At 70.1% G+C, this 57,413-nt stretch carries 48 protein-coding genes (2 of these 48 only partly in view); 12 read left to right on the top strand and 36 right to left on the bottom strand.

The window, feature by feature from the left end:
• The 9 genes from mxcH to mxcK form a co-directional block, all read right to left on the bottom strand.
• Positions 1-1,460, bottom strand: partial view of a TonB-dependent siderophore myxochelin receptor MxcH gene (gene mxcH / locus D7Y04_RS15460; protein WP_233601430.1) — the 5' portion only. 1,075 nt of this gene lie to the left of the window's left edge; the window shows 1,460 of its 2,535 coding nt (coding positions 1-1,460); its start codon is at positions 1,458-1,460; its stop codon lies beyond the left edge, outside the window.
• Positions 1,461-1,572: 112 nt separating this feature from the next.
• Complete coding sequence (locus tag D7Y04_RS15465) at positions 1,573-2,853, bottom strand: 3-deoxy-7-phosphoheptulonate synthase class II (RefSeq protein ID WP_121759804.1); 1,281 nt, start codon at positions 2,851-2,853, stop codon at positions 1,573-1,575.
• On the bottom strand, positions 2,850-7,289 hold the full coding sequence (gene mxcG, locus D7Y04_RS15470; RefSeq protein ID WP_121759805.1) for a myxochelin non-ribosomal peptide synthetase MxcG: 4,440 nt from the start codon (positions 7,287-7,289) through the stop codon (positions 2,850-2,852). The genes D7Y04_RS15465 and mxcG overlap by 4 nt, the downstream gene beginning before the upstream one ends.
• Positions 7,290-7,332: 43 nt before the next feature.
• Positions 7,333-8,238 carry an isochorismatase family protein gene (locus D7Y04_RS15475; protein ID WP_121759806.1) on the bottom strand — a complete coding sequence of 302 codons (906 nt, stop codon included), beginning with the start codon at positions 8,236-8,238 and terminating at the stop codon, positions 7,333-7,335.
• A 14-nt stretch (positions 8,239-8,252) separates the two neighbouring features.
• Positions 8,253-9,896, bottom strand: a complete 1,644-nt coding sequence (locus D7Y04_RS15480; protein ID WP_121759807.1) for a (2,3-dihydroxybenzoyl)adenylate synthase — start codon at positions 9,894-9,896, stop codon at positions 8,253-8,255.
• Entirely contained in the window at positions 9,893-11,182 is a 1,290-nt protein-coding gene (gene dhbC / locus D7Y04_RS15485; RefSeq protein WP_121759808.1) for an isochorismate synthase DhbC, read from the bottom strand. The genes D7Y04_RS15480 and dhbC overlap by 4 nt, the downstream gene beginning before the upstream one ends.
• 86 nt (positions 11,183-11,268) lie before the next feature.
• Positions 11,269-12,042 (bottom strand): 2,3-dihydro-2,3-dihydroxybenzoate dehydrogenase, encoded by a 774-nt coding sequence (locus D7Y04_RS15490; RefSeq protein WP_121759809.1) that lies wholly within the window; start codon positions 12,040-12,042, stop codon positions 11,269-11,271.
• A 155-nt stretch (positions 12,043-12,197) separates the two neighbouring features.
• Positions 12,198-13,478 (bottom strand): myxochelin B biosynthesis transaminase MxcL, encoded by a 1,281-nt coding sequence (gene mxcL / locus D7Y04_RS15495; protein WP_121759810.1) that lies wholly within the window; start codon positions 13,476-13,478, stop codon positions 12,198-12,200.
• A gap of 31 nt (positions 13,479-13,509) precedes the next feature.
• Positions 13,510-14,733: a myxochelin export MFS transporter MxcK gene (gene mxcK / locus D7Y04_RS15500; protein ID WP_121759811.1), complete on the bottom strand. Its 1,224-nt coding sequence runs from the start codon at positions 14,731-14,733 to the stop codon at positions 13,510-13,512.
• 290 nt (positions 14,734-15,023) lie between these two features.
• On the opposite strand from mxcK, the gene D7Y04_RS15505 reads away from it, so the two are divergent.
• The gene (locus D7Y04_RS15505) at positions 15,024-16,721 is read left to right on the top strand and encodes a dihydroxyacetone kinase family protein (protein WP_121759915.1); all 1,698 of its coding nucleotides are present in this window, start codon (positions 15,024-15,026) and stop codon (positions 16,719-16,721) included.
• A 6-nt stretch (positions 16,722-16,727) separates the two neighbouring features.
• Here the strand turns inward: D7Y04_RS15505 and D7Y04_RS15510 are convergent, their stop codons facing one another.
• From D7Y04_RS15510 to D7Y04_RS15530, 5 genes are all read right to left on the bottom strand, one after another.
• The gene (locus D7Y04_RS15510) at positions 16,728-17,198 is read right to left on the bottom strand and encodes an NUDIX hydrolase (RefSeq protein ID WP_121759812.1); all 471 of its coding nucleotides are present in this window, start codon (positions 17,196-17,198) and stop codon (positions 16,728-16,730) included.
• A 61-nt stretch (positions 17,199-17,259) separates the two neighbouring features.
• Positions 17,260-17,730, bottom strand: a complete 471-nt coding sequence (locus D7Y04_RS15515; protein ID WP_121759916.1) for an NUDIX hydrolase — start codon at positions 17,728-17,730, stop codon at positions 17,260-17,262.
• Between the two features lie 39 nt (positions 17,731-17,769).
• A complete protein-coding gene (locus D7Y04_RS15520) occupies positions 17,770-18,243 on the bottom strand; it encodes an NUDIX hydrolase (RefSeq protein ID WP_121759813.1) in 474 nt (157 codons plus the stop codon).
• An 84-nt stretch (positions 18,244-18,327) separates the two neighbouring features.
• The gene (locus tag D7Y04_RS15525; protein WP_120598828.1) at positions 18,328-18,798 is read right to left on the bottom strand and encodes an NUDIX hydrolase; all 471 of its coding nucleotides are present in this window, start codon (positions 18,796-18,798) and stop codon (positions 18,328-18,330) included.
• Positions 18,795-19,991 (bottom strand): DUF2380 domain-containing protein, encoded by a 1,197-nt coding sequence (locus D7Y04_RS15530; RefSeq protein ID WP_233601432.1) that lies wholly within the window; start codon positions 19,989-19,991, stop codon positions 18,795-18,797. The genes D7Y04_RS15525 and D7Y04_RS15530 overlap by 4 nt, the downstream gene beginning before the upstream one ends.
• 525 nt (positions 19,992-20,516) lie before the next feature.
• On the opposite strand from D7Y04_RS15530, the gene D7Y04_RS15535 reads away from it, so the two are divergent.
• Together D7Y04_RS15535 and D7Y04_RS15540 are read left to right on the top strand one after the other, a co-directional pair.
• Complete coding sequence (locus D7Y04_RS15535) at positions 20,517-22,628, top strand: M43 family zinc metalloprotease (RefSeq protein WP_233601433.1); 2,112 nt, start codon at positions 20,517-20,519, stop codon at positions 22,626-22,628.
• Positions 22,625-22,948: a hypothetical protein gene (locus D7Y04_RS15540; protein WP_121759815.1), complete on the top strand. Its 324-nt coding sequence runs from the start codon at positions 22,625-22,627 to the stop codon at positions 22,946-22,948. The genes D7Y04_RS15535 and D7Y04_RS15540 overlap by 4 nt, the downstream gene beginning before the upstream one ends.
• Before the next feature lie 2 nt (positions 22,949-22,950).
• Here the strand turns inward: D7Y04_RS15540 and D7Y04_RS15545 are convergent, their stop codons facing one another.
• The 19 genes from D7Y04_RS15545 to D7Y04_RS15640 all read right to left on the bottom strand — a co-directional run bounded on the left by D7Y04_RS15545 (position 22,951) and on the right by D7Y04_RS15640 (position 44,806).
• A complete protein-coding gene (locus D7Y04_RS15545; RefSeq protein WP_121759816.1) occupies positions 22,951-24,462 on the bottom strand; it encodes a PH domain-containing protein in 1,512 nt (503 codons plus the stop codon).
• Complete coding sequence (locus D7Y04_RS15550; RefSeq protein WP_121759817.1) at positions 24,452-24,937, bottom strand: PH domain-containing protein; 486 nt, start codon at positions 24,935-24,937, stop codon at positions 24,452-24,454. Before D7Y04_RS15550 ends, D7Y04_RS15545 begins: the two co-directional genes overlap by 11 nt.
• Positions 24,938-25,002: 65 nt before the next feature.
• Complete coding sequence (locus D7Y04_RS15555) at positions 25,003-25,695, bottom strand: VOC family protein (protein ID WP_121759818.1); 693 nt, start codon at positions 25,693-25,695, stop codon at positions 25,003-25,005.
• A gap of 44 nt (positions 25,696-25,739) precedes the next feature.
• Positions 25,740-26,039, bottom strand: coding sequence for a PRC-barrel domain containing protein (locus D7Y04_RS15560; RefSeq protein WP_171809533.1), 300 nt, complete (start codon positions 26,037-26,039; stop codon positions 25,740-25,742).
• A 175-nt stretch (positions 26,040-26,214) separates the two neighbouring features.
• Entirely contained in the window at positions 26,215-27,906 is a 1,692-nt protein-coding gene (locus D7Y04_RS15570) for an ATP-binding protein (protein WP_121759819.1), read from the bottom strand.
• Between the two features lie 199 nt (positions 27,907-28,105).
• Positions 28,106-29,476 carry a multicopper oxidase family protein gene (locus D7Y04_RS15575; protein WP_199749668.1) on the bottom strand — a complete coding sequence of 457 codons (1,371 nt, stop codon included), beginning with the start codon at positions 29,474-29,476 and terminating at the stop codon, positions 28,106-28,108.
• Positions 29,454-30,872, bottom strand: a complete 1,419-nt coding sequence (locus D7Y04_RS15580) for a TolC family protein (RefSeq protein WP_233601434.1) — start codon at positions 30,870-30,872, stop codon at positions 29,454-29,456. Before D7Y04_RS15580 ends, D7Y04_RS15575 begins: the two co-directional genes overlap by 23 nt.
• Positions 30,873-31,007: 135 nt before the next feature.
• Complete coding sequence (locus D7Y04_RS15585; RefSeq protein ID WP_121759820.1) at positions 31,008-31,661, bottom strand: isoprenylcysteine carboxylmethyltransferase family protein; 654 nt, start codon at positions 31,659-31,661, stop codon at positions 31,008-31,010.
• Between the two features lie 65 nt (positions 31,662-31,726).
• Positions 31,727-32,272 carry an RNA polymerase sigma factor gene (locus D7Y04_RS15590; RefSeq protein ID WP_120597681.1) on the bottom strand — a complete coding sequence of 182 codons (546 nt, stop codon included), beginning with the start codon at positions 32,270-32,272 and terminating at the stop codon, positions 31,727-31,729.
• Positions 32,269-35,397, bottom strand: a complete 3,129-nt coding sequence (locus D7Y04_RS15595) for an efflux RND transporter permease subunit (protein ID WP_121759821.1) — start codon at positions 35,395-35,397, stop codon at positions 32,269-32,271. Before D7Y04_RS15595 ends, D7Y04_RS15590 begins: the two co-directional genes overlap by 4 nt.
• On the bottom strand, positions 35,387-36,577 hold the full coding sequence (locus D7Y04_RS15600) for an efflux RND transporter periplasmic adaptor subunit (RefSeq protein ID WP_121759822.1): 1,191 nt from the start codon (positions 36,575-36,577) through the stop codon (positions 35,387-35,389). Before D7Y04_RS15600 ends, D7Y04_RS15595 begins: the two co-directional genes overlap by 11 nt.
• The gene (locus D7Y04_RS15605) at positions 36,574-37,803 is read right to left on the bottom strand and encodes a TolC family protein (protein ID WP_233601435.1); all 1,230 of its coding nucleotides are present in this window, start codon (positions 37,801-37,803) and stop codon (positions 36,574-36,576) included. Before D7Y04_RS15605 ends, D7Y04_RS15600 begins: the two co-directional genes overlap by 4 nt.
• Positions 37,804-37,908: 105 nt before the next feature.
• Entirely contained in the window at positions 37,909-38,226 is a 318-nt protein-coding gene (locus D7Y04_RS15610) for a hypothetical protein (protein ID WP_121759824.1), read from the bottom strand.
• 76 nt (positions 38,227-38,302) lie between these two features.
• Positions 38,303-39,172 carry an N-acetylmuramoyl-L-alanine amidase gene (locus D7Y04_RS15615; protein ID WP_120597686.1) on the bottom strand — a complete coding sequence of 290 codons (870 nt, stop codon included), beginning with the start codon at positions 39,170-39,172 and terminating at the stop codon, positions 38,303-38,305.
• A gap of 145 nt (positions 39,173-39,317) precedes the next feature.
• A complete protein-coding gene (locus tag D7Y04_RS15620; protein WP_120597687.1) occupies positions 39,318-39,614 on the bottom strand; it encodes a hypothetical protein in 297 nt (98 codons plus the stop codon).
• Positions 39,615-39,618: 4 nt separating this feature from the next.
• Positions 39,619-41,139 carry a DUF4331 domain-containing protein gene (locus D7Y04_RS15625; protein ID WP_121759825.1) on the bottom strand — a complete coding sequence of 507 codons (1,521 nt, stop codon included), beginning with the start codon at positions 41,137-41,139 and terminating at the stop codon, positions 39,619-39,621.
• 143 nt (positions 41,140-41,282) lie between these two features.
• Entirely contained in the window at positions 41,283-42,410 is a 1,128-nt protein-coding gene (locus tag D7Y04_RS15630) for a HupE/UreJ family protein (protein ID WP_120597689.1), read from the bottom strand.
• Positions 42,407-43,630 (bottom strand): tetratricopeptide repeat protein, encoded by a 1,224-nt coding sequence (locus tag D7Y04_RS15635; protein ID WP_120597690.1) that lies wholly within the window; start codon positions 43,628-43,630, stop codon positions 42,407-42,409. Before D7Y04_RS15635 ends, D7Y04_RS15630 begins: the two co-directional genes overlap by 4 nt.
• A gap of 72 nt (positions 43,631-43,702) precedes the next feature.
• Positions 43,703-44,806 (bottom strand): ornithine cyclodeaminase family protein, encoded by a 1,104-nt coding sequence (locus D7Y04_RS15640; RefSeq protein ID WP_121759826.1) that lies wholly within the window; start codon positions 44,804-44,806, stop codon positions 43,703-43,705.
• A 244-nt stretch (positions 44,807-45,050) separates the two neighbouring features.
• On the opposite strand from D7Y04_RS15640, the gene D7Y04_RS15645 reads away from it, so the two are divergent.
• The 3 genes from D7Y04_RS15645 (at position 45,051) to D7Y04_RS15655 (ending at position 49,402) form a co-directional block, all read left to right on the top strand.
• Entirely contained in the window at positions 45,051-46,292 is a 1,242-nt protein-coding gene (locus tag D7Y04_RS15645) for an ATP-binding protein (RefSeq protein WP_233601436.1), read from the top strand.
• A 201-nt stretch (positions 46,293-46,493) separates the two neighbouring features.
• Positions 46,494-47,681, top strand: coding sequence for an alpha/beta fold hydrolase (locus D7Y04_RS15650; protein WP_233601437.1), 1,188 nt, complete (start codon positions 46,494-46,496; stop codon positions 47,679-47,681).
• Between the two features lie 188 nt (positions 47,682-47,869).
• Positions 47,870-49,402, top strand: coding sequence for a methyl-accepting chemotaxis protein (locus D7Y04_RS15655; RefSeq protein WP_120576241.1), 1,533 nt, complete (start codon positions 47,870-47,872; stop codon positions 49,400-49,402).
• Here D7Y04_RS15655 and D7Y04_RS15660 read toward each other — a convergent pair.
• Positions 49,350-50,882 carry an MFS transporter gene (locus tag D7Y04_RS15660; protein ID WP_121759827.1) on the bottom strand — a complete coding sequence of 511 codons (1,533 nt, stop codon included), beginning with the start codon at positions 50,880-50,882 and terminating at the stop codon, positions 49,350-49,352. The genes D7Y04_RS15655 and D7Y04_RS15660 overlap by 53 nt on opposite strands.
• A gap of 166 nt (positions 50,883-51,048) precedes the next feature.
• Here D7Y04_RS15660 and D7Y04_RS15665 point away from each other — a divergent pair, with 166 nt between their 5' ends.
• The 3 genes from D7Y04_RS15665 to D7Y04_RS15675 are packed head-to-tail and all read left to right on the top strand — an operon-like array spanning position 51,049 to position 53,188.
• Positions 51,049-52,047, top strand: coding sequence for a polyprenyl synthetase family protein (locus D7Y04_RS15665; RefSeq protein ID WP_120576239.1), 999 nt, complete (start codon positions 51,049-51,051; stop codon positions 52,045-52,047).
• A complete protein-coding gene (locus D7Y04_RS15670) occupies positions 52,044-52,643 on the top strand; it encodes a GbsR/MarR family transcriptional regulator (protein WP_120596798.1) in 600 nt (199 codons plus the stop codon). Before D7Y04_RS15665 ends, D7Y04_RS15670 begins: the two co-directional genes overlap by 4 nt.
• 17 nt (positions 52,644-52,660) lie before the next feature.
• Positions 52,661-53,188: a gamma-glutamylcyclotransferase gene (locus D7Y04_RS15675; RefSeq protein ID WP_120596799.1), complete on the top strand. Its 528-nt coding sequence runs from the start codon at positions 52,661-52,663 to the stop codon at positions 53,186-53,188.
• Between the two features lie 16 nt (positions 53,189-53,204).
• On the opposite strand, the gene D7Y04_RS15680 is transcribed toward D7Y04_RS15675, so the two are convergent.
• A complete protein-coding gene (locus D7Y04_RS15680; RefSeq protein WP_121759828.1) occupies positions 53,205-54,581 on the bottom strand; it encodes a sorbosone dehydrogenase family protein in 1,377 nt (458 codons plus the stop codon).
• A 370-nt stretch (positions 54,582-54,951) separates the two neighbouring features.
• Between D7Y04_RS15680 and D7Y04_RS15685 the strand changes: the two genes are divergently transcribed.
• The 3 genes from D7Y04_RS15685 to D7Y04_RS15695 all read left to right on the top strand — a co-directional run bounded on the left by D7Y04_RS15685 (position 54,952) and on the right by D7Y04_RS15695 (position 56,458).
• On the top strand, positions 54,952-55,215 hold the full coding sequence (locus D7Y04_RS15685; RefSeq protein ID WP_120596801.1) for a hypothetical protein: 264 nt from the start codon (positions 54,952-54,954) through the stop codon (positions 55,213-55,215).
• The gene (locus tag D7Y04_RS15690) at positions 55,212-56,003 is read left to right on the top strand and encodes a heme oxygenase (biliverdin-producing) (protein ID WP_120596802.1); all 792 of its coding nucleotides are present in this window, start codon (positions 55,212-55,214) and stop codon (positions 56,001-56,003) included. The genes D7Y04_RS15685 and D7Y04_RS15690 overlap by 4 nt, the downstream gene beginning before the upstream one ends.
• A 104-nt stretch (positions 56,004-56,107) precedes the next feature.
• Positions 56,108-56,458 (top strand): PilZ domain-containing protein, encoded by a 351-nt coding sequence (locus D7Y04_RS15695; RefSeq protein ID WP_233601438.1) that lies wholly within the window; start codon positions 56,108-56,110, stop codon positions 56,456-56,458.
• 6 nt (positions 56,459-56,464) lie between these two features.
• Here D7Y04_RS15695 and D7Y04_RS15700 read toward each other — a convergent pair whose 3' ends face one another.
• On the bottom strand, positions 56,465-57,413 hold the 3' portion of the coding sequence (locus D7Y04_RS15700) for an aldo/keto reductase (RefSeq protein WP_120596804.1). The gene runs 17 nt beyond the window's last position; 949 of the gene's 966 nt are visible here — the last part of the coding sequence; the start codon falls outside the window, past its right edge — the gene reads right to left on this strand; it ends in the stop codon at positions 56,465-56,467.

A 57,413-nucleotide genomic window follows, 5' to 3' on the forward strand; every position in this document is an offset into this window, starting at 1 on the left:
GCGAACGCGGTGTGCTGGTTGACGTAGCGCTCCGTGCCGCCTTCGCTGATCTCCCCCGGCTGGGGCAGGGTGAGGAAGCAGCGGCCATACCAGTCGTAGGCGCACGAGCCGATGTCCAGGAACCGATTGCGGCGGAACGTGTACCCGCCCACCGCGTCCACGCTCACGCCCGGGTCGTAGTTCTGAGCGTAGCGCAGCGTGGCGCCCGCAGAGCCGTCGGCGGTGGTCACCTCGCCGTAGGCGGCCTCCATGTTGACGTCGTTCTGGATGTCGCGGCCGGCGGCGTTGATGAAGCCGCGCATGAGCAGGCGCCGCGCCCAGGGCTTGTCCACGAAGCCCGCCTCGACGCTGGCCCCGCCCGCGCGGTAGCCGTCGTGGAAGCGCCGCACCTCCACGGGCACGGGCTTGCCCAGGTCGTTGGGCACCTCCACGTTGACGGGGTAGTCGTTGCGCGCGTCGTCGTAGAAGCCGTGCGCGCGCACCAGCAGGCCGGTGGACTCCTGGTAGTGACGGCCGCTCGCGGTGAAGCGGTGGATGTTGAAGGAGGCCAGCTCGTAGGAACCCGCTACGGCCGAGCCGCGCACGTCCTGGTCGGTGACGAGCTCCACTGCGCCGCCCAGCACGTCCGCGCCGAAGCGGATGGGCACCACGCCCGTGTAGACCTCCATCTGCTGCACCAGGTTCACCGGCACGTTCGCCAGGCCCGGGCCGTAGCCCGCGAACTCCAGCGGGACTCCGTCGATGAAGAAGCGCACCTGGTCATCCGACAGGCCCGCGATGGAGATGCGCGCGGTGCTGCCCAGGCCGCCGGTGCGGCGCACGTCCACGCCCTCCGTGCGCGCCAGCGCGGTGCCCAGGTCGGCGGACTCCATGCTGGCCTGCTCCAGCTCGATGACCTGCACGGCCTCCGCGGACTTGCGGCGGCGCTCGGCGCGCGTCTCGCCCACGGCTGTGACTTCGACGTCCTCCTCGTACTCGGTCGGGGCCTCGTCCTGGGACGCCGCGGCCTTCGGGCCGCTGGACAGGGCGGGCGGCGGCGTGGCGGCCACGGCCTTGGAGCGGCCGGGCAGTTGGAAGACGTAGGTGTACGTGACGCGCGCGGGGGCAGGGACGCCGTTGCGCTTCGCGGGCGTGAAGCGGAACTGGAGCGCGGCGGTGCGCGCGGCTTCATCGAAGCCGTGGCCCACGGGCTCCATCACCTCCGCCTGCGTCACCACGCCCTGCGTGTCCACGCGCAGCCGCAGGCGGACGTTCGCCTCCAGTTGCGCGCGCTCCGCCTCTTCAGGGTAGGGCGCCTCCACGGTGTGGAGCAGCTTCGGCAGCTCGATGACGGGCTCCGCTGGAGCGGGCGCAGGAGCTGCTTCGGATGCCGTGGGCGCGGCCGCCGGATCCTCCGCCTGCGTCGTGCCCGCGTGAGCCAGGCCACCGAAACAAATAGAAGACAGCAGTGCCGCGCCCAACAGGGACCGCCACCTGCGCTTCGCCTCGATCGCGATTATGAAAATGGTTCTCATTTTCAACGGCGCGACGTTTAGCCGCACGAAGTCTGAGCTGTCAAGACTGCATGGCAATTCACGCAGCGCGGTCTTGAGGGGTGAGCACCGTGGTGTGCAGGCCGTCCGCGACGCGGAACGCGAGCTGGAGCGACTGGTCCGCGTTGAGGCGCGGATCGCAGTGCGTGTGGTAGCGGTCGGAGAGGTCATCCTCGGACACGTCCAGCGGGCCGCCCAGGCACTCGGTGACGTCCTGGCCGGTCATCTCCAGGTGGATGCCTCCGGGGTGCACGCCCTCGGCGGCGGCGACCTGGAGGAAGCCCATCACCTCCGCGAGGATCCGCTCCAGCGAGCGCGTCTTGTAGCCGTTGCTGGCCTTGTGCGTGTTGCCGTGCATCGGGTCGATGGACCAGACCACGGGGCTGCCATGGCGGCGGGTGGCGGCCATCAGCCGGGGCAGGCGCGCGGCGACCTGATCCGAACCGAAGCGGCCAATGAGCGTGAGCTTGCCCGGGATGCCCTGGGGGTTGAGCGTGTCGATGAGGCGGACCAGGTCGTCCGGCTCCAGCGTGGGGCCGCACTTGATCCCAATGGGATTCTGGATGCCGCGCATGAACTCCACGTGGCCGCCGTCCAGTTGGCGGGTGCGCTCGCCAATCCAGAGCATGTGCGCGGACGTGTCGTACCAGCCGCCCGTGGCCTCATCGACGCGCGTCATGGCCTGCTCGACGTTGAGGAGCAGGGCTTCGTGGCTGGTGAAGAAGTCCACCGGGCGCACGGCGCCTTCGGACTCCGGCCGGTGACCCAGCAGGCGGGTCAGGTCCGTGTAGCCCTCGCGAGCGAAGGCCCGCACCAGCTGCATCGTCTCCGCGGACTGGTGGTACGCGCGCAGCAGGCGCTGGGGATCCGGCGTCCGCTCGCGGGCGTCGAAGTCCATGCCGTTGATGATGTCGCCGCGGTAGCTGGGCAGCGTGACGCCGTTGAGGGTCTCCGTGGCGCTGGAGCGCGGCTTGGCGAACTGGCCCGCGATGCGGCCCACCTTCACCACCGGGCAGCCGCCCGCGAACGTGAGCACGCCGGCCATCTGGAGCAGGAGCTGGAAGGTGCTGCGCACGTTCTCCGCGGAGAATTCCTTGAAGCTCTCAGCGCAGTCGCCGCCCTGGAGCAGGAAGGCCTTGCCCTCGGCCACCTGGCCCAGGGCTTCGCGCATGCGGCGGGTCTCTTCGGCATGCACCAGCGGAGGCAGCCGCGCCAGCTCCGCCTCCACTCGCACGAGGGCGGACGGGTCGGGGTAGTCGTCGGGGATGTAGCGGACCGGCTTCGCCCGCCAGGAGGAGGGGGACCAGGAAGAATTCGTCACGGGAGCGCCGTCACTTTCGGGGGCAGGATTCCCTGCGCGACGCAGGAGTCGAGGTAGCGATAGAGGAGGTCGCGGTCGGTGGGAGGGCAGCGGACGTCGGTGCCCTCCAGCGCGGCCAGCAGCCGTTCACAGCGGATGGGGCCCAGGCCAAAGGCCGGGGTGGAGTCCCCGCTGCGCAAATCAAAGAATGCGAGTGTGGCGTCGTGGCCGCCGGAGCCCTTCGCGACGCGGTCGCGCCACTCCGGCACGTGACACAAGTCCAGCGGGTAGCCGTAATCGCGCACCCAGCCGAAGAGCTCGGACAGGCGCACTTCCTCGGCGGGCGTCACGTTGAACACCGCGCCCGGATGCGACGCGCGCGCGAGTTGGACGATGGCGCTGGCCACGAAGTCCACCGGCGTCCAGACCTCGCCCACGTCCAACAGCGGCAGGGCGCGAACGGGCAGGCCGGCGAGCACGATGCGCCACACCAGGTCCTGCGTGTTGACGAGCGCGGTGTCCGGAGCACCCACCACGCGGCCCAGGCGGTACACCGTCGCGGGCAGGCCGCGCTCGGACGCCTGTTGCACCAGCCGCTCCGCGATCCACTTGCTCTGCTGGTAGCCGTCGCGAAGCCCGGGGTGCGAGGGGACGAAGGCCTCCGGCACGTCCGGGGACAGGTTCGCCTGGGGCGCCACCGCCAGCGTGGACACGTAGTGGAAGGGCTTGGGGCGGACGGCGGCGGCCAGCTTGAGCAGCTCGCGCGTGCCGCGCACGTTGACGCCCTGGAGGCTGCCGTACTCGCGCACCACGCTGACGACGGCGGCGTTGTGGATGACGGCGTCGCACTCAGCGGCGAGTCCGTGGAAGCGCGTGGCGTCCAATCCCAGCAGGGGCTGGGAGAGGTCCGCTGGCAGCGCGAGCACCCGCGCCTCCAGCCCAGCAACAGGCAGCTTCTGGCCGGTCAGCGCCGAGCGCAGCCGGTCCATGGCCTGCGCCTCGTCCTTGGCGCGCACGGGGCAGATGATCCGCGCGTCCGTCCGGGCCAGGAGTTGGTGGAGCAGGTGCGCGCCGACGAAGCCGGTGGCGCCCGTGAGGAGGACCTGACGGAAGCCCTGGCCCCGGCGCGGCAGCTCGCGCGCCCAGGCCTCTCCCGTCGAGGAGGGGACGACATCCTCGCCCAGCTCCGCGTCCGCGAGCATCGCGGGCGTGAGACCGCCAGCCTCGGCACCGCCCGTGCTTCCGCCCTGGAGCGCTTGCGCGAGGCCGGACACGGTGGGGTGCTTGAAGACGGTGGCCACGGGCACGTCGCGGCCCACCGCGATGCCCAGGCGGTTGGCCACCTGGATGCTCTGGAGGGACTGGCCGCCCAGTTCGAAGAAGTCGTCCTGGAGCGACGTGGCGGCGCGGCCCAGCACCTGCTCCCAGACCTCCAGCACCGTGCGCTCCATGGGCGTCGCGGAGGAGAGCAGCGCGGCGCTCTCATCCGCGGGCATCGCGTTCTGGAGGGCCTTGCGGTCGATCTTCCCGGTGCTGGTGCGGGGCAGCCGCTCCGCGAAGGCGAAGGCACCGGGCACCATGGGGGCGGGCAGCGCCGTGAGCAGGTGCTTGCGCAGCTCCGCGGGCGAGGGCTCGGGCGAGGCCACCAGATGCGCGCACAGCCGGCGGGACCCGCCCGGCAGCACCTGGCCGACGACGGCGGCCTCACGGATACCGGGATACTTCAGCAACACGGTTTCGACTTCGCCCGGGTCGATGCGGTGGCCGCTGATCTTGAACTCGTCGTCCACGCGGCCCACGAACACCAGCTGGCCGTCGTCGCGCACGCGCACCTTGTCACCGGTGCGGTAGGCGCGGGGTGTTCCCTCCACCGCGTCCAGGCGGGTGAAGCGAGCAGCGTCCAGCTCCGGGCGGCCCAGGTAGCCGCGAGCGAGCGCGCCGCCCATCAAGCACAGCTCGCCCTCCTTACCGGGGGCGGCCAGACGTCCCTGCGGGGTGACGACCGCCGCGATGACGCCGGGCAACGGGCGGCCGATGGGGACCTCGTCACCGGAGGGCAGGGCGTCCGGCCCGGCCAGCTCGGCGACGGTGGCGACGACGGTGGCCTCGGTGGGGCCGTAGGTGTTGAGCAGGTGCACGCGGTCGCCCGCGACGTCCTTCCAGCGGGCGATGCGCTCCGGCAGCGCCGCCTCGCCGCCGATGATGACGGTGCGAAGCGCGTCGGGAAGCCGTGCGGCGCCGGTGGACAGGCTGTAGGCCAGCTCGTGCCAGAAGGCGGTGGGCAGGTCGAGCAGGGTGATGCCCGCTTCGGCGCAGGCCTTCATGAGGCGCGGCACCGACTGGAGCATCTCGTCCGTGCGCAGCACCAGCCGTCCGCCCGCGCACAGCGTGACGAAGATCTCCTCCACGCTGGCGTCGAAGTGGAGCGGGGCGAACTGGAGGACGCGGTCCTCGGGGCCGACGCTGTAGCGCTGCGTCGCGCCCGCGACGAAGTGGGCCAGGGCCCCGTGCGTGATCTGCACGCCGTTGGGCTGACCCGTGGAGCCGGACGTGTAGATGACGTAAGCGAGCCGGGCTTCGACGCTCGACGCGGACTCCGCATCGCCTGCGCCAGGCCGCTGCGAGGAAGACTCCGCCGCGGAGGCATGCGCCTTCCCAGAGGAAGCGCTGAGGGAAGCGGGCGCTACTTGCGGGCTGACATGCTCCGTCGAATCCGGCGCTGAGGTGTCGGTCTGCTCCAGCCGCTGCACGACGAGCACACCCGGCGCGGTCGGATCCGTGTCGGGCGAGGGGCGTTCGGACACCACCATCACGGCGGGCCGCGCGTCCTGGAGGATGGCCGCGTTGCGAGTGGCCGGGCCGGTCGGATCAATGGGCAGGTAGCCCGCGCCCGCGAACAGGATGCCCAGGCTGGATACGATGGCGTCGATGCCCCGGGGCACCTTCACCGCCACCGCCGTGTCGGGCCGCACGCCCGCTTCGGTCAGGCGCGAGGCCAGGGCCTGCGACGCCGTCACCAGCTCGCGGTAGGTCATCCGCCAGCGGCCGTGCTCCAGCGCGACCGCGTCCGGACGGACTTCGGCCTGGGCCTTCAGCAGCTCCAGCACCGGGCGCACCGGAGGAACCGGGCCGCCATCCAGCACGGAGCCGACCCCGCCCGATACGGAACGCCGCACCGGCTGCTCGGGCTGCGCGAGCAACGACTCCAGCAACTGGAGGAACCTGCGCTGGTGCTCCTCGAGCGAGGCCTCCGTGTAGCAGACGGGGTTCGCGTCCAGGTCCACGCGCAGGGCCGTTCCACCCGACCGCGCATGGAAGCCGAAGGACAGGTCCTCCACCGGACCCGCGGAGATGTTGTGCGCCGTGCCCGGCACGCCCGCGAAGTCCAGGGCGTAGTCGAACGGCATGATGTTGACGACAGGGCCGAACAGCTTGCGCTGTCCACCCACGAGGCGCAGGTCGCGCCGCAGTTGCTCGTAGCGGTAGCGCAGGTGCGGACGCGAGGCCTTCATCTCCGCCGCCACGTCGCGGGCCAGCGCGTACAGCCCCGCGTCCGGCCGCACGGCGATGCGCAGCGGCACGATGTTCATGGCCATGCACGGCACGCGCAGAGACGCCGAGCCCAGGCGGCCCATCACCGGCAGGCCCAGCACGGCCTCCGGAGCGCCCGTGCGCTGGTGCAGGTAGATGGCCGTCACGGCCAGCACCACGTCGGACCAGCTCACGCCCGCCTGCTTCGCGCCCGCTTGCAGCGCCGTCATCAGCTCCGGCCGCAGGTATTCCGAGCGCCGCAGGAAGCGCGACGACATGGGCGCCGCCTCCGCGAGCAGCGGGGGCACCGGCGCGTCCTCGAAGCGCTTCACCCAGAAGTCGCGGTCCTTCTGGAGCTGGGCGCCGCTCCGGTACGCGACGTCTTCATCGAGCACGGGGCCCAGGCGGCTGAACCCCGCCGGCACGGCCTTGCCCGTCACTTCCGCCGTGTAGAGCTCCGCCACCCGCCGGGCGAGCAGCGAGAAGCCATAGCCATCCATGGCGATGTGGTGGATGCGCTGGAACCAGAAGGAACGCTCCGGCCCCACGGTGAGCAGCGCCTGCGCGAACAGCGGACCCGTGCCCAGGTCCACCGTGCGGCCCAGGTCCTTCCACATCCACTCCTGCGCGGCGGCCCAGGGATCGGACTCGCCGCTCAGGTCCACGTGCTGGAGCGTCCAGTCCGTCCCCGCGTCGATGCGCTGGGCCGGGCCTTCCTCGCCCGCGACGAAACGCGAGTGCAGCGCGTCCGCGTCCGCCACCGCCTTGCGCAGGGCGGACTCGAAGCGCACGGGATCCACGGCGCCACGGAATTCAATGCACTCCCCCGCGTTGTAGACGGGGCTCTTCAGGTCGAGCTGTTGCCCCACCCAGATGCCGTGCTGGGCCGCGGTCAGCGGGCGGTTGTCCTGGGATGGGGGAAGCATGACGGGGAACTCCGAGGGGGAAGGGTGCCGCCCCGAGGGCGGGTTATGAGGCGCGGACGCCGGGGGCCATCGCGACAGGCTGCTTCGCGGCGAGCAGCGCGTACCAGTCGGTGAGCGTGGGTTTCTCCGCGAGCTCCACGAACGACACCTCCGTGCCGCCCTGCCGCCAGCGCTCCACCAGGCTCATCAGGCGGATGGAATCCATGCCGCGCTCGAGCAGGTTTTCGTCCTCGCCAATCGCGGACGCGGACTCCATCAGCAGCTCCGCCACGTCCGCGCGAAGCTGATCGCGGTCCACCGCCGCGCCAGCGGCCTGCACCGGCATCGCGTCCATGAGCTGCTGCGTGGTGGTGACGAACGCCACGAGCTTCGAGGCGTACTCCAGCGCCATCTGGTGCTTCTCCAGCGAGAAGTCCGCCACCGCGTCCGCGACGAGGAAGGGACGGATCTCGCTCATGGAGCCGTCGCTGGCCGTCTGCAGGCAGCCGATGTGCGCGTAGATGCCGCAGATGATGAGCTGATCGCGCCCCTGCTCACGCATCAGGTCCATCAGGCGCGTGTTGCGGAACGCGCTGTAGCGCCACTTGGTGAGGACGGTGTCGTCCTGCGCCGGGGTGAGCTCGTCGATGATCTGCTGCTTCGGGCCGGCGCGGACGCCGGGGCCCCAGAACTCCAGCTGGAGGCCGCGCTGCTCCGCCGTCTGGTCTCCCGGCTGCGCGGAGTAGACGACGGGGATGCCCAGCTTCACCGCGTGCTCGCGCAGGCGCTGGATGTTGGCCACCAGCTCCGTTACCGGGGACTGGCCCTGCGTGAAGGCGTCCACGAAGTAGCGCTGCATGTCGTGGATGAGCAGGACGCAGCGCTTGGGCTCGGGCGCCCAGGCAAGCTTGTTCCGGGGCAGCTCCGCCGCGCCGGGCATGGAATAGGGGGCAATGGCAGGCAGTGCCATGAAGGGCTCCTGTTTCAGGGAGAAGGAGTGGAGAGGGACTGGCGCAGGCTGTCGCGCAGCGCCTTCTTGCTGACCTTGCCGACGCCCGTCTGCGGGAAGGCCGCGACGAACTCGATGCGGTCGGGGATCTTGAACGACGCCAGGCCACGCTGGCGCAGGAAGGCGTTGAGCGCGGAGGGGGCGGGGGCCTCGCCGCGGGGGATGACGACGGCGCAGGTGCGCTCGCCCAGGAACTTGTCCGGGATGGCCACCACCGCCGCGTCGCTGACGGAAGGGTGCGCGAGCAGGTGGTTCTCCACCTCCTCCGCCGCGACCTTGTCGCCGCCCCGGTTGATCTGATCCTTCGCGCGGCCCTCCACCACCAGGTAGCCCTCGGGCGTCAGGCGCACCAGGTCGCCCGTGCGGTAGAAGCCGTCCGTGGTGAAGGCCTTGGTGTTGTGCGCTTCCGCCTTGTAGTAGCCGCGGATGGTGTACGGCCCGCGCGTGAGCAGGTGCCCCGTCTCACCGGGCGCCACCGGCACGTCGTCGTCGTCCACCACGCGCAGCTCGTCCGCGTCCGACATGGGGCGGCCCTGCGTTGTGACGATGAGCGTCTCCGGGTCGTCCAGCCGCGTGTAGTTCACCAGGCCCTCGGCCATGCCGAAGACCTGCTGGAGCCCGCAGCCCAGCGTGGGGCGCACGCGCGCGGCGGCCTCGTCGCTCAGCCGGGCGCCGCCCACCTGGAGGACCTTCAGGCTGGACAGGTCGTGCTTCTTCGCCAGCGTCGAGTCCAGCCACACCATGGTCAGCGGGGGCACCAGCGCGGTGACGGTGACACGCTCACGCTCGATGAGCGGGAAGGCCACGTCCGGGCTGGGGCTCATCGCCATCACCGCCGTGCCGCCCACCTGGAACGTGCCCAGCACGCCGGGCGAGGACATGGGGAAGTTGTGCGCCGCGGGCAGCGCGCACAGGTACACCGTCTCAGAGGTGAACTGGCACACGTCCACGCTGGCGCGCAGGCTGTAGATGTAGTCGTCGTGCGTGCGCGGGATGAGCTTGGGCACGCCGGTGCTGCCGCCGGACAGCTGGAAGAACGCCACGTCGGACGGCGACGGGCCCTCCAGCGCCTCCAACGTCAGGGGCTCCGCGGGCACGGAGCCGAGCGCCGTATGCGCACCCGCGTCACCCAGCACCAGCACGTGCTTCAACGTGGGCGTGGCGGCCTTCACCTGCTCCGCGAGCCCCCGGTAGTCGAAGCCACCGAAGCGCTCCGGGATGACGTACGCGACAGCTTCCGTGAAGGCGCAGAAGTAGCCGATCTCCGAAGCGCGGTGCGCCGGCAGCGCGAACACCGGCAGCGCGCCCATGCGGAACAGCGCGAAGATGACCTCGTAGAACTCCGGTACGTTCGGCAGCTGCACCACCACGCGGTCACGCACACGGATGCCCAGGGCGTGAAAGCCCGAGGCCATGCGGTCCACGCGCGCGTCCAGCTCCGCGTACGTCCAGCGGTGCGTGCCACCCACCAGCGCCACGCGCGACCCGAAGTCCCGGGCGCGGTCGCGCAGAAGCTGACCGAAGGTCTCCCCGCGCCAGTAACCGGCCTCGCGGTAGCGCTGGGCGAAGTCCTCCGGCCATGTGGGGCAGCCGGGCAGGTGTTCCTGCGCGGTGCTCACGGCTGCACCTCGAGGCCCAGGCCCATGGCCTGGAGCATGGTGCGGAACTTGGCCTCGGTCTCCGCGAGCTCCGCCTCCGGCGTGGAGCCCACGACGATGCCCGCGCCCGCGAACAGCCGCAGGGTGCGCTCGTCGGCCTCCGCGCAGCGGATGGTGACGGCCCACTGACCGTCGCCGTTCGCGTCGCACCAGCCGACGGTGCCCGTGTAGTAGCCGCGGTGGAACGGTTCGATGTTCCCGATGGCCTCGTGCGCCAGCGCCGTCGGGTGACCGCACACCGCCGGGGTGGGGTGCATGGCCAGCGCCAGCGTCAGCGAGGTGATGGACGGATCCTTCAGCTCACCGGTGATGCGGCTGGACAGGTGCCACATCGTCTGGGTGCTCACGAGTGACGGGCCCTTGGGCACGTCCAGCGTCTTGCAGAAGGGCCGCAGCGCCTCCGCCACCGCGTCGATGACGACCGCGTGCTCGTGCAGGTCCTTGGGTGAAGCCATCAGCCGCGTGGCCCGCGCCGTGTCCTCCACCGGATCCGGGCTGCGCGCGGCGGAGCCCGCCAGCGGATTGGCCAGGACCTGGAGGCCGGAGCGCGCCACCAGCAGCTCCGGGCTCGCGCCGATGAGCGTGCGCCGTCCCGCGCCAGGGGCCGCGTCCGCGTGCTGCGGCAGGTCCACCGCGAAGGTGTACCCATGCGGGTTGCGCCGGGCCAGGTTGTGCAGGAGCTGCCGCAGGTCCACCGGCGCCGCGGTGTCCACGTGCAGGGAGCGCGACAGCACCACCTTGCGCAGCGGGCCCTCCTGCATGAGCTTCAGCGCCGCCGCCACGCCGTCCTTGTACGCGGAGGGCTCCGGCACGGGACGCAGCGTGTACTGACCGGCCAGGGGAGACCGGGCCGCGGCGGCCGCGTCGAACACCATGGGCCCCGCGCGCTGGAGGGTCATGGGCACCACCAGGTGCGCGGCCACCTTGCCGTCGAAGGGCACCGCGCCCACCGCCACCGGGATGTCATGCGCCGCGTCCCGCGAGGCGTTGAGCACCGAGGCCACGCGCTCCGGCAGGCCGTCCAGCGAGTTCGCCCCGCCCGCATCCGGCACCGTGGCGAACACGCCGCGCGCCAGCATGGTGCGCTTGGGGGACGCGAAGAAGAACCCGCCCGCGTCGTAGTCGCGCAGCAGCCGAGCCGCCAGCGCCTCCTGCTCCGGCTCCCGCGCCACGGCCGGCGCGCCCACCACGCCGTCCACCGTCCGCGCGTCCGTCTGCCGTTCAACGATTTTGGTATCAGGAATCATTCTCAACTCGGGGCGATTTGGGGGGAAGGACCTGCGTCCATCCGGGGAGGGAAAGTCAGGGGGAGGAGGCGGACGTCGCGGGCGCGCTACACGCCCAGCGTGGCGCCGCCGTCGATACACAAATCGTGCATCGTGATGTGTCGGGCCTGGTCGGACGCGAGGAACACCACGGCGTCCGCGATGTCGTCCGGCGTGGCGATGCGCCGCAGCGGGATGCCCGTGCGGTAGGTGTCCAGCGAACCCTGGATGACGCGCGCGGGGCCGGACTCGTCCGTCCACATGCCCCGCTGCATGGCGGTGTCGGTGGAGCCGGGAGACACGACGTTGCAGCGGATGCCGTGCTCAGCCAGCTCCAACCCCAGGCACTTGGTGAACATGGTGGAGGCGGCCTTGGACGCCGCGTAGGCCGCCATCTGCATGCGCGGCACGCCCGCGGCGTTGGAGCCCACCGTCACGATGGCGCCGGAGCGGCGGGGCACCATGTGCCGGGCCACCGCGCGCGAGACATGGAACACGCCGTGGGTGTTGACGGCGAAGGTGGACATCCAGTCCGCGTCGCTCTGCGTGAGCACGGACCCCATGCGCAGGATGCCCGCCACGTTGGCCAGCACCTGGATGGGGCCCAGCTTGGAGTCGATGTACGCGATGGCGTCCTCGATGCCGTCCTTGTCGCGCACGTCCACCGGGAACGCGGTGGCCTTCAGTCCCTGCTGGCGCAGCTCCGCCACCAGCAGCTCCAATCCCGCGGCGTTCTGGTCGAACACCGCGACGGGCATCGTGCGCGCCAGCTTGCGCGCCACCGCCGCGCCAATGCCTTGCGCCGCGCCCGTCACCACCGCGTGTCCCGTCATCGAAGCCATCCGCCGCTCGCCTGGATTGTTTGAATGAAAATGAGAACCATTCTCATTTTCCAGGCCGGGAAGTGCCATGGCCACGAATTCCTGTCAAGGTGACTGATGCAGGGAACCGCCCGATGTCTGGCTTCACGGACGGTGGTTGAGCGAATGTTTCAGGCTCAGGCGGCGCTGGCCTTGGCGGCGGCCGTCTCGCGGAGCACCTCGCCGGCGGCGGCGATGGTGTGTTCAATCTGCTCCGCAGTGTGCACGGCGCTGATGAAGTTCAGGTCGCGGCGGAGGATGACACCCCGGCGAGCCATGCCGGCCTGGAAGGGGATCATCTTCTCGATGTGCTCGGGGATGACCTTGCTGAAGCGGAAGAAGGGCACGGCGTCGTAGCCGATGACCTCCAGGCTGGAGCCCGTCTCACGCGCGTGGGCGTTGACGCCGTCGCGGAGGCGGCGGCCCAGGTTGGCGATGTGCTCCACGTAGTTCGTGGTGCGGTATTCCTTGATGACGGCCTCACACACGGCCAGTGAGAGCATCTCGCCGCCGAAGGTGGTGGACACCTGGAGCTCGCTCAGTCGCGACAGATACTTCTCCGGGCCCGCGATGGCGGACAGGGGCATGCCCGCGGCGATGCCCTTGGACAGCGTGACGAAGTCCGCCTGGACGTTGAAGAACTGCTGCGCGCCGCCCAAAGCCAGACGGAAGCCGGTGACGACCTCGTCCAGGACGAACAGCACGCCGTGCTTCGCGCAGGTCTCCTTCACCTGGAGCAGGAACTCGCGGGTGACGGTGCGGTTGTACGGGATGGCCAGCAGCACGCAGGCCAGCTGGGCGCCGTGCTTCTCGATGTGCTCGATGAGCGCGGGCTCGTCCGGGGGCGTGAAGAGGGGCAGGCGGGTGGTGAGCTTCGCCACCGTCGGGGGCACGCCCGGGGTGTCATACATGAAGTGGTCGTGCCAGCCGTTGTAGCCCACGGTGACGATGTGCTCGCGGCCGGTGAGGTGGCGCGACAGGCGCACGGCGGCGGAGGTGGCGTCCGCGCCCGTCTTGAAGAAGCGGGCCATCTCCGCGCCGGGAATCACTTCCACCAGCGCCTTCACGGAGGAGACCTCCACCGGCGTGGGCAGCGAGTGGATGATGCCTTCCGCCAGGTGCTTGCGGATGGTCTCCGCGACGGCCGGGTGGTTGTGGCCCAGCATGTTGGCGCCCAGCGCCTGGATGAAGTCGATGTACTCCTGGCCGTCCGCGTCCTCCACCAGGGCGCCGTTGCCCTTGGCGAGGAACACGGGGAAGGCGCCGGGGGCGAAGTGGTCCGGCTTCTTCATCATCGTCTGCGTGACGCCGGGGACCCACTTGCGGGCCTCGGCGAGCAGCTGGTTGGAGCGCTCCAGCTTGATCTCACCCACGATGGGGCGAGGCAGGGATGGGTGACGGGGTGCTGTCTGGGACATGGAAGGGTCCTGGTGAGGGGTGAAGAGGGATTCAGGGCGCGGGCGTCGCGTCCAGCCGCACGGCGCGGCCCACGAAGGTCCACAACAGCCCGAGCGCGAGCGCGGAGATGGCCACGGCCAGCCAGCCCAGCTGCGCGAAGCCGATGAGCGTGCCGTCCGGGCCGGTGGTGAGCAGGAGTCCGCCCATCCACGCGGCGAGCCCGGAGGCCCCGTCGCTGGCGGCGATGTTGACCGCGAGGTAGCGGCCCCGGATGGACGGCGGCACCTGCGATGCGACCAGCGCCATGGTGGGGATGGCGCGGCCGGAGGTGAGCGTCATGAAGAGCACGAACACGACGGCCACCACCGGCAGCGGAGACGGAGGCAGGTGGGTGAAGAGCAGGTGCGGCGCCATGGTGGCGACGAGCAGCAGCGCCAGCGCGCGAGCAGGGCCCATGCGGTCCGCCAACCGGCCAATCCAGCGCGAGCTCACGAAGGTGGCCGCGCCGCCCGCCAGGTACACCCAGGGCAGGTCCGTGAGGGACAGGCCGACGTTGCCCACCATGAAGGCGCCCAGGTAGGGGATCAGCAGGAAGCTGGCGAACACCACCGTGAAGGTGAGGCCCCAGCCCATGGCCAGCCGGGGCGTGAAGCCCGCGGTGGCGGAGGCGCCGGACGCCTGGGACAGGTGCCCGTCCACGCGAGGCAGGAAGCGAAGCAGCAGCAGCCACACGAAGCCCGCGACCGCGGCGAGGACGATGAACGGCGCGCGCCAACCCCCGAGGTTCGCGAGGCCCAGACCCAGCGGCACGCCCGCGACGGCGGACAGCGCGTAGGCCGTCATCACGGTGCCAATGGCCTGGCCCCGGCGCTCCGCGGGCACGGTGTCGCTGACGATGGCGATGACGACGGCGCCCATCAGCCCCGCGCAGCCTCCGGCGACGGTGCGAGCGACGAGCAGCCCCGTGGCCCCGGTGGCCGCGCCGCACAGGAGGGTGGCGATGATGAAGCCCGCGTAGAGCATCAGCAGCGTGCGCTTGCGCTCCAGGCGATCCAGCCAGAACACGCCCAGCACGCCCATGGCCGCGGACGCGAGCGTGTACGCGGACACCAGCGCTCCGAACCGCGTCGCCGACAGCGAGAGCCGCTGCATCAGCAACGGGCCCAGCGGCATCAGCATCATGAAGTCGACGACGTGCGTGAACTGCACCGCCGCGAGCAGCCACAGCAGCGTGCGCTCACGCGGGGCGGGGGATGGAGCACTCAAGACAATCACCTGAATCCAGATACACGTCGGCCATGGCCCGGCCCGGCAATGCCAGGCGAAGCTCGGCCGGGCCCGGGCGCACTTCTCGCCGGGCCGCCGTGTTTTTGTTACAGCTCAGCGAATGATAATGAGAATCATCCTCAGAAATCTCCCGGAGTCAATGGGAAAGCGGGTTCTGTGACGCAAACGTCTCTCCACGGCCTTGCGGCGTACGTCCGGCTTGACGGGCTGCGATGGGGGCGGAAGGGTCGGTGTTGGAGCGCAGTCCATCCCCGTTCGTTCCGACCCAGGAGTCGATGGTGAAGAAGCTCGTCAACGCGCCGCGCGCGGTGGTCCAGGAGATGTTGGAGGGGTTCGTGGCGCTGGCGCCGGGCCAGGCGTTGTTGGAGGGGGAGACGGTGGTGGTGCGCGCGGACGTGCCGGCGGCGCTGGGGGCGAGGAAGGTGGCGGTGTTGTCGGGTGGGGGCAGCGGCCACGAGCCAGCACACGCGGGCTATGTGGGGACGGGGATGCTGCACGCGGCGGTGGCGGGGGATGTGTTCACGTCACCCAGCACGGATGCGGTGCTGGCGGCGATCCGAGCGGTGGCGGGGACGGCGGGGGCGCTGCTCATCGTGAAGAACTACACGGGGGATCGGCTCAACTTCGGGCTCGCGGCGGAGCTGGCGCGGGCGGAGGGGATTCCGACGGAAGTGGTGGTCGTGGCGGACGACGTGGCTCTGCGGGACACGGTGGAGCCCGAGCGGCGCCGGGGCATCGCAGGCGTGGTGCTGGTGCACAAGGTGGCGGGGGCCGCCGCGGCGGCGGGAGCGTCGCTGGCGGAGGTGGCGCGCGAGGCCTCGGAGGCGGCGGCGGCGCTGGGCAGCATGGGCGTGGCGTTGGGGCCGTGCACGGTGCCGGCGGCGGGCCGGCCGGGCTTCACGTTGGGGGAGGGCGAGGTGGAGTTGGGGCTGGGCATCCACGGCGAGCAGGGCGTGCGTCGCGTGGCGTTGCAGCCCGCGGACGCGCTGGCGGACACGTTGTTGTCGACCATCGTGGAGGACCGGAAGGTGGGCCGGGGCGACCGGGTGGCGTTGATGGTGAATGGGCTGGGAGGCACGCCGCCCATGGAGCTGGCCATCGTGACGCGCCGGGCGCTGGTGTTCCTGGCGGAGCGGGGCGTGACGGTGGAGCGCGCGTGGCAGGGCACGTTCCTATCGGCGTTGGAGATGCCGGGGTGTTCGCTGACGTTGCTGAAGGTGGATGACGCGCGGCTCGCGCGGTTGGACGCGCCGACGGAGGCGCCAGCGTGGCCGGGGCGAGGGCAGGTGGTGACGCGGCGCCAGGTGGTGCCCACGCGCGCCGCGCTGCCGACGGTGAAGGGGCATCCGAAGCCGCAGCCGATGATGCCGCAGGTACGGGCGGCGGCGTTGGCGGTGGCGGACGCCTGGGACGCGGCCGAGGCTCGGCTGACGGAGCTGGATAGCAAGGCGGGGGATGGGGACCTGGGCTTGAGTCTGGCGCGTGGCGCGGCGGCGATCCGCGCGTTGCCGGAGGGGGCGTGGGCCACGCCGTCGGGTGCGTTGACGGAGTTGGGACAGGCGTTGCGCCGGGCCATTGGTGGCAGCTCCGGGCCGTTCTACGCGACGGCGTTGCTACGAGCGGCGCGCTTCCTGGCGAGCAAGCCGTCAGACGCGGCGGCCTGGGCGAAGGCGTTCGAAGTGGGAGTGGAAGCGGTGTCGGAGCTGGGCGGGGCGAAGCCGGGAGACCGGACGATGGTGGATGCGCTGCACCCGGCGGCGGTGACGCTCGTGCGCGCGGTCCGGGAGGGGAAGACGCTGGGGGAGGCGTGGGTGGAGGCGACGCGCGCGGCGGAGCAGGGCGCGGAGGCGACGTCGAGCATGTCGCCGCGACTGGGCCGGGCCAGCTACCTGGGTGAGCGCGCGAAGGGGGTTCCGGACGCGGGGGCGGTGGCTGTCGTGATCTGGATGAAGGCGCTGGATGCGCGCGCGGGGTGACGCGGATCAGGCTTCGTTGTCGGGCAGGAGCGTGAGGAGGAGTGCGTCGTCAGGGCCGAGTGGGCGCCAGCCGGGTGGAGGTGGCGTGGCCCTGAGCGACGCCATGACCTGATCCGCACGCTCCTGATACGCGTCCGGAATGTAGGCAGCCCACGACCCGAGCGCCTTTCCGATCTGGAATCGAGTCGCGTCGTCCACGACAGCTGGCCATCCGTTGGGGAGACTCTGAGACAGCAGGCGTGCCAATGCATCTCGCACGAAACGTGTGACCTGCTTGCATTGCTCTGCCTCGGCAAGCAAGCCGCTCAGCAACTGCACGCCAGCGACATCGTGCTTGCCTAGTTCCTCCGCCAGCACCACCAGAGGTACGGCAGGCCGCGCATTGGCGAATGCGGTGAGGGAGTCATAGCCACGTTCACGGACCCGCTCGTAGAGGCGGGCCTTCCAGTTGCCACGCCACGCGCGTCCGTCGGCCATCACTGAGTCCTCGAGAAGAAGCGAATCTGGATATCGTCGTCCGTCGGGTGCTCTGCGATGATCATGCCTCATCGTCTGGCAGAAGCATGAGAAGCAGTTCGTCGTCCGGACCGAGTGGGCGCCAGCCGGGCCGTGGTGGTGTCGCGAGGAGTGAGTCTCCCGCGCGGCTGACACGCGCCTCATGGGTTTCTGGCGTGAAGGCGCCCAAGCGGGCAAGCAGCTTGATCGCCTGGAACCGGGTCGCCTCATCCATGATGACTGGCCAGCCCTCGGGAAAATCCCCTGCCAACTCGCGCGCGAAGACATCGCGCAGAAGGCGAGTCACCTGCTGACGCTGCGCCGCCTCGGAGAGCAGACCCTGGAAGACCTGAATCGCGGCAGCATCGTCCTTGCCGAGCTCCGCTGCGAGTTTCTGCAAGGGCACGGTGGGACGCGAGTTGGCGAAGTCCGTGAGCGAGGTGTGACCGCGTTCGCGGACTCGCTCATAGAGTCGAACCTTCCAGGCTCCCTGCCACGAGTGTCCGTCGGTCATCGTTATCTCGTAGGTACGAGGCATGACGGAGCTGCGCGGTCAGGCTTCATCGTCTGGCAGGAGTGTGATGAGCAACGCATCGTCTGGATCAAGCGGGCGCCAGCCAGGAGGTGGTGGTGATGCCAGGAGCGCATCTCGAACCTGCTTGACCCGCGCCTCATGCGTTTCTGGGGTGTAACTGCACCAACGTGCGAGTGCGTGGGCGAGAGTGAATCGGTTGTGGTCGTCCACAATCACCGGCCAACCATCGGGGAAGTCCTCGAACAGTTCTCGTACAAACTGGCTGCGGACCAATCTGGTGAGTTGATGGCTTCGCTCGGCCTCCGCAACCAGACCGCTGAAGACCTGCACCCCGGCAATGTCGTCCTTGCCTAGCTCTTCAGCCAATTGCACGAGTGAGGCCGTGGGACGCTCCTCCGCGAAAGCGGTGAGCGAGTCGTAGCCGCGCTCGTGGACGCGCTCATATAGTAGGCGGGTCTTCCAATCTCCCTGCCACGAACGACCATCGGTCATCGTTGTCTCAGGCGAACGAGGCCCATCGACTCAAACTTTCGGAGCATCTGTGTGAAGGCGCTGGGTGGACGCGGTTCTGCGCGGTCAGGCTTGCCTGTCCGGCATGAGTGTGAGGAGCAGCGCGTCGTCAGGGCCTAGCGGGCGCCAGCCGGCTGGAGGCGGGTAGGCGCGTAGAGCCGCCATGAGTTGATCCGCACGCTCCTGGTGGGACTCAGGCGTGTAACCACTCCAGCGACCGAGCGCCTTGGCGACTGCGAACCGCGACGCGTCATCCATCACTGCTGGCCAGCCTTGGGGAAGGCTTTGTGAAAGCATGCGCACGAGTACACCGCGTACGAACCTCGTCACCTGGTTTCGCTGCTCCGCCTCGGTGAACAGCCCACTCAGGATCTGGGCTCCTGCGATGTCGCCCTTCCCCAGGTCCTCTGCCAGTTCCACCAGAGAAGCGGTAGGGCGCGTTTCGGCGAATGCGGTGACTGAATCGTAACCGCGCTCACGGACCCGCTCGTAGAGACGCGCCATCCAGTCTCCATGCCATGAGCGTCCGCTGGTCATCGCCTTCTCCCTGAAGTGAATCGCATTGGAATCTCTTGGTCATGCATGGTCTCGGCGACGATGTTCAGGATCTCAGTCCGCGTCAATGTCCGGCCAGCTTCACGCTCTGCCGTGGTCAACGTGCGCATGATCATCTGATTCCACTCCCTGGGCCACAGGCGTCCCAAGCGCCAGTCGCCACCTCCGTGAATGGCCTCGTGGTGGGACTGCTCCATCCGGACGCAGAACTGGTCAATGCTCATCTCGCCCGTGAACCCGCGCTTCTCGAACCACTCGCGATGCTCCTGCGGCAGGACGTGGTGCTTCGGTGCGCTGGACATCCCGGCTCCGGCCCTGCCGGTCTCGTGCATGGCGCGGACTTCGGGACTGTCCCCCAGTGCCTCGCGCACACCCTTGGGCAGGTCCTGCTTCGCCTGCGCCATCAGAACCTGACCCGCGTGGATGCGGACCGCCGCGCTGACGACAGGCGCGGAGATGACGCCCGCCTGCACCAGCCTGCGCATCCGCTCGACCCACTCGGCGGTGACGACGATGCGCGAGCCCAGCATCACGCCTCCCGAGCCCATCACGAGCCCGACACCGAACGTGACGGGAGCGGCGGGGGGCGGCCTTGGCAGCGTCGCCTTCAGGGCTGAAACCAGCGTGAGCATTTCGAGGAACTGGGCCGCCGCGACGACCCGCCCGCCGCGCTCCATTGCTACGTGTGCGCCTTCCTGGATGGTCTGAAACTCCCGGGTGAGTTGCCCCATCAACCCGGGCATCGAGGCCGCCGTGGCCTGCACCTTGTCGGGGTCCATCGACGCGAGCGCCGTCATGGCGGGCTCGATCCGTTTCCGCACACGGTCCAGGTCCACGAACAGCCGCTCGACTCCGTAGAAGGGGCACTCCCGTTGGATGACCTCCGCGAGCCGCAGGAAGTCGAGCCACGTGGTCAGAAGCATCGCTCCGGACATGACGGCCTCGATGCGCGGACCCGTCAGGCGGAGGATTCCCGCTCGCATGTCCTCGTCCTCGACCGTCTCCGACGCGTCCGCGAGCGAAGTGACTCTCGCTGTCGCGCCCCGCAGCCATGGCACCTGGATGGAGCCATAGTCGGTGTACCGGGTGAAGACGCCGTCGGAACCTCCCAGTCCCTTCGTGTTCGCCGCGAGCCTGGGGAGCGTCCGGGCGATGCCATCCACCGTGTCCTTCACCTCCCCAAGGACTTCGGTGACGGCCTGATGGGTGAAGGGAACGGACGATTGCCCGCCTATCCGGGGCCGCGTGTCAGGGGATCGCCGACGCTCCGGCGAGCCATCTGGTGCGAAGGCCGCCCTCTGGCGAAGCACACGCGAACCGCTACGGCGCTCAGGCGCCTCCACGCCCGCGCATCCTGAGACAATCAAGACCGCGCACAGCGCCAAGACCCCTTCGCGCATGGGCTTCTCCTCAAGGGGCGCAAACCCTTGCGACGTATTGGCAGCCCCACCACGTTAGCGGAAGACGCCAGGTCTGGAGGCTCGATGAAAGACTCACGCAAGGATGGAATGAAGAACCCTACACCCCGCGCTCCACAGCAAGGGGGAATGTCCCGGGGAATGGGGAGGGCCGACACCCAGGCAATGGGCGGCAAGGCTGCCACCAGTCAGGGGAGCCGGATGCCAGGCGCCATGGGCGGAAGCTCGGCAGGTGCCATGGGCGGTGGCATGGCCGGGGGAGCCGCGCCAGGAATGCGGGCGATGAGCCCCTCCACCGGCAATGGTGCTGGCAAGGGTGGGCATGGCGGCATGGGTCCCCGGGACGGCCCGCCGAGGCCCCTGCGCAAGTGCGGCACCATGGAGGTTCATCGCCGCCTCCTCAGCACTCTTCCCGATTACGTCAAGGCACGAGACCGCATCGAGAACCTGGCGCTGGCCTTTCAGCGCGGACAGCGAAAACAGGAGCGCCAGGGCGTCGTCCAGATTCCTGTCGTGGTCCATGTCGTCTGGAATACCGCGCAGCAGAATATCTCTGACGCGCAGATCCAGAGCCAGATGGACGTGCTCAACCTGGACTTCCGGGAGAAAAACCCAGACATCTCACAGGTTCCCGCGGCATTTCAGGGCCTGATCGCTGACGCGAGGGTGGAGTTCTTCCTGGCCTCGCGCGCACCGGATGGGAGCCCCACCCAAGGAATCACGCGGACCCAGACGAACACCGCGTCCTTCCAGAGTGACGACCGGGTCAAGTCACAGGCAACGGGCGGAGCCGACCCATGGCCTGCCGACAGGTACCTCAACCTCTGGGTCTGCAAACTCGCGGGCGGACTCCTGGGATATGCCCAGTTTCCTGGAGGGCCACCGGCCACCGACGGCGTTGTCATCACCTACACCGCCTTCGGTACGACAGGGACGGCGGCGGCTCCGTTCAATCTTGGGCGCACGGCGACGCATGAGATTGGCCACTGGTTCAATCTCTATCATATCTGGGGAGATGACGGGACCGGCTGCAAGGGGTCGGACGAGGTCCCCGATACTCCGAACCAGGCGGGGCCGAACACGGGCGTCCCGAGCTTCCCTTGCATCAGCTGCAACAACGGACCGAACGGCGACATGTTCATGAACTACATGGACTATGTCGACGACCTCAGCATGGTGATGTTCTCGCTGGGGCAGGTTGAACGGTTGGATGCCTGTCTCGATGGACCCCGACAGTCGTTCCTCACCGAGTCGGTTCCGCGGATCACTCCCGCCGGGCCCATCGTGTCGTGGGGCGCCGACCGACTCGACATCTTCGTGCAGGGAATGGATTCGGCGCTGTACCACAAGGCCTGGGACGGCACTGCCTGGCGCCCCTCCTTGACGGACTACGAGTCCCTGGGTGGCAGATGCAAGAGCCTCGCGGAGGTCGCATCGTGGGGCCCGGACCGGCTCGACGTCTTCGTGCTGGGAATGGACTCGGCGCTGTATCACAAGGCCTGGGACGGCACGGCCTGGTGGCCGGCGCCCACCGACTGGGAGGGATTGGGCGGCCTGTGCGGGAGTCCTCCAAGGGCCTGCTCCTGGGGACCGGACCGGCTGGATGTCTTCGTGCTGGGAGCGGACTCGGCGCTGTACCACAAGGCCTGGGACGGGACTGCCTGGTGGCCATCGCCCACCGACTGGGAGGGGCTGGGCGGCGTGTGCGGGAGTCCTCCGGCGGCGGTCTGCTGGGGCCGGGATCGGATCGACGTCTTCGTGCTGGGAATGGACTCGGCGCTGTACCACAAGGCCTGGGACGGGACTGCCTGGTGGCCGTCGCTCACCGACTGGGAGGGGCTGGGCGGCCTGTGCGCGAGTCCTCCGACGGCGGTCTCCTGGGGCCCGGACCGGCTGGACGTCTTCGTGCTGGGAGCGGACTCGGTGCTGTACCACAAGGCCTGGGACGGGACTGCCTGGTGGCCGTCACCCACCGACTGGGAGTCGTTGGGCGGCCTGTGCGCGAGCGCCCCGTCGGTGGTCTCCTGGGGGCCGGGCCGGCTCGACGTCTTCATGCTGGGAACGGACTCGGCGGTGTATCACAAGGCCTGGGATGGCAATGCCTGGTGGCCGTCACCCACCGACTGGGAGTCGCTGGGCGGTCTGTGCGCGAGTCCTCCCAAGGCGGTTTCCTGGGGGCCGGACCGGCTCGACATCTTCGTGTTGGGAACGGACTCGGCGCTGTACCACAAGGCTTGGGACGGGACTGCCTGGTGGCCGTCACTCACCGGCTGGGAGTCGCTGGGCGGCACTCTCGCGACATTGCGTGAAGGCGTCCTGGCGGCACCCCTGCCGTTGCCGCAGGCGGCGCGTGACATCCGTCCCACGAGCACGGGCATCCACGGGCGCGCATGAGCTCGCTACCCACATCCCTCTTCCGCCGCTGGGGGCATTCCTTCGAGGAGGATGCCCCCGGGGCGACAGCGTACAGGCCGGCGGACTACGCGTTTCCGCGGGCACGTGGCCGTGGCGGCATCGAGTTCAGGCCCGATGGAGCATTCATCGAGTGGGCCATCGGGCGGGGGGACGCCGCGCAGCCCATCCAGGGACGCTGGACGGACGAGGGGAATGGCCGCCTGCGGATCCTCTTCGACGGAGACGTCCATCCAGCCCAGACGTTGGAAGTCCTGGAGGTCAATGACTCCATCCTGCGGTTGAAGCAACGGCGGGCGTAGGCCTATCCGGGAAGCCGTGCAGGCGAGATGCGCCGCGCGGGACGCCGGGCCGGAAGCACGCCGATGAGCGACTGGGCCTCTTGCCAGCCCACGCCAGGCAGGACGACGTGGGAGCCCGCCACGTCGATGCGCACGTGTCCAATGCCGTAGCCTCGCTCCAGTGGCCCCTGTATCGCGCGGGCAGACTGGATGCGGGAGCGCTGCACCACTGTCGTGCGCCTGCGCCAGAAGCCCTGGCGCACCACCACCAGGGCTTCCGTGATGAGCCATCCCTGGAAGCGCCAGTCGAACCAGGCTCCCAGCAACTGCGCGGGCAGCAGCAGCCACGCCGTCGCGCCCCATGCTCCCCAGAACCAGGTCGCTGGCGCCGCTACGAGCACGCTCAGGCCCACCGCGCGGATCCGTGCTCGCAGCAGTGCCTTGGGATGCGCCCGCTGGAAGGGCATGGCGTCGGGCAGCTCCGGCACGAACTCCCGCAGCAACTCCGGCATGCGCGCCGTGGGCACCACTGGCACCAGCAGCTCCGCGCGGTCGGCGGCCTCCTTGCCCGTGCGAACGCCCGCTGTCTCCACCTCCACCGAGCCGAAGCCCAGCGTGCGGCGCAGGAACGGTTCATCCAGCACCACCTGCTGGATTCGCGCACGCCGCACCGTCACCTGCCGGCGGGTGATCAGCCCTCCCACCGCTCGCAGGTGCGTGCCCGTGTCGACCAGCCGGAAGCCATGGAACTGCAACACCGCTCGCGCGCCACTCACCAGCCACAGGCCGAACAACCCCGCGAGCGCCGCCACCGTCGCGGCCAACCAGCCCATGCCCGGCGCCGCCACCGCGTCCCAGTGCGCTTCCATCCATGGCAGCAGCAGCTTGTGGAAGGTCTCGGTGATTTCATGCAACGCGCCCATCACCACCGCGATGACGCCCAACCCCAGCGCGGTCGCGCCGTAGAGCAGCAGGCCTCCCAGGTGGGCCTCGGAGAGCATTCGCTCCTCCGGTGCGGCTTCACCGGGCAGGAGCACCGCCGCCGTGCGTTCGCCTTTCACGGCCTGGAGCGCGTGGATCAACGCCTGTGCATCCTCCGGCGTCAGTCCTCGCAGATGGCCGTCCGCCTTGCCTCCGGAGGCCGTCTCCACCTTCACCTCCACCAGCCCGAGCAGCTTCGACACGAAGGGCTGCAAGACCTCCGTGTTCTGCACCCGCGCGGCTTCGATGAAACGTGAGGTACGCGTGAAGACGCCGGACCGGATCTCCAGTTGGGCATCCACCACGCGGTAGCTCGTCGTGGCCACTTCATAGAGCCCGGCGGCGAGCAGCAGCATGGCCACGCTCAGCACCATCACCCAGAGGACCACCGGCAGGCCGCGCTCACCCGCGAAGTAGGTGGGCAGCAGCGCGCCCAGGAGCATGCGGCCGATCGTCGCCGACAGGGGCACCAACGCCGCGAGCGGCGCCTTCGCGCTCAGCCGCTTCCAGGACACCTCCTCCGGCGGGGCCAGCGCCACCGGCTCAGACGACATCGTCGGCCTCGCGCCGCACCAACCGCTCGCGCAGGGCGTCCGCGGTCTCCCGCGTCAGGCCGGGAATCTCTCCGTCCGCGCCACTGCCCGCGGCCGTGTAGATCTGCAGGCGCGCGAGCCCCAGTGACCGCTCGATGGGGCCCTGGTGCACGTCCACGTGCTGGATGCGCCCCGCCGGGATGGACACCACTTCGTGCAGGAGTACGCCGTGGGAGATGACCAGGTCGTGCTCACGCAGCGCCCAGCCCCAGCGCTCGTGCGCGCGTTGCGGATACCACGCCGTCAACACGCTCAATCCCAGCACCACCGCGCACGGCAACAGGAACGGCCAGTGCTCGTTTCCAGCGAAGCTCAACCCCAGCGCCACGGCGAACGCGATTCCACCGTAGATGCCCATGCGCAGGAGCGCCCGGATGCGGAACAACGTGAGCGCTCCACGAGGAAGGCGTTCCAGCGTCGGCAGAGGGGCGGTCATGGGGAGCCTCCGAGGGGACCGCGAATCTACTCCATCAAGCCTGTAAAGCTGAACAGGGCTTCATGTTACGGCGCCTGACGCAGGCCGAACGCGGCGCGGTGCGGGTCCTCACACGGCGCGACGCGTGTTCCATCGGGCATGACATGCGTGCCGTTGGCCACGAGCCCTCCTCCCTCGACGACCGCCGCGAGCGCCCGGTCCAGGTCGTCGACAGCGAAATAGAAGAGCCAGTGCGGATGGATGTGCGGGAGGCGCGCGGTGCTACAGGCCGCCCCCACGCTGCGCCCATCCTCATGCCAGGTGAACTGTTGATACGTCCCGACCTCGGGGGACAGCTGGAGTGCTTCCGTCGGCCGCCAGCCGAACAGGCCGCTGTAGAGGCCCAGGGCGCGGGCATGGTCGGCCGTGTGCAGTTCGTGCCACGCCAATTCCGCGTGTGTGTTCCGCCCGGCCCGGGAGGTCAGTGCGACCACCGCGCCCAGCGGATCCCGCAGCACGGTGGAGGCGATGCCTTCCGTGGACTGCCTGGGCGGCCCGAGCCGCTCCGCGCCGAGCGCGACGAAGCGCTCCACGGAGGACTCCAGGTCGGGAACGTGGATGTGTCCCAGCCAGTGACTCGGAGCACCCCGGGCGGCGGCGGCTTCGGGCAGCAGGGAGACTTCCCACGCGACGTCCATTCCCAGGACGTCCAGGTAGAAGCGCCGCGCCTCGCCGGGCCTGGGGGAGCGCAACTCGTACCAGCAGAAGCCGTTCTTCATCGGGCTTCTCGTAGTGGACGGGCCCGGAGGAAGTAAAGCCGTGCTCAGCTGGGGGCGCTGGCGGAGTCCTGGGAGAGCACCTCACGGAGCTCATCGATGCTGACGGAGAGGAGCACGGTGTCACTCACCGAATGCACCAGTCGCGTCGGCACGTAGATGCGCCCCGCGTGGAAGTAGTTCCAGTAGACGCCGAACTGCTCGGAAGCTTCCGAAGTCAACTTCACCTGGATGGTGTCGATCTTCCAGGTCTCGCTGTCGATGGACAGGGTCTCCACGTTCCCGAGCGCCTGGCCTCCGGCCGCGACGACCATGCGGCCCTGGGTGACGCTTTCCGCGAATTGCATGGGGGCTGTTCCTCCGTTCGCTCACAAAGGTGGGGATGCCGCGAGCGAAGTGCCGTCATCCTTCCGCGCGGGGGACGGACGGGGCTCCGCATGCCTGCCCATCGCAACAGGCGTGAGCCGGATGAGCTTCATCCGGTCGAGCAGCCGCATGAACTTCCTTCGTGTCAGCCTCCTGTCAGGGGTGGCCCGAAGCCCGTCCGGCGAGCTCCGCCCCGTTCGGGTCCGCCTGGAACGGGCGGGCGTCCCAGGGCAGCACCAGGCGGAAGGTCGTTCCGGTGTCGGCGTCGCTCGTCAGTTCGACCCTTCCGCCGTGCGCCTGGGCGCACCCCCACACCAGCGTCAGTCCCAGTCCCCAGCCCTTCGACGGCCCCGTCTTCGCGGAGCGGGTCCGGATGAAGGGCTTGAAGATGGCCTCCTGGTCGGCACGCGCGATCGCCGGCCCCTGGTTGTGCACGGAGACTTGCGCTTGCGCGCCGGTCGCCGTGACGGTGAAGGTGATGCGGCTGTCGGCCGCTCCGTACTTGAGGGCGTTGGTGCCCAGGTTCCACAAGGCGCGGCGCAGCTCCTCGGCGCTCCAGATGCCCCGGACGTGCTCCTCCGCCTCGAGCATGAAGCGCTCTCCATGGAGCATCGTCAGCTCGTCGACGACATCGTGGGCGATTCTTCCCAGGTCACATGTGTCGAGCCGGAGCGGCAGCCGTTGGCCCGCATGGATGCGATTGGCGTCGAGCAGGTCCCGTACCATCTGGTCCGCTCGTTCGATGTTCCGGTCGATCCGCAGCGCCAGGTCGCGCCGCGCCTCCAACTTCTCCGGAGCCCGGAGGAGCGCGTGCGCCCCCATCTTCGCCGTCGACAAGGGGCCACGGAGATCATGGGCCAGGATGGTGACGAACTGCTCGCGCAGGCCGCGCTCGGTCTCGAGCGCTTCGACCTTCTCCTGGAGGTTCGCGTACAGCCGGGCGTTCTCCAGGTGGACGCTCAGGTGCTGGCCCAGCGTCTGGAGCCGCTGCTTCTCCCGGCCGGTGAACTCACGGGCGTCGGTCCGTCCGACGTAGAGCACGCCCATCAGGGCCCGGTGGGCGGGCAGCCGGACCCCGAGCACGGAGTGGATCCCTCCCTGGCGGAGCGACTCGCTCACCTCGAGCGTCGTGGTCGTGGCATCCCGGAGGGAGCAGGTCTCCTCGCCCGCCGCCACGATGCTGCCGGGAAAGGACCTGGGGTCCAGGGAGGTCGCGTAGTGCTCCAGTTGCTCGTTGCCGGCTCCCGTGGAGGCCGCGGTGACCAGGCGCTCGTCCTCTGGCGCGTACAGCAACAAGGCGCAGGTCTGGGCGCCCATGGCCTCCAGGATGACCTCGAGCAGCTCCTTCAATTGGTTCCGGCTGCTCGGTTCGTCCAGCCTGAGCGCCTCGCTGGCCACCTTCTGGAGGAGCCGCAGGTAGCGCTTCTCCGTCTGTTCTTCCTCCAGCAGGTGTTTGCCGAAGAGGTCCGCGACGGACTCCATGGCGACGTGCAGCTCGGTGTAGAGCTGCTCGACGTCATGCCCGTCGGGCTGCTCGTCTGGAGGCGTGTTGGCCCAGGTCTGGGTGATGCACCGCCCCAGGATGGCGAACTCCTCGACGACCTCCGCCACATGGAAGCCCTGGCGAAGCCGTGCGGACACATGGCTTTCAACGTGCTGCCGCTGCTGGTTGTCGCCATCACCGCCCGATGCCCGCGCTTCCGCGAGGGACGCGAGATAGATGGGCATGACGTTCCTGAACTCGGGCTGTTCCAGGCCACGGGCGGATGCGGCTCGGGTCGCCTCGTCCATCCAACACTGGATGATCTCCGAATGATGGCTCCGGATGATCTCCGCGATGCTCGCCATGGTCCTTCCCCTGTCAGCAGAATCCCTTGGGGCCACACAATCCCCGGCGGATTCCAGACACGAGCAGCGCGGCCGCCAGCGGGCATTGCCAGGCAATTGATACAAAGGTGGCCGTCGCGGACCCCTGATGCAACAGAAGGACCGATCAGGGAGGCATCTGCCCCATGGCAGCAGGCAGTCGTAAGGGCGGCCTGGCTGCCTAGACGTCGATGCCGTCCCGCCGCAGCTCGTCCGCATGGGCGAGCTGCGCCAGCGTCCCCGGCGGGGGCGTGTACCAGCCGGGATCGCCCTCTGCCTCCAGCCGGTCGCGGACCTTGAGGATCGTGAACATGCCTCCCATGGTGATCTCGTCGTAGGGGCCCTTGCCGCCGACCATGGGAATGGAGTTCGCGGGCATGGGCATGTGATGCATGCCCGCCATGTCCCCCATGCCCGTCTGCCCCATCGTCATGTAGCCGGGCAGCAACGGGCGCACCTTCGCGTCCAGGCCTCCAGGCTTCACGCCGACCATGTTCGGCAGGTCGTGGCCCATCTGGTTCATCACGTGGTGGGTCATGTGGCAGTGCATGGCCCAGTCCCCGGGTTCGTCCGCCACGAACTCGATGGTGCGGGTGCTTCCCGTGGGCACGAGCACCGTCGTCTCCGGCCACTGCGCGCTCTCCGGGATGCGGCCTCCGTCCGTGTCCGTGATGCGGAACTGGTAGCCGTGCAGGTGGATGGGGTGGTGGTCCATCGCGCTCAGGTTGCCGAAGCGGATCCGCACCCGCTCGCCCTTGCGCACCACCAGCGGCTCCGTGCCCGGGAACGCCTTCGCGTTCATCGTCAGGATGTTGAAGTCCGTCATCTCGTTGGGGTCCGGACGCCGCGTGCCCGGGTCGATGCGCCACTCGTGCAGCATGATGGCGAAGTCGCGATCCACCCGCGGCCCCACCGGCTTACGCGGGTGGATGATGAACAGGCCCACCATGCCGAGCGCCATCTGCGTCATCTCATCGTGGTGCGAGTGATACATGCACGTCCCCGACTGACGCACCGTGAACTCGTAGCGGTACGTCTCGCCCGGCGCGATGGCCTTCTGGTTCAGCCCGCCCACGCCGTCCATGCCGCTGGGGGTGAGGACGCCGTGCCAGTGCACCGTGGTGGACGCGGGCAGCCGGTTCGTGACGTAGAAGCGCACGCGGTCGCCCTCCACCACCTCGATGGTGGGCCCGTGCACGTGGCCGTTGTAGCCCCAGCACGTGGCCTTGAGGCCGGGCGCGAACTCGTGCTCCACCTCCTGGGCCACCAGGTGGAACACCTTCACGCCGCCCACGTTCTTCCACGGCAGCTTCGCGCCGTTGGGCACGACGACAGGACGGTAGCCGTGGCCCGCCGTGGACGCTTCGCGCGGGGCCTTCGCGGCGGGCACGGTGGATTGCGCCTGGGCGGCGCGGCCATGCATCAGCAGGGCGCCCGTCGCCAGCGTCGCGCCCGTGCGCGCGAGCAGCCCGCGGCGCGTGAGCGAGGGAGCTTCGGTCCGCGTGTCCTCGGCGGGGCCCTGGGTTTCGTCAGTGGGCTTCATGGTGCTCATGGGTGGGCTCGGGAGAAGGAGTGGGAGTGGGGGCGGGAGCGGCGGTGGACGGCAGGCGTCCTCCCACGAGCCGCTCGAGATCGGCTCGCGCCATCCAGTAGTCGCGGACCGTCTCCAGGTACGCCCTCCAGGCTTCCACCTGCTCGCGTCGCGCGAGGAGGAGGCCGGGAAGGCCGATCTGCATGGCGTTGTACTGGCGTTGTGACTCCTCGACGATGGTGGTGCGCAGCGGGAGCACGACCTTCTGGTATCGCTCCGCCATGTTCCGCAGCGTCACCAGCTTCGCCCTCGCCGCGCGCACTTCCGAGCGGGCGTTGACGGCCAGCTCCGTCAGCCGGTTCTCGCCCTGGCGGTGCTGCGCCTCCAGCTTCGCGATGAGTGCCTGACGTTGATCGAAGATGGGCAGCTCCAGCGACAGCGTGGGGCCCAGCAGCCGCGGACCGTTCGCGTCGCGGTGCGTGTGCACGCCCACCTCCACACGGCCGAAGAAGCGTGTGCTGCGCGCCAGCTCCAGTGCGTTCCACAACAGCGACGTCTGCTTGCGGGCGGCGTCGATGTCCAGCCGCTGCTCGATGGCCAGCGTCTCCAGACGCTCCAGCGAGGACTCGGCGGCGGGGACCTCCGGCAGCTTCCGCGCCAGCGTCCACTGGACCCGCGCGCCGTACAGGCCCATCAGGCGGTTGAGGTGTTCACGCGCTTCGACCAGCGCCAGCTCGTCCTGCGCCAGCTCCAACCGCGCCTGCTCCAGCGCGGCCTGTTCGGTGGCCAGGGCCAGCACGGTGATGTTGCCCGCGTCGCGTTGCCGGTTGGACAGGTCCGCCGCCGCGTCCGCGGCCTGGAGCACCTCGCGGCGCAGCGCGACCAGCTGCTGCCGGGCCTGCATCTCCGTGAACGCCTGTCGGACCTCCGCCGTGGTGGCCAGCGCCTCGTGCGCGACGCGCAGCGTGTCCGCCTGGAACTGCTCCTTCGCCACGCGCTTGCGCAGCGGAAGAGTGAAGAGGTCCACGAAGCTCTGGACGATGGAGAACTCGGTCTCGTTGATGCCATCCGAGGACAGGGGGAAGCCGATGCTCCCGTCGAAGGACGGGTTGGTGAGCAGCCCGGCCTGCACCATGTCCGCCTGGGACACGCCCAGCTCCTCGTACGTCGCCTGGAGCGCGGGGTTGTTGAGCAGCGCCACTTCCACCGCGCGGTCCGACGTGAGGTCGCCGGCCAGCAGGGCATCCAGGTGTTGCTGCACCTGCGCGTCCTCCGGCGTCCCCTGATTCCAGCGCGTCTTCAAGCCCGTTCGCTCCTCCACGAGTGCCGCCACTTCCATGTGGCCGCGCTCCTTCTGGATGGACGCGCAGCCACCGAGCAGCAGAACCACGAAGAGCCAGGGGGATTTCCAATGCACACGAGACCTCGAAAAAGGATGTGCCCTGTTGAGCAAGGGTCGGGCCATCACGTCAGGTAGCGCAACCCCACGGAATGACGGCGTCCGGAGGAACACGCTCGCATGGGCACTTCGTGCGAGGTGTGACCGCCAACGTCACACTGTGATGCGCGGCGCGGCGTCCAGGCCGGGCGCTTCGAGCCGCCCCACACCGGGGATGAAGCGGCCCACGCGCGCCGCGTAGCGCTGATAGGTGTCGCCGTGCAGGCGCAGCAGGTGCTCCTCCTCCAGCCGCACCTGGAGCGATACCAGCAGCACGTAGTCGAGCCAGCCCATCACGGTCCACGCGCTCGGGGTCGCGAGCGTCATGCCCGTCACCACGACGAGCATCCCGCTGAAGATGGGGTTGCGCACGACGCCGAAGAGGCCTCCCGTCACCAGCTCCGTCCGGTCCGAGTCGATGCCGATGCGCCACGACGCGCCCATCTCCACCTGGGCCCGCACGGTGAAGATGAACCCCACGGCCACCAGGGCCCAGCCCGTCCACCGGAGCGCGCCAGGGACCTGCCACACGCCCAACGCCTGCTCTCCGAAGGTCAGGTGCGCCGCGCTCCAGAGCACGATGGCCCCCATGAACAGCGCCATGCCCGCGCCGATGACCCGCTGGAGCGGCGGGCCGGAGCGGTGCAGCACCAGCGCCGGGCGGCCCGTGCGGCGGCGCAGGCGCACCGACGGTAACACCATGGCGAAGAGGAGGAAGGCGAGGGTGGCGGCGGGCAGGGCTGGCCGGGTGAAGGTGGCGACGTCCATGGGAGACCTCCAACTGCGTTCCCCCAGGCTGACGCCCGGCCCCGCGCGCTCTTACACCTGATTTTTCACGCGGGCGCGCAGTCGCAGTCCACGCAGCCCTGCGCGCAGCAATGGCCGCACAGCTCCACCAACTGCTCGCCCAGGGCCTTCCGGGCGCGGTGCAGGCGCACGGCGGCGTTGTTGGCGGAGATGCCCGCCTCCTGCGCGTACGTGGCCACGGTGAGCCCTTCCAGGTCCACCCGGCGCACGGCCTCCGCGTACTCGGGCTTGAGCGTCCCCGCGAGCCCCGCCACGCAGCCGCACACCGTCGCCTCCAGGCCGTTGGCGTCCTCGGTGGACAGCGGCTGCTCGTGGGACAGGGACTCCAGCGTGGTGACCTCCCGCTGGCCCCGGCGGTGGCGGTCCACCAGCGCGTTGCGCAGGAGCCGGTAGAACCAGGCCACCGCGCTCTGCTCCTCGCGCAGCGAGCCTCCCTGTTCCATGCCCTTCACGAACGCGGCCTGCAACACCTCGCGCGCCGCCTCCTGGCTCCCCACGCGCGGCGTGAGGAACGCGAGGAACGCATGGTGATGGCGCAGCAGCGCGTCCATCGCTTCCGGTGACAGGCTCATGCCGGGACCTTTCGCGCGGCCCTGCGCGCCTTGATCCGCTCCTGGAACCCGTGCACCAGCGCGTAGAACGTGGGCAGGGCCAGCAGCGTGAAGAGGGTGGACGTGACGAGCCCTCCAACCATCACCACCGCCAGCGGACGTTCAATCTCCGTCCCGTGCAGCGGCAACACCAGCAGCGGCAGCAACCCGAGGATGGCCGTGCCCGCGGTCATCAGCTTGGGCCTCACGCGGCCGATGCTCGCCTCGCGCACGGCCTCCGCGAAGGGCTTGCCCCGGCCCATCAGGTCCTTCGTCTGCGCCACGAGCACCAGGCCGTTCTGCACCGCGATGCCGAACAGGCCGATGAGGCCCACCAGGCTGGACACGTTCCACGTCTCGCCCGCGATGAGCAGCGCGAGGATGCCGCCCACGAACGCGTCCGGCAGCGTGGCCAGGATGACCAGCGCCTCCGCCACGGAGTCCAGCGCGAGGTAGAGCAGGACGAACACCGCCATCAGCGCCAGGGCGATGGCCACCGTCAGCGCCTGCGCCGCGCGCTCCTGGCTCTCCACCTTGCCGCCCACGTCCACGAAGTAGCCCGTGGGCAGCTTCAGCTGCGTGGCCAGCACCTCCCGTACCTCCGCCGCCGTGCTGCCCAGGTCGCGGCCGGACACGCCCGCCTCCACCGCGATGCGACGGCTGCCGGCCTCGCGGCGCACGCTCCCCGCGCCGGAGGTCTCCTCGATGGTGGCCAGCTGACTCAGCGGGATGCGCGTGCCGTCGTGCCCGTCCACCAGCAGGTTGCGGATGGCGTTCACGTCGCCCCGGCGGTGGTCCGCCAACCGGAGCACCAGGTCGTAGCGCCGCTGGCCCCGCCAGATCTGCGCGGACTCCTCACCCACGAGCCCCACGCGGACGGCCCGGATGACGTCCCCGGGCGTCAGGCCCACTCGCGCCACCGCCGCGCGGTTCACCGCGATGCGCAGCTGCGGCAGGCCGCTCAGCCGCTCCACCCGCAGGTCCTCGATGCCGTCCACTTTCGACATCAACCCGCGCGTGCGCTCCGCGAGCTCCGAGAGCGTGTCCAGGTCCGGCCCGAAGACGCGCACGGAGAGGTCCGCGGGGCTGCCTCCCAGCCCCTCGTCGATGCGCATCCCCAGCGGCGTGGTGAAGAGCACCGACACGCCGGGCACTTTCCCCACCGCCTCGCGCATCCGCGACTCCAGGTCTTCGCGGCCTCCGAGGGTGTCCTTCTTGAGGACCACCAGCACGTCGGACAGGGTGTGGGGCATCGGGTCCTCGGTGCGTTCGGCGCGGCCGGTGCGGCGCACCACGTCCTCCACCTCCGGGAACTCGCGCAGCACGTCCTCCACGCGGTGGTTGAGGCGATCCACCTCGTCCAGTGACGCCTCCGCCGGCAGCACCGTCTGGAGCAGGAATGCGCCCTCGTCCAGCCGGGGCATGAAGTCGCTGCCCACCATGAAGGCCAGGCCCAGCGCGGGCACGGTGATGGCCAGCGCCACCACGCGCACCAGGCCCGCGTGACGCATGCACTTGTCCAGGATCGGCGCGTACGCGGCCTTCACCTTGCGGATGATCCACACATCCTCCGGTGAGTCCTCACTCGGCGCGCGCAAGAGGAGGCCCGACACCACCGGCACCAGCGTGAGCGCCAGTGCGAGCGACGCGGCCAGGCACGCCACCACCGCCGCCGCGAGCGGTTGATACATGCGGCCCTCGATGCCCGACATTGCGAAGAGCGGGATGAACACCGCGACGACGATGAGCGTGGCGAAGGCGATGGGACGGCCCACCTCCAGCGCCGCCGCCAGCGCCTCGTCGCGCACCGAGCGGCGGCCCTTGCCCTCGCGCAGGTCGTGGATGACGTTCTCCACGACGATGATGGCCGCGTCCACCAGCAGGCCCACCGCGATGGCCAGGCCTCCCAGCGTCATCGTGTTCAACCCGATGCCCGCCGCCTTGAGCAGCAGCCCCGCCAGCGCCAGCGACAGGGGCAGGGTGAGCGTGACGATGAGCGCCGCGCGCCAGTCCCCGAGCAGCAGGAAGAGCACGCCCACCACCAGGAACGCGCCCAGCAGGATGGCCCGGCCCACGCCTCCCAGCGCGGAGCCCACCAGCTCCGATTGGTCGTAGACGACGCGCAGCTGCACGCCCGGCGGCAGCGAGCGTCGCAGCTCGTCGATGGCCGCGCGTACCCCCTCGGCGACGAGCACGGTGTCCGCGCCGAACTGCTTGCTCACGCGGCAGCTCACCACCTCGCCATCCAGCCGGTGCGCCATGCCCCGGCGCGGCGCGGGGGCTTCGCGCACGTCCGCCACGTCTCCCAGCAGCACGGGCGTTCCGTCCCGCAGCGCGACCACGGTGTTGTTCAGGTCCTCCACCGTCTCCGCCCGGCCCACCGCGCGCACGGCCCACTCCATGGGGCCCTGCGTGATGAAGCCTCCGGAGGCGTTGACGCTGGCGCCCTCCAGGCCGTGCTGGACGTCGTCCAGGGTGATGCCTCGCGCCACCAGTTGATCCGGATCCAGCAGCACCTGGAACTGGCGCAGGTAGCCGCCCAGCCGCTCCACGCCCGCGACGCCGGGCACCGCGAGCAGCCGGTTCTTGATGTCGAACTCCGCCAGGTCGCGCAGCGCCATCAGGTCCGCGCTTCCGGGCTCCGCCTCCAGCGTGAACTCGAAGACCTCGTTGAGCCGGCCGGTGAGGCTGGACACGAGCGGCGTGTCGGTGCCGAGTGGAAGCTCGCTCGCTGCCTGTGCCACGCGCTCCGCGACGTACTGGCGGCTGCGGAAGTAGTCCGCGTCCGGTTCAAACTCCACCGTCACCTGCGTGACGCCCAGCTGCGAGGTGGAGCGGATGCGGCGCACCTCCGGCAGGCCCGCCAGCGCCACCTCCATGGGGATGGCCACCGCCGTCTCCAGCTCCTCGGCGCCCATGGCCGCGTTCTGCACGATGACGTTGAAGATGGGCGCGGACAGATCCGGGAACACGTCCTGGCGCAGGTTGCGGAGCGCCATCACGCCAAAGGCAGCCAGCGCCAGGACGACGAGCACCGTCAGCCCGGGCCGTGCGAAGGACGCGCGGAGGATGCGCCCCGGCAGCGTCGTGCGCGGATCAGTGGCCATGCTCATCGCCTCCGCCCTGGGACTTCTCCACCTCGGCCTTGAGCAGGAACGCGCCCTCCACCACCACCTCGTCGCCCACGGCGAGCCCCTTCAGGACCTCCACCTGCGTGCCCAGGCTGCGGCCCCGGCCGACCTCGCGCTGCTCGAAGACGCCGGCCTCCGGCGTGGGCAGGAACGCCACCCAGCCATTCTCCAGACGCTGGAGCGCCGCCGCGGGCACGGCCGTGAGCGTGGCGCCCGGCTCTCCCAGCGGGATGGACGCCGACGCGGACATGCCCGGCCGAAGGAGCCCCTTGCCGTTGTCCAGCTCCAGGCGCACGGGGATGGTGCGGCTGTGGGGATCCACTCGCTGCCCCACGTGGCCCACCTTCGCGGTGAACTCCTGGCCCGGGAACGCGGCGAAGGTGACGCGCGCGTCCGCGCCGGGCTTCAGGCGCACGGCGTCCCGTTCGAACGCGTGGACGATGAGCCACAGCGACGACAGGTCGCCGACGCGGAAGAGCGGTTGAGACGGGTCCGCCATCTGCCCCAGCCGCGCGGTGCGCTCCACCACTGTGCCGTCGATGGGCGCCTTGAGCACGAAGCCGGACGTGCCCTCACCGCTGGCGCTGCCCGCGCCCAACGCCGTGAGCGCGGCCTTCGCGGCGGCCACCTCCGCCTCCGCGGCAGCGGCGTCCGCTTCAGCGGCCTGCGCGTCCTTGCGCGCGACGATGCGTTCCTCGGCCAGCGTGCGCTTTCGGTCCGCGGCCTGCCGTGCGGCGGTGGCGCGGGCCTGGGTGGCCTGGAGGTCCGCGCGGGCTCGGCCCAGCTCCGGACTCTGGAGCTCCGCCAGCCGCTGGCCCTGCTTCACGGCCTGGCCCGTCGTCACGGCGACGGAGGCCACGCGCGCGGAGACCGGCGAGGACACCTCCGCGTAGGCGTCCTCACTGAAGGTCAGCTCGCCCAGCGCGGTGACGCTCTCTCCTCCCGGGCGAGCCTCCACCTTCGCGGTGGTGACGCGCAGGTCCCGGAGCATCTCCTGGGGGACGTGCACGTGGATGACGTCACCGGACTCGACGTGGAGCTTCTCCTTGGCGGCCTCGTCATGGCCGTGTTCGTGCGCGTCGTCATGTTCCGCCTTGGAGGACTTGCAGGCGGTGAGGCCCACGAGGACGGACAGCAGCAGCAGCGTGGGCTTCATGGCAGGACTCCCGTTTCCACTTCCAACTGCACACGAGCAAGGGCCAATCGCAGCAGGCCGTCGAGCCATGCGGCCCGCGCCTCCAGCGTGTCGCGACGGACGAGGAGGAAGGCCGCGAGGTCCATCTCCCCGGCGTCATAGGAGCGCTGCGCCAGCGCCTCGTTGTCGTCCAGGAGCGGCAGCACCTCCTCCAGGGTCCCGAGGGCACCGAGGCTCGCGCGGTAGCGATACTTCGCGGCCTGGACCTGCGCGGGCACGACGGTGCGCGCGGCGGCCAGCTCCTGCTCGGCGCGGCTTGCATCCGCTTCACCCACGAGGCGCGCTTCCTGGCCGCGAGCGAAGACGGGCAGGGGCACGCTGAGCGTTCCCAGGAACACCGTCTCGTCCGCCTCCTTCTGGTAGCGCGCGCCCACCGTCACGTCTGGCAGCACCTGGCGCCGGCCCAGCGTCGCGGCGGCCTTCGCCTGGACCTGCTCCTGCTCCAGGGCCACCAGATCCGCGCGCGCTCCAGCGCCGTCCGTCACCTCGCGGACGGGCGCCCGCGCGAGTGAGCGCAGATCATCGTCGTAGGTGACCATGGGCCTCGCGCGGTAGCCCACGCGGACCTCCAGCTCCTCCCGCAGCGCGAAGATCTCGCCGGCCGCGACCTGGAGCTCCGCGCGGGCCCGGGCGTGCGCCACCTTCGCCACGTTCACGTCCACGGCCGGAACGTCACCGGCCGCGTAGCGCCGCTCCGAGGCCTTGACGGTGCGCGCCGCCGCTTCCGCCGCGGCCTCCACCAGCTTCTTCCGCTCCCCGGCTTGCAGGAGGCGCAGGTAGGCCGCGGCCACGTCTCCCAGGAGGAGCCGCTCCGCGTCGCGCAGGCGGGCCTCCTCCATGGACAGGCCAGCGCGCGCCGCATCACGCCGCAGGCCCTGCTTGCCGCCCAGCTCGAAGGGCTGCGACAGCCCCAATGCGAGGTCCAGACCGTAGACGCCATTGGGGAGCCGGCGCGGGCCCACCTGGACGTCGAGCTGGGGGTTCTCGCGCAGGAGCGGCGCGGCGCTCGCCAGGGGCCCCTGGGCGGCGCGCACGCGGGCCCGGGCCTCAAGCAGCGCCGGGGCGTGCTCGCGCGCCAGGGCGAAGACGTCCTGGAGGGTGATGCGGGATGGATCCGCGCCACCAGGGCGCGGCCAGAGCAGGACGGCGGCCAGCCCGAGGGCGGCCGTCGCGGAACGGATGGACACGGAAGAGGACCTCTGCGGAAGGCGGGCCGCGCGCATCCATGCACCCGGGCAGGAGGCCGGGCACACCGGTGGCGGGGCGCGTGCGAACGACGACGGACGCGGGCCTTAAGCGAGAGGAACTATGGGGACGTGCTGGATGTCATCCGCTTCGGCGGAGGACGGCTCCGAGGCTTCGTGCGTGATGCGGGGCTCCCGGAACAGGGAGCCTGCGAGGCCCGGCAGTGGCACGGCGACGGCCAGGGGCTTCGCGTGCGTGCAGCAGGCGCAGTCCACGCAAGTGGGAGCGCACTGGCCCTGCGCGTCGTCATCCGCGCAGCCCGTGAGGCACGTCTCCGCCTGCTGCGCCGGCCCGAAGGCATGCGCGAGTCCGCCCCCCACGGGAGCGAGCAGCATCAGGCAGATGAAGAGCCAGAGTCGGAGCACCGGGGCGGTCTTCTAGCACGCCCCGGCGAAGGCGCGCACGTCGTGAGGGCAGGGCAGGCGGCGCGAGGAGCGCTGCTCAGCCGCCAATGCCCTTGCGCAGCCGGGACCAGTCGAAGTTCGCCGCCGGGTCGTCCTTGCGGCCCTTGGGCACGGCCACGTCCTTGTGCCCGACGATGTTCTTCGCCGGCACGTCGTACTCCTGCTTCAGGTAGCCCACGAGCTTCGTCAGCGACTTGTACTGCGCCTCCGTGAAGGCCGTCTTGCCGCTGCCGTCGTTGACGATCTCGATGCCGATGGAGCGCGCGTTCACGTCCGTGGGCACGCCGTGCAGCTCCCCCTTGCCCGCGTGCCACGCGCGCTTGGTGTCGCCGACCAGCTGGTAGATCTTCCCATCGCGGTCCAGCATGTAGTGCGCGGACACCTTGCTGTCCGGGTTGCGCATCCACGACAGGTCCCCGGAGCCGTTGTTGGTGCCGGTGTGGTGCAGCACGATGGTGTCGATGTCCGCGCCGTTGCGCGAGTCGTTGTTGGGCGAGGGCGCGCTGATGACCGCGGGCTTGGTGAACTTCCCGGGATCGGTGGGCGGAGGCGTCGTCGTCGGCTTGAGCGCCTTCGTCAGCGCCGCCGCAGTCTGCGCCCCGTAGTAGCCGGTGGCGGAGATCTTGTTGGCCGTCTGGAACTTCTTCACCGCCGCCTCGGTCTGCGGCCCGAAGGAGCCGGCACCCGAGTTCATCTGCGCCTGCGTCATGTAGCCCAGCTTCACCAGCCCCTGCTGAAGCTGCTTCACCTTCGCCCCGGAGTCGCCCTTGCCCAGGCCGGCCGGCGGCGCCGTGAGGGCCGTGGACGCGGCCGCCGCGCGCGCGGGAGCGGCGGTGCGGGGGGCCGTGGCGGCGGTGCTCGCGGGCGCGTTGGCGGTGGCGCGGGGGGTCGGGGCGCGGACGGTCATGGTGTACGATTCCAGGAATAGTGGATAGCTGCTGCTTTCGCGATTATCGGCCCGGTGTGCGGGAAGTTGTGTGCCGGGAGTGAAACGAAACCGCCCCGACGCCCGGCGTGGAGGCCGGACATCGGGGCGGCGACTCCATCCGGGGCTACTGGAAGAAGGCGGGCGGGAACGCATCCGCCGACTCGGAGTCGACGAAGTTCTTGTCATCCAGCGTCACGGGCGAGCCCGTTTCGCTGGTCTGGTTCTCGACGAGGTCCTTCACGAACGCGGTGAACTCCGTGCCCGTGGGGCCGCCGTCCGGGGTGCCGGAGTCAGGGGTGCCCGAGTCCGGCTTCGTGGTGCCTCCGTCCGGCTTCGGATCATCGTCGTCGTCGCTGCAACCGCTGAAGCCCACGGCGGCGCCGAGCGCGAGGACACAGGCCAGTGCTCTCAGGTTGCGCATGGCATCACGTCCCGTCGCCGTTGGCGCCCGCGTTGGGGGCCTTCAGGTAGGGGAACACGGCGTCGAACTGCGAGGCGTCCTGCAGCACGGCGTCGTGGAACGGGGTGTTGCGCGAAGGCGCCTGGGTGTCGTTCTCGAAGAGGTAGCCCATGGCCACGCGCAGCTCGATGTCCACCACGTCGTCGCCGGGGCGGCGGCCATTGGGGAAGCCCGCCGCATCACAGCTGGGGAGCGCCGTGTCCAGCTTGCCGTTCACGAAGCAGCCCGCGGCGCCCAGGTTGTTCTGGGTCGCCTTGGGCGTGGCCGGCAGCGCCATGTTCAACCGCTGCATCTCCGCCGTGGAGCCGTTGGCGTTGACGTTGGGCACGCCGGTGAGGAACGCCGCCACCAGGTCCGTGCGCGGGAAGACGGTGGGCGCCTTCGTGCCGAAGAGCGTCTCCAGCAGCGCGGGCAGGGTGGGGTTCGTCACGTAGGTGGCGAACTGGGCGTCGTCCTTGGGCTGGCTCGCGTTGAACTTGTCCTTGTCCGGCAGGCCGATGACGATCTCGTTCACCAGTGGCATGCCCAGGCGGCTGACCTGCTGCCACGCGCCGCCGTCACGCGATGGCTTCGCGAAGGTGGGCGTGGGGTTGATGGCGCGCGCCTGGCGCACGCTCGCGGTGGTCCACCCGCCGATGACGGTCTGCGTGCCGGCCTGGAGGCAGGCGATGGGGACCTCCAGGGCCAGGGTGGTGATGTTGTTGTCCGCCAGCGGGTTGGGCACCGCGTCGCGCTTGGCGGGGTCCGTGATGACGGCCGCGGGCGCGTTCACCAGGTCGAACACCGGCCCCAGGTTGACCGCGAAGGGCTCCTTGCGCTGGCCGACGAACACCTTGCCCGGCGTGGCGCAGTCCGGGATGTGCACCGAGTACACGTGCTCGCGCGCGTAGGCCTCATAGGCGGCGGCGTTGCCCAGCGACTTGGTGCCGATGTAGTCCGTGGGCTTGCGGAAGGTGGCCGAGCCGCCCGCCGCGTTGGTCACGTCCTTGGCGGTGCCGGTGCGGCGGTTGCCCCGGACGACCTTGAGCGTGAAGGACTCCTGCACGTTCAGGTTGGCCTGGTTCGCCGTGGTGATGGGCCCCACGTTGAAGAGCGGCACCGGAACCGACTTCGCCTGGGCCCCGGTGCCGATGGTCAGCGCCGCGCCGTTGTTGGCGTTGGCCAGCGTGTTGGTGAAGCGGAACTGGAAGGTGAGGTCCTCCTGCCCGTTGCCGTCGTTGTCGATGTGGATCTCGTACAGCGCCTCCGGATCCAGCGTGAAGAAGTTCGGGCCGCCGTACCGCTCCTGGAAGGGGATGTAGTTGGCGATCAGCGTCACGAAGTCCGCGCGTCCCGTCTCATAGCTGCGGAACATGTAGAAGTCGGTCGCGTCGACCTTGGGTGACTTGGTGATGAACGGGGCTTCCCGGTGACTCGACGCAAGGGCACCACTAGCGCCCAGCGTGGTCGCGACGGTAAAGACCGCCGCGAGCTTCTTCGCTCTCATTTGAGGCTCCTCGATTGTGATGGGGTGTGGCTTGCCCGGGTGTCGCGCCAGCGCGCGACCTGCGTCCGGACAGAGCCAGTACGCCGCGTGGATTCGCGCGGATTTCTGGAAGAGACGAATTGCTGCCCCGCGGGGCAGGTGCGTCAGGTGAAGGACAGCGCCACGCCGAACGCGCGCTCCCAGAGCCACGCACACGCCACCAGGGCAATTACCGCGGAGCCGCCCACGAGCAACGCACGGCGATACACGCGCGTGTCTCGCAGGAGGAACGCCACGGGCAGGAACACAGCGACACATGCGAGCTGTCCCAGTTCCACGCCGACGTTGAAACCGAACAACGTCACCGCGAGGCTGCCCGCGGGCAGCTCCAGGTCCGCCAGCACGGACGCGAAGCCGAAGCCGTGCAGGAGCCCCAGCGCGAACGCCGCCAGCCACCGCGTGCGGTCCATCAGCGGGAAGACGTTGTTGAGCGCGGCGACGATGACGCTCGCCGCGATGGCGGACTCCACCAGCCGCGAGGGCAGGGCGACCCAACCCAGGGACGCGGCGCTCAGCGTCAGCGAGTGCGCGAGCGTGAACGCGGACACCACCTTCACCACGTCCTTCATCGCTGAGCCGAAGTCGCCCACCGGCACCCAGCGCCCCGTGGCCGTGTCGCGCCGCAGGACGGACGGCAGCAGCAGCGCCAGCAGGAAGAGCAGGTGATCCACGCCCGCCCAGATGTGCTCCACGCCGGAGTGCACCATCTGTCCGAAGCGCCGCCAGGGCGACAGGCCCTCCATGGACACCTGGGCCGTGTGGCGCGTGGCGGAGAGCACCAGGGGCTCGCCGGCGCCGTCGCTGCCCACGCGCACGATGCCCCGGTGCTGCGGGTCGCGGTCGAAGAGGAGCGCGTAGTCCACGTCCAGTACACGGGGCGCGGACGGGCACGCGGCGGTGAAGTCCACGACGGCGTAGGCCCCGTCGGAGTGACGCACCACGCGCAGCGCGGAGGCCGGAGTCAGCGGGCACGCAGCGCCCTCGGCTGACAGCTTCAGCCGGGCGAGCGCATAGCCCGCGACGTCCGACTGGCGCCCGCGCAGCTCGCTCCAGGTGATGGCGCCGTCACCGTCCGCGTCCAGGACGAGCACCTCCTCCAGGTCGCGCAGGGCCACGTCCCAACGGCCCGTGAAGCCATCACCCGCGCGGTCCAGGTGCAGGTAGCTGTCGCTCGGCTTGTGGGCCAGCGCCACGAGGGGGAGCAACACCACCGCCAGGGTCAGGGCCTTCATCGGAGGGCCTTTCGCACGCGCTCCGAGAGCGCCAGGGGACCGGGGTCTTCCGCGCCGCTGGCTTCCAGGAACCGAACGACGGGGGCTGCGTCGGCGGGCGTGCCATGCGCGAGCGCGGACTCCAGGAGGATGCGCGCGTCCCACGGCTCGTGCTGCACCTCCCAGTTCGCGAGCGCCAGCTTCAGCGCCTTCGCGGCGTCCTTCTGGACGTGGAGCGCGAAGCGGGCCTCCTCGCGCGCGTGCAGTGAATCGCCGCGCAGGTGGCTGGCCTCGTGGCGCGAAGCCAGCTCGGCCGCGAGCGCGGGCGCCTCCGGCGTGCCCAGGGCTGATTCCGCGAGCACGCGGCGCAGGAGCTGGTTGTCGTCCTGACCGTGGTCCTTTGTCAGCGCGATGACGTCGCGCGGACGGCCCAGGTCCAGCAGCAGATCCGCATATGCCGCGCGCGAATATGCATCCGAAGGATCCATCGCGAGCACGCGGGCGAAGAGCTTCGTGGCGCGCTCGGTGTCCCCGGCTCGTGCGGCGGCCTCGGCAAGCGTGGACAGCGCCCAGGCCTGTTCTTCCGTCCCGTGGGTGCCCCGCGCCAGCGCGGCGGAGAGCAACGCGTACGCATCCTTGGAGCGCCCCGACAGGCTCATCACCTGCGCCTGACACACGGCGCCTGCCACCGTGCCCGCGAGCGGCGCCAGCATCGCGCAGCTCCGCTGGGCCTCCGCGTGCGCACCCCTCACGCCCAGGACGACGGCGCGCGTGAGCCACGCCTGCGCGTCATCGGGCGTCTCGCGCACCAGGGCATCCAGGTCCGCGAGTGCGGCGGGGAACTCATGGCGCCCCTGGAGGATGGTGGCGCGCAGCAGGCGCACGCCCGGAGGTGGTGGCTCCGCGTCCCACCAGGGCCCGAGCGCCGCTTGCGCCCAGCCCAGGTAGCGAGGGTCGCCAGAGGCCCGGCCCTCCTCGATGTCCAGCCGCGCCAGCCGCAGCGCCAGGTCCAGTTGATCCGCGCGCGAGGCCAAGGCCCGTCGCAGCGCGGCGCGCTCCCGGGCCTTCGCATCCGTCGCCGTCGCCGGGACGTGCTCCAGCACCGTGCTGTCAGCAGCTGGCGTGAAGGGAACGCGCTCCGCCGAGGGCGTCTGGCCACAGCCGGCCAGGAGCGGTGCCGCCGTCAGGGTCAGTCCCAGCGCGAGCCGCCGGAACCACTGCGAAGGGATGCGCGCGTGCATGCGTGTTCGGCATTACGCGGCTCACGCGGAATTGGATGTAATCCGGAGGGGCGGCCTGTCCTCCGCGGAACGTCAGCTGCCGGTGGCGCGGCGCGGCGACTCGGCGCGTCCGGCCGCGTCAGGCCGCACCTGCGAGTACGGATCCAACGGGTCTCCACCCAGCGCCTCCAACGACACCAGGGTGCCCAGGTCCATGCGGCGCGCGTGCTCCAACAGCAGGCGCGTCACCACGTGGTCCTCCAGTGCGTGGCCGGTGGAATCGAACACGGTGTTGCGCTCGCGCCAGCCCTCGAACTCCTCCGGCTGCTGCACCACGGTGGCCAGGTCCGGGCCAATCTGGTCCGGGTGGAGCTGCTGACACTCGCCCTCCTGGCGGGCCTGCGCGGGAAAGTCCGGCACGACGAGGCTGCGGCGCAAGAGCGCCAGGGGCAGCTCTGCCTTGCCCGGCTGGTCCGAGCCCACCGCGTTGACGTGCGCGTGCGGCTGGAGCGCGTGGCCGGAGATGACGGCCCCCGCGCCCGGGGCGACGGTGGTCGCGGTGCAGAGGATGTCCGAGCGCATCTCCAGGTCCGGCAGCAGCGTGGGCCGCACGTCCAGCCCCAGGAACGCCACGCGCCGCACGAAGGAGCGCGCCGCGTCCGGATCGATGTCGTGCACCAGCACCTGATCCAACCGGAACACGCGGCTGAGCGCATGCAACTGAGACACGGCCTGCGCGCCGCAGCCCACCAGCCCCAGCACCCGGCTGTCCGGAGACGCCAGGTAGCGGCTGGCCACCGCCGACGCCGCGCCGGTGCGCAGCGCCGTGGCGAACACCCCGTCCATCACCGCCACCAGATGGCCCGTCTTCACGTCATAGACGCTGTGTGATGCGACGAGCGTGGGCATTCCCGAGTCACCCCGGTTGCCGGGGAGGGAGGCGGACACCCTCACGGTCAGGCTGTCCCCGCGCCGCAGGGCGGGCATCCAGCCCATCGTCCCAGAAGGCCGCGAGTCGCTCACCACCTGGAAGCCCTCCCGCTTGGGGACCTGCAGGACGGACTCGTCGAACTCCCTCAAGGCCACGGTGAGTGCGTGGATGAGCTCGTCCATCAGGACGTCCAGGCCCACGCCTTCCACGAGCGCGCGTAAGTCAGTGGGGCCGAGCAGCAGGGTGCGAGGAACCGGGAGCGTCATGTACGCGGAGTCTACGCCCCTGACAGGAATTGCAACGGGTCAGTTTTGATTGCGAATTCCTGTCTTGCTGTGGCTTTTGAATACAGGTGCAGGGAACAAGGCGGCGAAGGGGCTGTGTTGGAAGCGGGCGCTCGACATCCGGTGGACACCTACGGGGCCCCGGCCTCGTGTCCGCCCGCTGAGCCGCTCCACCCCCAACGACCGAGTGAACGCCTCCTTGACGCCTTCTGTTCCCAGGACGCCCGTGCTCACCGCAGTCTCCGACCTGTCTCACCGCCGCACCGACGACGCGCCCGATGCGCCCCGCGCGCGCGTCCTCCTGGTGGATGACACGCCGGCGAACCTGCTCGCCCTGGAGGCCATCCTGGAGCCGCTCGGTCAGCAGGTGGTGTCGGTGCGCTCAGGCGACGAGGCGCTGAAGGCGCTGCTGTTGGACGAGTACGCGTGCGTGCTGATGGACGTGCAGATGCCGGGGTTGGACGGCCTGGAGACGGCGCGCCTGGTGCGCGCCCGCGAGCGCACGAAGCACCTGCCCATCCTCTTCATCACCGCGCTCAGCCGTGAGGCGGCCTACGTCACCCGGGGCTACGAATACGGCGCGGTGGACTACCTGCTCAAGCCCGTGGATCCGAACATCCTGTGCGCCAAGGTGTCGGTGTTCGTGGAGCTGTACCTGCGCGGAGAGAAGCTGCGGCAGCAGGCGCTGGAGCTGGCGGAGCGCCGCCGCGTGGAGGAGGAGCTGCAACGCGCGACGGAGCTCGAGCAGCAGCTGGTGGGAATCGTGGGGCACGACATCCGTACGCCGCTCGCGGCCATCCTCACCACGGCCAACGCCCAGCTGTCGCGCGAGGTGCTACCGGACGCCCAGCGCAAGGCCTTCGAGCGGGTGGCCCGGGGCGGCGAGCGCATCCAGGGAATCGTGGATCAGCTGTTGGACTTCACCCGCGCGCGCGTGGGCGGCGGCATCCCGGTGGTGCCGGGCGCGGGCGACCTCAACGAGCTGTGCCGCAAGGTCGTGGACGAGCTGCGCGCGGCGAAACCGGAGCGCTCCATCCTGTGCGACTTCGCCCGCGACAGCCTCCCGGGTGTGTGGGACCTGGACCGGCTGGCGCAGGTGGTGGCCAACCTGCTGGACAACGCGCTCAAGTACAGCCCGCGAGACACACCCGTGAGACTGCGCACTTATGAACAGGGCGCGGACGCCGTCCATCTGGAGGTCCAGAACGCCGGGGCGCCCATCCCCGAGCACCTCCTGCCCACGCTCTTCCAGCCCTTCCGCCGAGGCGACGGCGCGGGCCAGCGCGAGAGCCTGGGCCTGGGGCTCTACATCGCGCGTAGCATCGTGGAGACCCACGGCGGCACCCTCCGGGTGGAATCGACCCCGGACGTCGGTACGATCTTCTCTCTCTGTCTTCCGCGTCAGGCTTTGGTTGAGACACGCGCGCACTCCGCGTGCGCGGGCGTCTCCACGCCGATGACGGCGTGAGACACAAGGCTGTTCGCGTCACCGACAGTGCATTGCAGTGGTGGCTGATTACTGCACATGAAAGGCATACAACAATCCATCCACATCAAAACCTCTCATAAGATGAGGCAAGCATGTGGAGGGTTTGCTACAATGCCAGACGCCCGGGAGGCAGTCCGTCCGGGCGTGAAATGTGTCCGCTTTGGGGAGGGTGCGCGACAAATGAACGACAACTCGACGTGGATTCCCGTGGAAGGAAGCGACCCGATTCGTGCGTGGGTGCGACGCCCCGCCTCTGGAACGGGTCCGGCCCTGCTGCTGCTGATGGTGGAGGCGTTCGAGGGAAACGCCCACCTGAAGCTGATGGCCGAGCGCTTCAGTGAAGAGGGCTACGTGGTGGTGGTGCCCGACCTCGCCTCGCGAGGAGAACCTGAAGAGGTGGACCTGAAGCCGGTGGTGGCCTGGGCGCGCTCGCTACCGGAGGTGGTGGGACTGCGGGGCAAGAAGCAGGTCGGCGCGCTGGGCTACGGGCTGGGTGGGACGCTGGCCGCGCAGCTGGCGGCGCACGCGCACGTGGACTGCGCGGTGGCCTACTGCGCGCCCGGCATGGAGGACGTGCTCGCGCAGGGTGGTGAGAACGCGGCCCCCATGGTGGTCCACTACGCGGAGTGGGACGGCTTCGTGCCTCCGGCCGCGGTGGCGCGGGTGAAGCAGCACGTCAGCGTCGACGTGGAGCTGTACGTGTACCAGGGCGTGCGCCACGGCTTCTTCCGCGAGGGGTCGCCGGCCTGGCACCGGCCCTCGATGATGACGGCGCACACGCGCACCCTCGCGCTGCTCAAGCGCGTGATGGGGCCGCGCTACGACCTGGCCGCGCTCTGGGACAAGCACACGGAGCTGGAGTTCGCCGCCCGCGACGCGGACGCGACCATGAAGACCATGGTGGCGCACCCGTACGTCAACAGCGTGCCGGTGATGACGGGTGGCGTGGGCGCGGAGTACCTGCACCGCTTCTACGAAAACCACTTCGTGCACGCCAACCCCAAGGACACGAAGATGACCCTGCTGTCGCGCACCGTGGGTGCCGACCGCGTGGTGGACGAGTTCATCTTCAGCTTCACCCACGACATCGAGATGGACTGGATGCTCCCGGGCATCCCGCCCACCGGGAAGTACGTGGAGGCGGCCTTCGTGGCGGTGGTGAACTTCCGCGGCGACAAGCTCTACCACGAGCACATCTACTGGGATCAGGCCGCCGTCCTGGTGCAGCTGGGCCTGATTGACCGCAAGGGCCTGCCCGTCACCGGCGCCGAGGCCGCGCGCAAGCTGCTGGATGAGACCCTCCCGTCCAACACCCTGATGGAGAAGTGGGACGAGAGCGCGCCTTCCAACAACCGCAAGGCCGGCTGACTCAAGCCGGGATGACGCCCGCGCCCCGGGTTCGTCGCTACCCAGGGCGCGGTGTCTGACTTTCACGGGCTGGGATGCGCGGAGCCATTGCGCCGGCTCCTCTGGGATGTCCACAATGCAGCACCTCACTGGATGGTCCAGGGGGGCTACGTTTCCCAGACTTCCTCTGGATTTGGCGCCGCTCCCGGATGCGACTCTCTCTTTCGCAGAAGCTCACGCTGGCGCCGCTGTTGGTGGCGCTGTTCTTCACGGTCCTCTTCTTCGGCTACCTCATCCCGCGCGTCAGCTCCGCCTTCGAGGCGCAGGGCCGGGACGTGGGAGGCGCGTTGCCCGCGGCGCTGGCGGCCACGCTGCCCGCGGCGATGCCCGGGGGCCAGACGGAGGCGCTCCAGGCGGTGCTGGATCAGGCGGTCCGCCACCACCAGGTGGCCTACGTGGCCGTCTTCGATGGCACGGGGCAGCTGCGCGCGGTGGCGGGCGAGTACGCCACGGCGATGCGGGAGCTGCGCGACCGGCTGGCGCGCGCACAGGGTGAGGCGACGTTCTACGTGCGGGACGCGGAGCTCCTGGACGTGAGCTCGCGCTTCGCGAACGGCGCGGGCACCGTGCACGTGGGCTTCAACCGCACTTCGGCGCGCGCGCAGGTGCGGGCCATCACCACCGGGGTGAGCGTGGTGATGGTGCTGGCGCTCGCGCTCTTCGTCGTCGTGGGCATCGTGCTGGCGCGCCGGGTGGCGGCGCCGCTGGTGCAGCTGACGGCGGCCGCCCAGCGCATCGCGGAGCACGGCGACCTGCGCGAGACGGTGCGCGTGGAGGGCTCGGACGAGGTGGCCCAGCTGTCGAAGGCCTTCTCCCTGATGGTGTCCAAGGTGAAGGACCTCTTGCAGCAGCTGCAGGGCTCGTCGGACCTGCTGCGCGGCTCGGTGGACCACCTGAACGACTCCGCGGGGCGGCAGAACGAGATGGTGTCCCGCCACGCCGCCGCGCTGCAGGAGACGCAGGTGACGGCGCAGGAGATCCGCCAGACGTCGGTGGTGGCGTCGCGCGCGGCGGAGACGGTCATCGACGTGGCGGAGCGCGCGGAGGTGCTGGGCAAGACGGGCGAAATCGCCATCACCGAGAGCATCGAGGGGATGGTGGCGCTGCGCGCGCAGGTGGAGCAGATCGCCGAGCGCATCATGGCCCTGGGCGAGCGCACCGAGCAGATCTCCGGCATCACGGAGACGGTGAAGGACCTGGCGGACCAGTCCCACCTGCTCGCGGTGAACGCGGCCATCGAGGCGGCGCGCTCCGGAGAGCACGGCAAGGGCTTCGCGGTGGTGGCCCGGGAAATCCGCGGCCTGGCGGACCAGTCCATCCGCGCGACGAACCAGGTGCGCGGAATCCTGGCGGACATCAGCACCGCCATCTTCGCCACGGTGGAGATCACGGCCGCGGGCACGCAGCGCATGGAGACGGGCCTGGCCCAGGTGCGCACGTCCGGGGACACGCTGCGCCAGCTGTCCTCCATCGTGCGGGACAGCGTGGTGTCCGCCCGTCAGATTTCGCAGACGGTGAACCAGCAGGCCACCGGCATCGAGCAGATCTTCACCGCCGTCAACGAGCTCAACACGGTGATGGGCGACACGGTGAAGCGCATCGCCACCACCAGCGAGTCCGCCGTGTCGCTCAAGCTCCTGTCGGAGCGCGTGGCGGCGATGGTGCGCGACTACCGGCTGTAACCGGGCGGAGGCGGGGCAGAAACCGCTCCACCACCTGGGCCACGGTGCGCGTGGTGGCGGCGCCGGGTTCGTTCACCCGGGCCGCGAGGAAGGCGGCCCCCAGCCGGGCCACCGACGACACGACGAAGAGCACGTGCAGGTTCACCCAGAGGTGCCCGCCCAGCATGAACTGCTGGGGCACGCGCGCCGCCAGCGCCCCGCCCAGGGCCGCCGCCGCCGCGTAGGCCAGCCCGCCCGCGGTGGCGAAGGCCGCCAGGTAGAAGGGCCGGCCGCGGCGCGGCGCCACCGTCAGGGGCAGCGCGAAGATGGCCAGGCCGTGGCCGCTCCACAGCGCGCCCGCCAGCAGCACGTCGAACAGCAGCGGCCAGAGCGTCCCCGCAGAGGGCAAGAGCCACAGCATGGGGATGGCGCTGATGCCCAGCGAGCAGAGCATCAGCACCGGCTGTGCGCCCAGCTTGTCGATGGCGCGGCCCCAGAGGGGCGCCGTCAGCACGCGCACGCCCGCCACCGCCGCCGCGTGCAGGGCCATGATGACGAAGGTCATCTTGAGGTTCTGCAGACTGTGCAGCGCGAAGAAGGGCGCGGACACGCCCACCGCCGCGTTCCACGCCACCTGATACAGCAGCACCCGCCGGGCCCCGTCGTCCTTCCAGGGCAGGAGCGCCGCCTTGAGCTCCAGCTTCGGCGCGTTGCTCGGGGGCGCCGGGTCATGCTGCGCGGCCATCATCAGCGTGGTGACGACGCCCATGACGCAGGCGGCGAGCGCCAGCAGCGGCAGCGCCACGCCCACCCCATCCAGCCCCTTCAGCCGGTCCATCAGCAGGCCCGCGGTGAGCGTCGCGCCGGTGCCCATCAGCGTGGTGAGCGCGGTGCGCTTGCCGAAGAAGCGGCCCCGCACGGCGCCGGGGACGAGCTCCCCCATCCACGCCACCCACGCGTTGTTGCCCACCACCGCCAGCAGCGCGGACGCCCCGGCCACGGCGAGCAGCAGGTGCTGCTGCCCCTCCAGGGACAGGCCCAGCCACGGCAACAGCGCCATGGGCAAGAGGGCCAGCCGGGACAGGCACACCGCCGTCAGCGCCACCCGCCGGTGGCCGAAGCAGAGGGTGAGCCACGCGGCGGGGAACTGCACGAACTGCGCGAAGAACGGCAGCGCCGTCATCACGCCCACCAGGAAGGGCCCCAGCTTCAGCGCGATGGCCCACGCGGTGAGCACGGTAGGACCCGCGCACGCGGTGAACACCTCCGCGAACATCCCCTCCACAATGGAAACCTTCAGCGACGCACGGAGGCGCCGGTGCAGGGGCGGGCCGCGGTGGCCGTCCAGGGGCGGAGGGGCTCCCAGGAGGGGCGCGGACGCGCCGGGCAGCGAGGCGCCAGGGCGGAAGAGGGGGACGCCGGTGGCGAGGGAAGCGAAGCTCTGGACGAGGCGGCGACGGAAGGCGGCGGACACTGGGATTCGTTTCCCACGGCCTCGCATTCCCTCTCAATCGGACCTCCAAGGACTCCCCCGCGCCCGGCCGGCTACCAACCGGGCTTATTCATCGCTTTCAGCCCGCTGTCCGCTCGCTTGGAGGGCGGAAGGGATTCAGGTGCAGTTCACGCGGTCTTGAACTATATGAACGACCCGGAAGGAGACCGCGCACATGGATGTCGCTCACGAGCTGACGGAGTTTCTGGGGCAGGTGGAGCAGCGTCTGACCGAATTGCTCGCGGATGGCGACGTCGGCCCGGACGTGAAGGGTGACACGCTGATGGATGCGGCGCGCCATCTGTGCCTGGGGGCCGGGGGCAAGCGGGCTCGCCCCATGCTCGTCCGCCTGTTCGGTGGCGTGGTGGGTGTGCCGGCCGCACGGCTGGTGGATGTGGGTGTGGCGGCGGAGATGATCCACTCGGCCAGCCTGCTGCATGACGACGTGGTGGACGCGGGCATGTTCCGCCGGGGCCGCCCGACGGTGAACGCGCGCTGGGGCAACATCGTCGCGGTGATGAGCGGCGACCTCATCCTGTCCACGGCGCTGTCGCGGCTGTCCCTGCTGGACGCGCGCCTGGTGCAGAGCGGCCTGGCCATCGTCACGGAGATGACCCGCGCGGCCATCGCGGAGGTGGAGGCGCGCGGCGACATGAACCTGCCGCTCACGCGGCTGCGCTACATCGCCGAGGGCAAGACGGGGTCGCTGTTCGGCTGGTGCGGCAAGGCCGCGGCGACGCTGGGGGAGCAGCCGGAGGCGCAGGCGCGCTTCGACGCGTTCGGCCGGCACCTGGGCGTGGCGTTCCAGATCGCCGACGACATCCGGGACATCCTGGGCACGGACGTGGGCAAGCCCCGGTACGCGGACGTGCACTCGCGCACGCCGTCGCTGCCCATCCTGCTGGCGGTGTCGCGGGACGAGTCCCTGCGCCGCAAGCTCAAGGACGCGTGGGCGTTCTCCGTCATCACCCCGGAGCGCACCCGGGAGATTGGCGCCGCCATCGAGGCCGCCGGCGCGGTGGAGGCGTCCATGGAGATGATGAACGTCGAAATCGAAGCGGCGCTCGACAAGCTGGGGCCCTTCGCGAACGACGCCGCAGGCGCGGAGCTGATGAGCTGGGCGCACCGGCTGTCGGAGGGCATCGCGGAGCAGGTGAAGGGACGCGCTGCATGAAGGGCTACCTGTGGACGGGGGGGGATCCCGGGAGCCAGAAGACCGTCGCGCCGCCGGAGAACGGACGGCTGGCGCCATGGGAAGCCATCGCCGTGGAGGCGGTGGGCAACGTCATCGAGTTCTGGGGCTTCAAGCGCAACCAGGGCCGCGTGTGGGGCCTGCTCTACCTGCGCGGCGAACCCCTGACGGCCGGTGAGATTGAACGCGAGCTCGACCTGTCCAAGGGCGGCGTGTCCATGCTGCTGCGCGACCTGGAGCACTGGGGCGTCATCCAGCGGGTGCGCGTGCCGCGAGACACGGTGTGGCGCTACGCGGCGGAGACGGACCTGGTGCGGATGGTGACGCACGTGGTGGAGGAGCGCGAGGCGGCCTTCGTCACCCGCATCCGCGCGGACCTGTCCGAGGCGCGCCGGCTGGCGGAGGGTGCTGCCGGCGTGCAGGCGGAGAAGCTGCGGCGGCTGGAGCGCATGGCCGTGCTGGCCGACCACGTGGAGCGCGCGCTGCGGCTGTTCATCAAGACGTCCCGCCTGGACGTGGGCGGGGTGCTGGGCGCGTTCCGCGACGGCGCCCTGTCTCGCGGCAAGGGCGAGCGGTAGCAGCGGGAGGACACACAATGGATTCGCACTACGACCAGGTGATGAAGGCGCGCGAGCAGGCGGACGCGAACGCGCCCCGGCTCTACTTCGCGTACTCGACCATCCTGGACCGGGCCGCCTTCGAGGAGTGGAGGCAGCAGCACAGCTACGGCTTCTTCGAGCTGCCGGAGGGCCAGCTCGCCGAGGCGCTGGACGTGGACCTCGTGTACGACTTCCCGTCGCGCTGGTGGGGCGGCCGGGTGGCGGGCCTGACGGACGCGCCGGGTGCGCGCGTGTACGGCCGGCTCTTCGAGATCCCCGGCAAGGACTGGCCCATCGTCCAGCACAAGGAGGGCTTCGTCACCAGCATGTGCGTGGAGCGCACGGTGCGCGTGCGCGTGGATGGCCGGGAGGTGGAGGCCACCGCGTTCGTGACCAACCCGCGCCGTGCGTCGTCTGACGGGCCGGTGAGCCCTCGCTTCGTGGAGGCGCTGGTGCGCGGTGCGAAGAGCGCCGGGCTGCCCGCGGACTACGTGGAGAAGCTGGCGCGCGGCGAGTCGCGCTGAGTCGCTCGCCGCCGGGCTACGGCCGGGCGGTGGGGGCGACGCGGTAGAGAGCACCGGCGGCGTCGTCGCTGACGATGAAGCCGCCGCCCGGGGCCAGGGCCACGTCCACCGGCCGGCCCCACACGCTCAGGTCCGGGCTCTTGAAGCCCGTGACCAGGTCCACCTCCTGCGTGGGCTGGTGCGTGGCCAGGTCCCACGGGAAGACGGTGACCTTGTAGCCGGTCCGCTCCGTGCGGTTCCATGAGCCGTGGTAGGCGACCAGCGCGCCGCGCTTCCACGCCGGGTTGAGCTCCCCATGGTCGAAGAACGTCAGGCCCAGGGGCGCCGAGTGCGCCTGGATGCCCTGGTCCGCCTTGTCCAGCGCGGCGCAGTCCGCCCTGGAGCCGTCCCGGTTCAGGTTGTAGTCGCGGTCCAGGGGCATGTGCTTCAGGCCGCTGGGGGAGTCCGGGTTGGAGTTGCAGAAGGGCCAGCCGTAGTGGCCGCCCTGCCGCACGGAGGTGAGGGCTTCTGGCGGGTGGTTGTCCACGTACTCCGGAATGACCTTGCCGTACTTCCCGGTGCCGTCATCGAACGGGTAGGGCGTGTTGTCGCGGTTGTTGACCGCCACCCACAGCGTGTCGGTGCCCGGCTCCCACGCCAGGCCCTCCGCGTTGCGCAGGCCCCGGGCGAACAGCTCGCGTGAGCCGCCGCTCCAGTCCCACCGGTAGATGGCGCCGCGCAGCGGGTCGCTGGTGGTGTCGCCCAGGCACACGTTGCAGGTGGACGCGATGGCCACGTACACGCGGTGCTGGGAGTCCACCGCCAGGTTCTTGAGCTCGTGGCCGTAGGCGCCGTGCAGCTCCGGGAGGGACGCGTCCGGCAGTCCCGTGACGACCGTTTCCACCACGCCGCGCGTCGTCTCACCGGGCGTCCAGCGCGAGCGCGTGACGCGGTCCTTCTCCGACAGGACGACCCACACCTGTCCGTCGCGCTCGTGGAAGACGATGTCGTGGGGCCGGCCCAGTCCACCCGCCCACTGCGTCACCTCTGGCGCCTGGTCCTGTCGAGGACGCACCTGCATCACCTTGTTCTGGCCGGGAACGGAGACGAGCAGCGTGCCTTCCGGCGAGAACGCGATGAAGCGCGCGCCCGGCACCCGCGCCCAGACCGCTACGGACATGCCTGATGGGATGTTCAGGGAGCGCGGCACGTTGAACGGAGCGCCCCGCATGCCCTCCGGAACCTGGACCTGCGCCGCCTGGAGGTTCCAGGAGACAGGTTGCTGACCCGCGTCCACCACGCCTGAGTCCTGGAGCGAAGGGGAGGGCTCCGGGGCGTTCGTCGAGTTGGACTTGCAGCCGGCCTGGAGGCACGCCAGGCCCAGGAAGGTCGTCAGCACGAGGGGTCGCCGCATGGTCGTCTTTTCCTAACCGCGTTCTCCGACTGAACGCGACCTGAACAAACCTTCAGCCACTTTTCTTGTCGTCCCCAGCACCCCTGAACGGGCCTGAACAAACCTTCAGGGAGTTTCGCGGTGCCAGTAAAGAGTCATGCCTACATGAACAAAAGACCAGGCAGTGATTTCGGGTGAAACATGAATCAAATAAATACAAACATATGGATTTGACTGTGATTGTTGTCTTTGTTTGGCGTATTCCGTGTCTGTCTTTGTGGTGTTGACCGCCGGTCTCCGGATCAGAACGGGGTGGACCGGGCTTGACGGCGGAAGGGCGTTGTGGCTTCATGATTTTGATTTCGATAATCAAAATCATCTGGAGAACGCGATGCTCGGTCAGGGATGCTGCAGGGCGGTGCTGGCGCGAGGCCCGTGCGCTGAAGTGACGCGGTGCAGCTGTGGGCACATCCACCTGGCGGTGGGGCCGGTGACGCTGCGCCTGGAGGAGGACGTCCTGCGCGCGCTGGGCCACACCCTGGTGGAGGCCATCCACCAGTTGGAGATGCCGCACGCGCCCGCGCACGAGGCGGAAGCGCAGGAGCCGGCTCCCGCCGCCGCCCACGGGGCGCCCACCAGCGGGTGGAAGCAGTGAGCACCGTCCGGGGCACGATCCGCTGGGGCGGCTTCGAGCGCTCCGCGAGGGACAAGCGCCTGTCCTCCGCGTCCACGGCCCTCGAGGCCCTCCCGTCCACGCAGCGGCTGTCGCTGCGGCTGGAGGAGGGGACGGGGATCGCTCGGCGCCAGGCGGAGCAGTCCACCTTCCTGGAAGCGCTCTTCCAAGGCTCGTGGAACGGCGGCGTCTATGGCCAGTTCGTGCGGGCGCGGCACTACGTGAACCACCTGCGCCAACTGCACGTCGTCTACGAGGCGCTGGAGTCCGCGCTGCCGGCGCTCAAGGACGGCCCGCTCACGCGCGTGCTGCGGTTGCCGGAGCTGCGGCGGGCCTCCGCGTTGCTGGCGGACCTGGACTGGTTCTGCGGCGACACGCGCACGAAGCCCTTCGCCTGCGCGGAGACGCGGCTGCACGCCGAGCGGATCCGCGAAGTGGCGGCCGAGGCCCCGCACCTGCTCATCGCCCATGCCTGGGCCCGCTGCGTCCAGGACCTCTACACCGCCCCCCAGCGCTCGGAGCTCATCGCGCAGGCGTTCGAGCTGGAGAACGGCCGGGGCACGGCCTTCTACAACGCGGTGTCCGCCGCGGAGCTGCTCGCCTTCCAGAGCCGGCTGGTGGCCCGGCTGGACGAGGTGCCGCTGACGGAGGGCGAGGCCCAGGAGCTGGTCCAGGAGGCTCGGCTGGCCTTCCGCATCCAATCGCTCATCTGCGACGAGCTGGCTCGGGACGCACCGGAGCTGGAGGGGCTGGGCAGTACTCCTGGGTAGGGTTGCCGCGAACCCACGGAGGAGGTGGTCCGACCCACCGGCCCGCCTCCTCGCCTGGGAGGGCGATGTGCCGTTTCGTGACAGGCACGGTAGGATGGCGGAACGTGACACTCCAGATGACCTCTCACATCGATCGCCGCGCCTTCCCCCGCATCCACGCGCCCCTCTATTCGCGCCCCGCGCGCATGAAGGTGGGCGAAAAGAAGCAGGTGCTCGACGTCAGCCTCGGGGGCGCGCGCATCTACTCGGATGATCCGCAGGACGTGGGCTCGCGTCTGGATCTGGAGTTGTTCCTTCCGGACGGCAGCTCGCTGGAATGTACGGCGCGCATCGTCTGGGCCATCAAGTTACCCAAGGACGCCGTGGCCCGCTTCGAGGTGGGCCTGTCCTTCACCGACGTGCCAGAGCCCATCCTGGCACGTCTGAAGACCGTCCTCGTCACGGACGAAGGCTAGACGGCGCTACTTCGAAGACGCGCTGTCCAGCTCGCGCAGGTCGTCCGCTTCCAGCTTCAGGGAGAAGGCCCCGAGCAGCTCCTTCACCTGCGGCACGGACGTGGCGCTGGCGATGGGCGCCACCACGGTAGGTCGCGTCTCGAGCCACGCGAGCGCCACCTGCGACGGCGTGGCACCCCGGCGCTCCGCCACCTTCTTCAACGCGGCGACGACGCCCCAGCCCTGCGCGTTGCCGTACTTCTTGAGCACGTTGCCCGCGCGCGGTGAGGCCGGTGCCGGCTGTCCCTCCTGGTACTTGCCGGTGAGGAAGCCCGCGGCGAGCCCGAAGTAGGGCGCCACGGCCAGGCCTTCCTTCTCACTCACCTGTTGGAGCGCGCCCTCGAACTTCGGGCGCTCCACCAGGTTGTACTCCGGTTGAATCACTTGGTAGCGCGCGAGCCCCAGCCGCTTCTGCGTGTCCAGGGCCTCCTGTGCGCGCTCCGCGGTGTGGTTGCTCAGGCCCAGCGCCTTCACCTTGCCCGCCTTCACCAGCGCGTCGAAAGCGCGGAGCGTCTCCTCGAAGGGCGTGTTCGGGTCGTCGTAGTGCGCGTAGTACAGGTCGATGCGCTCCACGCCCAGCCGGCGCAGGGACGCGTCCACGCTCTTCTCGATGTGCTCGCGCGTGAGGCCCTTGCCCAGCGCCGTCTCCGCGCCGACCTTCGTGGCCACCACCAGGCGGTCCTTCGCCTTGCGCGAGGCAATCCACTTGCCCAGCACCGTCTCCGACTCGCCGCCCACGTGGCCGGGGATCCACCGCGAGTACACGTCCGCGGTGTCCACGAAGTTGCCGCCGCCCTCCACGAACGCGTCGAGCACGGCGAACGAGGTCGCCTCGTCCGCCGTCCAGCCGAAGACGTTCCCGCCCAGACACAGCGGGAACACCTCCAGGCCCGTCGTTCCCAGCTTCCGCTTCGCC

The sequence above is a fragment of the Corallococcus sp. AB038B genome (assembly GCF_003668955.1).
Classification (GTDB): Bacteria; Myxococcota; Myxococcia; order Myxococcales; family Myxococcaceae; genus Corallococcus; species Corallococcus exiguus.

Bases quoted from the DNA above. Each gene is read 5' to 3' on its own strand.
- D7Y04_RS15520 (WP_121759813.1), bottom strand. From the start codon at position 18,243: ATGACCGATGGTCGTTCGTGGCAGGGAGATTGGAAGACCCGCCTACTA.
- D7Y04_RS15670 (WP_120596798.1), top strand. From the start codon at position 52,044: ATGAAGGGCTACCTGTGGACGGGGGGGGATCCCGGGAGCCAGAAGACC.
- D7Y04_RS15675 (WP_120596799.1), top strand. From the start codon at position 52,661: ATGGATTCGCACTACGACCAGGTGATGAAGGCGCGCGAGCAGGCGGAC.
- D7Y04_RS15545 (WP_121759816.1), bottom strand. From the start codon at position 24,462: ATGTCGTCTGAGCCGGTGGCGCTGGCCCCGCCGGAGGAGGTGTCCTGG.
- D7Y04_RS15650 (WP_233601437.1), top strand. From the start codon at position 46,494: ATGAACGACAACTCGACGTGGATTCCCGTGGAAGGAAGCGACCCGATT.
- D7Y04_RS15620 (WP_120597687.1), bottom strand. From the start codon at position 39,614: ATGCGCAACCTGAGAGCACTGGCCTGTGTCCTCGCGCTCGGCGCCGCC.
- mxcG (WP_121759805.1), bottom strand. From the start codon at position 7,289: ATGCTTCCCCCATCCCAGGACAACCGCCCGCTGACCGCGGCCCAGCAC.
- D7Y04_RS15685 (WP_120596801.1), top strand. From the start codon at position 54,952: ATGCTCGGTCAGGGATGCTGCAGGGCGGTGCTGGCGCGAGGCCCGTGC.
- mxcL (WP_121759810.1), bottom strand. From the start codon at position 13,478: ATGTCCCAGACAGCACCCCGTCACCCATCCCTGCCTCGCCCCATCGTG.
- D7Y04_RS15540 (WP_121759815.1), top strand. From the start codon at position 22,625: ATGAGCTCGCTACCCACATCCCTCTTCCGCCGCTGGGGGCATTCCTTC.
- D7Y04_RS15570 (WP_121759819.1), bottom strand. From the start codon at position 27,906: ATGGCGAGCATCGCGGAGATCATCCGGAGCCATCATTCGGAGATCATC.
- D7Y04_RS15550 (WP_121759817.1), bottom strand. From the start codon at position 24,937: ATGACCGCCCCTCTGCCGACGCTGGAACGCCTTCCTCGTGGAGCGCTC.
- D7Y04_RS15585 (WP_121759820.1), bottom strand. From the start codon at position 31,661: ATGGACGTCGCCACCTTCACCCGGCCAGCCCTGCCCGCCGCCACCCTC.
- D7Y04_RS15475 (WP_121759806.1), bottom strand. From the start codon at position 8,238: ATGGCACTGCCTGCCATTGCCCCCTATTCCATGCCCGGCGCGGCGGAG.
- D7Y04_RS15490 (WP_121759809.1), bottom strand. From the start codon at position 12,042: ATGGCTTCGATGACGGGACACGCGGTGGTGACGGGCGCGGCGCAAGGC.
- D7Y04_RS15635 (WP_120597690.1), bottom strand. From the start codon at position 43,630: ATGCACGCGCGCATCCCTTCGCAGTGGTTCCGGCGGCTCGCGCTGGGA.
- D7Y04_RS15555 (WP_121759818.1), bottom strand. From the start codon at position 25,695: ATGAAGAACGGCTTCTGCTGGTACGAGTTGCGCTCCCCCAGGCCCGGC.
- D7Y04_RS15680 (WP_121759828.1), bottom strand. From the start codon at position 54,581: ATGCGGCGACCCCTCGTGCTGACGACCTTCCTGGGCCTGGCGTGCCTC.
- D7Y04_RS15665 (WP_120576239.1), top strand. From the start codon at position 51,049: ATGGATGTCGCTCACGAGCTGACGGAGTTTCTGGGGCAGGTGGAGCAG.
- D7Y04_RS15510 (WP_121759812.1), bottom strand. From the start codon at position 17,198: ATGGCCGACGGACGCGCGTGGCGTGGCAACTGGAAGGCCCGCCTCTAC.
- D7Y04_RS15640 (WP_121759826.1), bottom strand. From the start codon at position 44,806: ATGACGCTCCCGGTTCCTCGCACCCTGCTGCTCGGCCCCACTGACTTA.
- D7Y04_RS15575 (WP_199749668.1), bottom strand. From the start codon at position 29,476: ATGAGCACCATGAAGCCCACTGACGAAACCCAGGGCCCCGCCGAGGAC.
- D7Y04_RS15660 (WP_121759827.1), bottom strand. From the start codon at position 50,882: ATGCGAGGCCGTGGGAAACGAATCCCAGTGTCCGCCGCCTTCCGTCGC.
- D7Y04_RS15655 (WP_120576241.1), top strand. From the start codon at position 47,870: ATGCGACTCTCTCTTTCGCAGAAGCTCACGCTGGCGCCGCTGTTGGTG.
- D7Y04_RS15560 (WP_171809533.1), bottom strand. From the start codon at position 26,039: ATGCAATTCGCGGAAAGCGTCACCCAGGGCCGCATGGTCGTCGCGGCC.
- D7Y04_RS15535 (WP_233601433.1), top strand. From the start codon at position 20,517: ATGAGCCCCTCCACCGGCAATGGTGCTGGCAAGGGTGGGCATGGCGGC.
- dhbC (WP_121759808.1), bottom strand. From the start codon at position 11,182: ATGATTCCTGATACCAAAATCGTTGAACGGCAGACGGACGCGCGGACG.
- D7Y04_RS15630 (WP_120597689.1), bottom strand. From the start codon at position 42,410: ATGAAGGCCCTGACCCTGGCGGTGGTGTTGCTCCCCCTCGTGGCGCTG.
- D7Y04_RS15600 (WP_121759822.1), bottom strand. From the start codon at position 36,577: ATGAAGCCCACGCTGCTGCTGCTGTCCGTCCTCGTGGGCCTCACCGCC.
- D7Y04_RS15615 (WP_120597686.1), bottom strand. From the start codon at position 39,172: ATGACCGTCCGCGCCCCGACCCCCCGCGCCACCGCCAACGCGCCCGCG.
- D7Y04_RS15515 (WP_121759916.1), bottom strand. From the start codon at position 17,730: ATGACCGACGGACACTCGTGGCAGGGAGCCTGGAAGGTTCGACTCTAT.
- D7Y04_RS15625 (WP_121759825.1), bottom strand. From the start codon at position 41,139: ATGAGAGCGAAGAAGCTCGCGGCGGTCTTTACCGTCGCGACCACGCTG.
- D7Y04_RS15525 (WP_120598828.1), bottom strand. From the start codon at position 18,798: ATGACCAGCGGACGCTCATGGCATGGAGACTGGATGGCGCGTCTCTAC.
- D7Y04_RS15595 (WP_121759821.1), bottom strand. From the start codon at position 35,397: ATGGCCACTGATCCGCGCACGACGCTGCCGGGGCGCATCCTCCGCGCG.
- D7Y04_RS15590 (WP_120597681.1), bottom strand. From the start codon at position 32,272: ATGAGCCTGTCACCGGAAGCGATGGACGCGCTGCTGCGCCATCACCAT.